The following is a 57256-nucleotide window of genomic DNA, read 5'->3' on the forward strand; positions in this document are numbered from 1 at the left end:
TCCAGGTGCAGGTCCGGGTAGTGGAAGAGGAGCGCGCCAAGGGTGCTGCCGCGAACCAGGACACCATCAACCGCGCACTCGAAACCATCGCCATTACCTCCACCAATGCACGGGACATGATCAAGTCCTCCGGAGACTCGGACGAACCGGTAGCCGGAACCATCATCGACTAGAGTAGAGCGGGTGAGTACGGCATTGAAGAAGGATTTCCTTCGCATCGCATCGGTCAACGTCAATGGCCTCAGGGCTGCCTACAAAAAGGGCATGGCGGAGTGGCTGGAGCCGCGCGACGTGGACATCCTTTGCTTGCAGGAAGTCCGTGCTCCTGACCAGATCGTCAATTCGTTGATCGGCGAAGGCTGGCACATCCTGCACGCGGAAGCCGAGGCCAAGGGCCGGGCGGGCGTCGCCATCGCTTCCCGCCAGGAGCCCACAGCCACGCGCGTCGGCAACGGCGATGAGTACTTCGACCAATCCGGGCGATGGGTCGAAGCGGACTTCCTCCTGACAAATGCCGCCGGTCAAGCCACCACGCTCACGGCCGTCAGCGCCTACGTGCATTCCGGTGAGGCCGGAACGCCCAAGCAGGATGACAAGTACCGCTTCCTGGACGCAATGACCACCCGCCTGCCCGAGCTGGCAAAGCACAGCGATCACGCGCTGGTTGTCGGTGACCTCAACGTCGGCCACACCGAGCTGGACATCAAGAACTGGAAGGGCAACGTCAAGCGTGCCGGCTTCCTCCCGGAGGAACGGGCCTACTTTGACCGCTTCTTCGGTGAAGAGATCGGATGGAGGGATGTTCACAGGGGCCTGGCAGGAGATGTCGCCGGCCCCTACACGTGGTGGTCCCAGCGCGGAAAGGCCTTTGACACTGACACAGGCTGGCGCATCGACTACCACCTGGCTACCCCGGCCCTCGCTGCAGCCGCTTTCTCGGCAGTAGTGGACCGGGCACCCTCGTGGGACACCCGCTTCTCTGACCACGCACCGCTGGTTGTTGACTACCGGCTCTAAGCTTGACGAAAGTTCCTACCCCATGACTACTGCTGAAACAGACGCTGCCGTCCTCCCGGCCGGCAGCCCCGCAAACCCCGCCCAGCCTGCCACAGGCGCCAAGCACCGCGTCCTTTCCGGAATGCAGCCTTCGGCCGATTCGCTGCACCTGGGCAACTACTTGGGCGCGCTGGTCAACTGGGTCCGGATGCAGGATGAGTACGACGCCGTCTTCTTCATTCCGGACCTCCACGCCATCACGGTCCCGCAGGACCCCGCAGAGCTTGCGCACCGCACCCGCGTCACCGCTGCCCAGTACATCGCCGGGGGAGTGGACGTGGAGAAATGCACCCTCTTTGTCCAGTCGCAGGTTCCCGAACACGCCCAGCTCGCCTGGGTGCTGAACTGCATCACCGGTATGGGCGAGGCCGGCCGGATGACGCAGTTCAAGGACAAGGCACAGAAGCAGGGCTCTGACCACGCGAGCGTCGGCCTGTTCACCTACCCCATCCTCCAGGCCGCCGACATCCTCTTGTACCAACCGCACGGCGTTCCGGTGGGCGAAGACCAGCGGCAGCACGTAGAGCTCAGCCGTGACCTGGCCAACCGCTTCAACAGCCGGTTCGGCCTGACTTTCCAGGTGCCCGAGGCCTTCATCCAGAAGGAATCGGCCAAGATCTACGATCTCCAGAACCCCACCGCCAAGATGTCCAAGTCGGCCGAGTCGCCTGCCGGGCTCATCAACCTCCTGGATGACCCCAAGACCGTGGCCAAGCGGATCAAGTCCGCGGTGACGGACGCCGAGACCGAGATCCGCTATGACCGGGAGAACAAGCCGGGCGTTTCCAACCTCCTGACCATCTACTCAGCCATCAGCGGTACCCCGGTGGAGAAGATCGTGGCGGACTACCAGGGCAAGATGTACGGGCACCTGAAGGTGGACCTCGCGGAACTGGTTTCCGGCCACCTGGCTCCCATTCGCGAACGCGCCAACGAGCTCCTGGCCGATCCTGCCGAGCTTGACCGCCTGCTGGCCCACGGGGCGGACAAGGCACGCGAGATCGCCTCGGTCACCCTGGCAGATGTCTACTCCAAGGTCGGATTCCTCCCGTACCGCGGCACCGCAAACCTCAGCGAGCAGGGAGTCCGCTAAGTCCATGTGCGCCGCCGGCCAGCTCAACGTCACGACCGACCCCCAGCAGGGCGCCGGTCCGGACGATGCCCGCCAGCCGGAAGTCACCGGCACCGATTGCGGTGCCGGTGGCGCCATGTGTGTTGGCGTCATCCTTGGCTTCCCGCCGGAGATCGCCAAGGAGCTCCAGGAATGGCGGGCTTCCTTCGGCGATCCCATGGCCGAGGTGATTCCCGCCCACATCACCCTCATCACCACCACCCCTACTTCCGACTGGGAAGCCACGAGGGACCATGTCCGTGAAGTCGCCCGCACCCAAGCGCCCTTCACCATCACAATCTCCGGAACCGGCTCGTTCCGTCCGGTGTCGCCGGTAGTGTTCGTCAACGTGGAACAGGGTTTTGAGGAGTGCGTGCAGTTGCACGAGAAGCTCCAGAGCGGCCCCCTTGAACGGCGCCTCCCCTTCCCCTACCACCCGCATGTCACGGTGGCTCACGATGTAGCCCAAGAAAATCTTGATGAGGCCGAAACGGTCCTCAGTGATTACCGGGCCACCTTCCCTGTGGTTAGCATGGGACTTTACGAGCACGACACCAACGGAATATGGCAGCTACGGGAAGAGCTCGACTTTGGCGGCGACACTGACGAAGCACAGCAGGCGGAACCCTCGTCCTCAAGCGGACAGTCCGCCGCTTCCAACTGAGCTCGCCAAGCTAAGGCTCGAACTTCTCCACAAGCGTCAGGACTGGGGCAAAAGCAAACGGGCCGGGGACGGCCTGCCCCGGAAGGCCGGCGCATTCTTCGCCCTCGTCCTGGCCCGCCTGAACACCAACCGCGGCATGCGTTCCTTTCAGCACTACACGCGGCAGCATGGGCCGTTGCTCAGTGCAGGCATCGGTTTCAACATGTTCTTCTCCGTCACGGGCCTCCTGACCACCGGCTTCGCGGTTGCCGGCATCGTACTGGGCGGCAATCCCGTGCTTGAGGACGCAGTCATCCGCAGCGTCGCCTCCGCTGCTCCCGGCCTCCTTCAAGTGAACGGCGGGGAGGGCCTGGTGGATCCGCAGACCCTCCTGAATCCCTCCGGCCTCGGCTGGACTGCCCTGATCGCCGCGGTGGTCACCATCTTCACCTCGCTCGGCTGGATCGCCAGCGTCCGGGAAGGGCTGCGCGGGGTCATGGAGGAAGGCCCGTTGCAGCGCAATGCCCTCATGCAGAAGCTCGTCGATGCCGGAACGCTGTTGCTTCTCGGAGTCATCCTGGTGGTCAGCGCCGGAGCGTCGCTCGTCTTCGGCACTGCGGCGGACTGGTTCTTCGAACTGTTGCGCCTGGATGAGGCGGTGGCCGGTCCCATTGCCGCAGTGGTCAAGATCGTTGTTCCGCTGCTGTTGAACTGCACGACGGCGGCAGTCCTGTTCCGGGTCGCAGGCGGCCTTGAGCTGGGGCGCCGCGCGTTCGTGGAAGGGGTGCTCCTGGCAGGCGCCGGTACTACGGTGCTCCAGCTCTTCAGCACCGAACTCCTTGCGCGTGCCGGAAACAACCCCGTCCTTGCATCGTTCGCCATCATCATCGGCTTGTTGATCTGGTTCAACCTGGTCAGCCAGGTGTATCTCATCTCCGCGTCCTGGTCAGCCGTCCGCGAAGCCGACGCCCAGGCGGGGGAGGAGCCACGCAAGCGGTTCCTCGGTGCCCGGCGCGCAACTCCCCAGACCTGACCGAGCCTGGAGCCCCGCCATGAACAACCAGTTGTGGATTGCTTGCCTGATCGGAGCTGCGGCCGGGCTGGTGATTGGCCAGCTCGTGTTCAATTCCCCGTTCGTGGGCATCCTGGTCGGGGTGGGCTTGGGCGCTTTGGTGGGCGCCTCGCTCGGGCCCAAGCGGGAGTAAGAGCCTAAGGTGCCTGTACCAGTCCCTCCCACTTTACGGTCCAGCCCGCAGGGAAACCTGGCGCATGCCGTGCCGGACCGTCGTCCCACCCCGCAGCCATGAGCGCCACTGCCGCCAACAGGCCGCCGTTGCCGGGAAGGTACAAGGGCAAGGAATCGGTCTGGCGGTTGTGTCCGTTGGCCAGGACAGTGTTTTTGCCGGCGGTCATGAGGAGTGCGTCGACGGCGGCCTCGGGGTCTTCGAGCCGCGCTGCCGTCATCGCCATCACCGGGTAGTCCCAACCCCAGGTGCTGGCCCAGTCCCATTCCGCCAGGACGTCGGCGAGGGTGGCTTTCATGATGGCCGGATCGATGAGCCCGGTGCGGGGCAGTACGCCCAGGGCGCACAGCATCGAGGGATGGTCGGTCCGGATGGTGAAGGGGTCCACGTCAATGGCTGCATAGACGCCGTCGGTCACGTGCGGCGTGACCATATTGTCAGCCACTTCATCCCATAGTGGGACCGGGTCAAGGCCCAGCCGTTCCCGCCACTGGGAAGCGACGCGCAGCGCCCATTGCCAGTAGGCGAGCTCGAACGTGGGGTTGCTGACCTCACCCCGCATGAACCCATAGCTTTCCTGCGCCGGAACCAGCGGCGGACCCAGCTCGAAGCCTCGCCCCGTGGGGTGGGCGAAACTGGCCATGAATGCCGCGGACTCGAACACAATCCCGGCGAATTCCTCCAGAACCTCGCGATCCGGAGTGGCGCGGTAGGCGAGTTCGGCCAGGTAGATGGGATGTGGTTGCTGCCAGATCAGGAAGGTGCCGATCGTGCTGGGGCTCTCGCGCCCGTCCGGTCCCACCTGCTTCGGCCAGCGGACACCCTCAAAGCCTTGTTGTTTGGCTGTCTGCCGCGAGGCCTCCAGGATGGACGAATACCATCTCAACGACGGCAGCAGCAGTTCCGTGCGGTTCCAGAGCGCAAAGTGCGCAGCATGCCACCAATGCATCTCCAGATGGAAGCGGCCCCGCCAGGAGTTGCAGACCAGCCCGGTTTCCTGCGGCGGCAACGAGCCCGCACAGTTGATGGCGGTCACGTACTGGGAAAGGACAATCCGCCGTTCCAGCTCCTTCGCGCTCGGATCGTTCGTGGCGTTCAGTTCGATTGCCCCGCCGGACGTCCAGAAGCGGGGCCAATGGGCGGCCGCAGCCGCCGCTACCCGGCTCCCGGCACCGCCGTCGGAAGAAGGTACGACGCCGGAGGCCGGGTCGGCGTCGAAGCCTTCAGCGGGTGCTGCCCCGCTGTGATGGTTGTTGCCCCGCGGGGTGCAGTCGCCGCCTTCACCCGGGGTGAAAGTGAGGGAGAAATCGAGGACCGTGCTCTGGCTTTGCGGCGCGATACGAAGCGAGTGCAGCCCGGTCTGCTCCACCACCAGTTCTTCTCCGGCGATGGCGACGTCGTAGCGCGAATCGTCCAGTTCCCTGTGCGCTACCCACTGTCCGTCCAACACCGTGCTGTGTGCCCCGGGCTTGGACCAGTCCGCGGCGTCATGCCATGATTCAGACCCGTAAGGAAAGTCGATGCCCACCACCAGGCCTGAGCCCAACGCGGGTGACTCGACGCGGAAGCCGAGCTCGTCGCGGGAGGGGTGGCACGCCGTCGTGACTTTGACCTGCTGGCCTGCCAGCGTGAAGGTGCTGGTCACAGTTCCGGACCACAGGTCCAGCGTTTGCGTGGCCTGCGTGATGTCCTCGGGGGTGATGCCGCGATCCAGCCCGTCACGGACCATCCGGAATCCGATGCGTCCCAGGTCCAGCCGGTGCGGGTTTGCCCGGAGCCATGTCTCCGCGGCGGACGTCCCGGTTTCCCGGTCATTGACGATGTCTCCCACCATGTCGACGTAGGGCACCGGGCCCCGCGGGGAGTCATAGAGCACGGTGGATCCGGCCAAATCGTGGGGTGATGCAGGTGGGACGGAATGCCATCCCCACTGGGCTTGCGTGCCCAGCAGGGTGCCTGCTGGAAGCTCGCCGCGGGCTCCCACGGGGTAGCAGCCGGGCAACGTCTGGAGGCCCGTCAAGTCCATGGTGAACGCGAACTCGCCATTGCCAACGGAAACGGGGCTGCGTGGATCGAGCTCCTGCTGCGTGACGTTGTGGCGGCGTACCAGGTCCTCACGGTCGATGAGATTCTCTGCGCCCGGGCAGGGAACGTCCAGGACCACCGAGTCCTCGGTCTCCCGGAGGGCGAAGAATGCGGCCCGCTCGTGGGGACTCTGGTTGGGCTGGTGGAGCGTCAGGATGAGCCCGCCATCGAGTTTCCGGGCAATCATGCCGTGGCCGCCGTCCCTGCCCCAGATAGGTTCGGGCTCCTGTACCCACGGACCCAGGACGGTGCCTGATGCACTGCGTGCGATTCCCATGGCGTAACCGTGATCCCCGAAACCGGACCACAACATGATCAGCTTGCCATTGGCCATCCGGTGGAGGAAAGGACCGTCGGTCACGTAGACGGGGGCTTCCCGGTCAGCTACTGCGGGCACATCCAGCGCGCGGGACCAAGGGGCCTCGGACGCGGCGAACAGGACAGTCGGTTCACCCACGGTTGTCCGCAGATCGTGGCTCAACTGATGGGCAACAATGGTGCCGTCATTGACCTGCTTCCATTCATGGCAGAAGACCAACCAGGGCGTTCCTCCCGCGTCGATATGCAGGGTTCCGTCCAGGCATTCCCAGTCCCGGGGAGTCACGGGTCCGTCGCTCCAGGGAGTGTAGGGACCTTCCGGTGACTCGGCGGAAAGGATCTGGGTCCCGCGGCAGTGTCCAGGTGCGGTGAACGTGGCGAACATGAAGTAGCGGCCTTGGTAGCCATGCACTTCAGGGGCCCAGTATTGCTCCTTGCCCCAGAATCCGGGGGAGGGCCGGAACGCGGGGATGGGCCCCTCCCAATCCTCAAGGTCGCTGCTGCGGTAGCAGTCGAACCCTGTGGCAGGACCGGACCAGATGTTCTTGTCCGTGCTGCCGAAGAGCAAATACCCGGCGTCGTCGGGCAGTGTGAGGAGGAACGGGTCACGGATTTGGATGTCTGCCAGCTTGGTCAAGGGAGAGCCTCCGGGGCGTCGGCGAAATAGTTAACAGCGGGAACTATTGACGCACTCTATCGTAGTTGATACGTTTCAGGAACCGTTTTCTGAGCGTAAAGGAAGCTTACCCAATGGTGCGTAAACCTGTACTGAGTGTCCGAAAAACAATGGCCTTTGTCGTGGCCATGGGCCTTGCCGGCCTGGCCACGGGCTGTGCCGGCGGCGGCAGCAACAACCAGCCCGAGGATGGTCCGGTGGAGATCAGGTTCTCCTGGTGGGGCAACGCATCAAGGGCCGAGCTGACCAACAAGGCAATCGCGGAGTTCGAGGCCGCCAACCCGAACATCAAAGTAAAACCCGAGTATGGCGACATCAACGGCTACTTCGACAAGCTGGCCACCCAAGTCGCAGCCAATGACGCTCCGGACGTCATTACCATGGGTGGAGCCTACCCCGCCGAGTACGCCAACCGCGGCGCCCTCCTGGACCTGTCGAAAGTCAGCGGGTCGCTTGATCTCTCCAAGCTGGACCAGGGCGCCGTGGAAAACGGTCAGGTGAAGGGTACCCAATACGGTGTGTCCACGGGCGCCAACGCCCTGGCGATCGTGGTCAACCCTGCTGTCTTCCAGGCCGCCGGCGTCGAAATGCCGGACGACAACACCTGGAGCTGGGACGACTTCGCCAAAATCGCCAAGGAAGTTACTGAAAAGAGTCCCAAGGGAACGTACGGCACTGCGACCGTTCTGACCCATGACTCCCTGGACGCCTTCGCACGCCAGCGCGGTCAGTCCCTGTATACGCAGGACGGTCAGCTGGGCCTGGAAAAGGACACAGTGCAGGCCTACTTCGACTACTCACTGAAGCTCAGCGAATCGGGCGCTGCCCCCAGCGCCTCCGAGACAGTGGAAAAACTGAACGTCAGCACCGAGCAGACCCTTATGGGCATGGGCAAGGCCGGCATGATGCTGACTTGGAGCAATTCGCTCTCTGCCCTCAGCAAGGCCTCCGGTGCCGAACTGAAGCTGCTCAAACTCCCGGGCGAAACCCCCACGCCGGGCATCTGGCTCCAGTCCTCGCAGTTCTACACCATCTCCGCCCGCAGCAAGCACACCGACGCCGCAGCCAAGCTGGTGAACTTCCTGGTCAACAACGAGGCCGCGGGCAAGATCATCCAGAGCGACCGGGGCGTACCCGGCAACTCGGCCATTCGCAGCGCGATCCAGGAGCAGCTCACGCCGCAGGGCAAGGTCGAGGCGGCCTACATCGACCAGATCGGCAAGATGGAATTCGCACCCACCTACATCGGCCCTACAGGTTCCACCGCCGTTTCCGAGATCACGGCCCGCATCAATACCGAGGTCCTGTTCAAGCGGCTGAGCCCGGAGAAGGGCGCAGAACAGTGGCTGGCCGAAAGCAAGGCGGCCATCGGCAAGTAGCACCCAACTAAGTCGCAGCAGAGCGCGTTCTGGACGTCCGGAACGCGCTCTGCTGCGACCCAGTTGGGGGGGCCTAGGACGCTGGGTCCTCTTCGCGCAGCTCCACGTAGGGATCCGCCCACGCGCCGATGATCCGTGCCACCCGGGCAGCCTGGCCCTTGCCGGTGAGCAGGTGCTCACTGCCTTCAAGGGAAACGAAGCTCCGCGGATGCCGGGCCGTGCGGAAAATCTCGCTGGCGTTGTCGATCCCCACGGTGTTGTCCGTAGGGGAGTGCATCACCATGAGGGGCCTGTGCAAGGTGCGGATGCAATCGCGCAGGTCGGCCCGTTCCACATCCTCCACGAAGTGCCTGCGGATCTCCATCGGACGACCTCCGAGGTCCACCACTGCGCTGCCGTCGCGGCGGATGGCCTCGATCTCGGCGTCGAACATGTGCTCAACGTGCCTGGGTTCGTAAGGTGCGCCGACCGTCACCACCGCATTTGCCTCGGGAACGTCGCGGGCGACGGCAAGAACGGCCGCACCACCAAAGGAGTGCCCCACCAGCAGGGAGATTCCCCGGCCCTGCTCCCGCATGAACTTAGCGGCCAGGATGGTGTCCGCCACCTTCACGCTGAAGGAACCGGCCGACCACTCTCCGGCGGAGCCGCCCAGCCCGAGGTTGTCGAAACGCAGCATCCCGATTCCCTGCTCCGCGAGGCCCTTGCAGATCCGGGAGGCGGCGGGGCTGTCCTTGCCCAGCGTCAGCCCGTGGGAGTAGACGCCCCACCCGCGGACGGGACCTTCCGGAACATCGATGATGCCCGCCAAAGCGTCCCCGGTGCTGCCCGTAAAGGTGATTTTCTCTGGGCGCGACATGCGGACTCCTTGGTGATTGGATCCGGCACGCTGTGGCCGGTTGATGATTAACGACGACGGCGCCGCTCACCTGGAGGTGGGCGGCGCCGTTCTTCGCTGTGTTCCTTGGGGAACCGTGGATCAGATCTTGCGGGACAGGATGGCCTGCTTGACCTCGGCGATGGCCTTGGTCACCTGGATGCCGCGGGGGCATGCCTCGGAGCAGTTGAAGGTGGTGCGGCAGCGCCACACGCCTTCCTTGTCGTTGAGGATCTCCAAGCGCATGTCGCCGGCGTCATCACGGGAATCGAAGATGAAGCGGTGTGCGTTGACGATTGCTGCCGGACCAAAGTACTGGCCGTCGGTCCAGAAGACCGGGCAGGACGAGGTGCAGGCGGCGCAGAGGATGCACTTGGTGGTGTCGTCGAAGCGCTCACGGTCTTCAACGGTCTGCAGGCGTTCCTTGGTGGGTTCGTGGCCCTTGTTGATGAGGAACGGCATGACTTCGCGGTAGGACTGGAAGAAGGGTTCCATGTCCACGATCAGGTCCTTCTCCACGGGAAGGCCCTTGATCGGTTCCACGATGATGGGCTTGGACGTGTCCAGGTCCTTCAGCAGGGTCTTGCAGGCCAGGCGGTTACGGCCGTTGATGCGCATGGCATCGGATCCGCAAACACCGTGGGCGCAGGAGCGGCGGAAGGAAAGGCTTCCGTCGATGTCCCACTTGACCTTGTGCAGGGCATCCAGGACGCGGTCCGTGCCGTACATGGTCAGCTTGTACTCGTCCCAGCGGGCTTCGTCCGAAATCTCGGGGTCGAAGCGGCGCACCTTCAAGGTGATGTGGAACGTGGGGATCTCACCCTCGCCGGCAACGCTTGCGGGCAGCTCGATCTTGGAAGCGGGTTCCGCCATTTCGGTGGTCATTAGTACTTACGCTCCATTGGCTCGTAACGGGTGAAGACAACGGGCTTGGTCTCAAGACGGATGCCCGCAACGGACTCGGCAGACGAGTCGGCGGTGACGGTGTTGTCCAGGTAAGCCATGGAGTGCTTCATGAACTTCTCGTCGTCGCGGTCCGGGAAGTCCTCGCGGTAGTGGCCGCCACGGGATTCCTCACGGTGCAGGGCACCGACAGTCATGACCTTGGCCATGTCGAGCAGGAAACCAAGTTCAACGGCTTCCAGGAGGTCCAGGTTGAAGCGCTTGCCCTTGTCCTGAACGGTGACGTTCTTGTACCGCTCCTCGAAGGAGGCGATGTCGCGGAGGACCTGCTCCAGGGATTCCTTTGTGCGGAACACCTGCATGTTGGCATCCATGGTGTCCTGCAGTTCCTTGCGGATCTGGGCCACACGCTCGGTACCGGTGCCGCTGAGCAGGCTGTCCAGGATTCCGCGGGTCATTGCTTCCGGGTTCTCCGGGAGTTCAACAAAGTCCGCGGTCTTGGAGTACTCCGCGGCCGCAATGCCTGCACGCTTGCCGAACACGTTGATGTCCAGGAGCGAGTTGGTGCCAAGGCGGTTGGAGCCGTGGACCGAAACACAGGCCACTTCGCCGGCGGCGTACAGGCCGGGAACAGTGGTGTCGTTGTCCTGCAGGACCTCGGTGGTGATGTTCGTGGGGATGCCGCCCATGGCGTAGTGGGCCGTGGGGAACACCGGCACGGGATCCGTGAACGGTTCCACACCAAGGTAGGTGCGGGCGAACTCGGTAATGTCCGGCAGCTTCGCTTCGATGTGCGCGGGCTCAAGGTGCGTCAGGTCAAGGAGGACGTAGTCCTTGTTCGGGCCGCAGCCGCGGCCTTCACGGACTTCGTTGGCCATGGCGCGGGCCACGATGTCGCGGGGCGCAAGGTCCTTGATGGTGGGGGCGTAACGCTCCATGAAGCGCTCACCCTCGGAGTTACGCAGGATGGCACCCTCACCGCGGGCACCTTCGGTGAGGAGGATGCCCAAGCCGGCGAGGCCGGTCGGGTGGAACTGGAAGAACTCCATGTCTTCCAGGGGGATACCGCGGCGGAATGCGATGCCCATGCCGTCACCGGTCAGGGTGTGTGCGTTGGACGTGGTCTTGAAGACCTTGCCCGCGCCGCCGGAGGCGAACACCACGGACTTGGCCTGGAAGACGTGCAGCTCACCGGAAGCGAGATCGTAGGAGACGACGCCGGCAACGCGCTTCTGCTTGTAGGGCGTGCCGTCTTCGCGAACGGCATCTTCCTCAACCAGCAGCAGGTCAAGGACGTAGTACTCGTTGTAGAACTCAACGTTGTGCTTGACGCAGTTTTGGTACAGCGTCTGCAGGATCATGTGGCCCGTACGGTCTGCTGCGTAGCAGGCGCGGCGGACAGGAGCCTTGCCGTGGTCGCGGGTGTGGCCACCGAAGCGGCGCTGGTCGATCCGGCCTTCGGGCGTGCGGTTGAAGGGCAGGCCCATCTTTTCCAGGTCCAGCACGGCGTCGATGGCTTCCTTGGCCATGACCTCGGCTGCGTCCTGGTCAACCAGGTAGTCGCCACCCTTGATGGTGTCGAAGGTGTGCCACTCCCAGTTGTCTTCCTCGACGTTGGCCAGTGCTGCACACATGCCACCCTGGGCTGCACCTGTGTGCGAGCGGGTGGGGTAGAGCTTGGTCAGTACCGCGGTGCGTGCACGCTGACCGGATTCGATCGCGGCGCGCATGCCGGCGCCACCTGCACCGACAATAACGACGTCGTACTTATGGACCTGCATACCAGATGCTCTCTCTTTCAAAAATTCAGATGGTCGGCGGAGTCTGTTCCGCTGGTCGGGTGGCCGGTTGGAACCGGCCCGCCGGAACCGCTACGGTGCCGGGCAGAATCCACCCGGCAGCTGGACACCGTCGACTACGGGGCACGGGTCGAAGGTGAAGATCACCAGGGTGCCGAGGATGACGATGACGAACGTGGCGGCATACAGGACACCCTTGAGCCAGAAGCGCGTGGAGTCCTTTTCCGCGTAGTCGTTGATGATGGTGCGGACGCCGTTGGTGCCGTGGAGCATCGCGAGCCAGAGCATGGCGAGATCCCAGAACTGCCAGAACGGATCGGCCCACTTGCCGGCCACGAAGCCGAAGTCGATGGCATGGATGCCTTCGCCCACCAGCAGGTTCACGAAGAGGTGACCGAAGATGAGGACCACCAGCACGACGCCGGACAGGCGCATGAAGAGCCATGCGATCATCTCGAAGTTGCCGCGGCTGGAGCCGGAGCGGTTGTACTTGGGGGCGATCTTGCCCGAACGCGGGGCCTGGATAGTAGTCATGGCTTAGTGGCCTCCCAGCGCGAGGGAAAGGTGGCGGATAGCGAAACCTGCGAACGTAACCAGCCACAGTGCAAGTACGACCCACAGCATTTGGCGCTGGTACTTTGCGCCCTTCTTCCAGAAGTCGATGGCGATCACGCGCAGGCCGTTGAAGGCGTGGAAGATGATCGCAGCGACCAGGCCCGTTTCACCCAGGGCCATGAGGGGGTTCTTGTAAGCGCCAATGACGGCGGTGTAGGCCTCCGGGGACACACGCACCAATGAGGTGTCCAGCACGTGGACCAACAAGAAGAAAAAGATCACTACACCGGTAATACGGTGTCCAACCCAGGACCACATGCCTTCACGGCCGCGGTACAAGGTGCCAGCTGGTTTTGTCGGCACTGAATAAACCTTCCTGCAACACAGCGGCGCTGGCATGGGATCCACGCGGGGGGAACGCCTGCTGCGAGAGCACTCGTAGCTCACGCCTAAATCTAGGCTTCGCTCACAGCTTATTCAATTCAGGATCGGCTGCATTGCTTGGCCGTCCGGCGTTTCCTGCCTGTATTTCCGCCGATTTTTGGACAACATGAGACGAAAGCCACATCTGCGTCGTGCCCGGGTGCAAGGCACCGTGTCGGATAAAGTGTTGAGGTGAGTACAGAAGACGCGACAATTCCGGAATCGCCATTGGACCGCTTTCATGCGGTAATTCCAGCCGGCGGTGTGGGGACCCGGCTGTGGCCGCTTTCGCGGGCCGCCGCGCCCAAATTCCTCCATGACCTGACCGGATCCGGCAGCACGTTGCTGAGGTCCACGTACGACCGCCTGGAGCCGTTGGCCGGTGAGCGGGTCCTCGTGGTGACCGGCGAAGCCCACCGTACAGCCGTGTGCCGCCAACTCCCCGAGGTAGGGGATGACGAGCTCGTGCTGGAAAGCGAGCCCAAGGATTCCGGTGCCGCGATCGGCCTTGCCGCCGCCATCCTGCACCGCCGCGATCCGGAGACCATCATGGGCTCCTTTGCCGCGGACCAGGTGATCAGCCCTGACGACCTCTTCCAGGACACCGTGCGCGAAGCGATCTTCACGGCCGCAACGGGCAAGATCGTGACCATCGGCATCAAGCCGACCCACCCTTCCACCGGCTTCGGGTATATCCGCTCCGGAAAAGCCCTGAAGGTGGACGGCGCTCCGAACGCATTGGCCGTAGCCGAGTTCGTGGAGAAGCCCAGCGAAGACGTCGCCCGCAAATACGTGGAAGCAGGGGACTACGTCTGGAACGCGGGCATGTTCGTTGCACCAGTAGCCCTCATGCTCAAGCACCTCGAAGCCAACCAGCCCGAACTCTTCGCAGGCGTCCAGGAGATCGCGGAGGCTTGGGATACACCGCGCCGGGCGGAAGTCACGTCCCGTGTGTGGCCAACCCTGCCCAAGATCGCCATCGACTACGCCGTTGCTGAGCCGGCAGCGGCAGCCGGGGATGTCGCCGTCGTGCCCGGTACCTTCCGGTGGGACGACGTCGGCGACTTCGCCGCGATTGGCCGCCTCAACAACGCGGGCGACGTCGACGAAGTGACCGTCCTCGGTGAAGGGGCACGCGTTTTCGCGGAGAATGCCAGCGGCGTGGTGGTTACCGACACCAAGCGGGTGATCGCCCTCATCGGCATCAAGGACGTGGTCATCGTGGACACGCCGGACGCGCTGTTGGTGACCACCAAGGAGCACGCCCAGCGGGTCAAGGGCGCAGTGGATGCGCTCAAGGCCAGCGGAGATACCGACGTCCTCTAGGTCCGATTCCCGGGGTTTGAACCCCGTACCGGAAGCCACCCTTGGTTGCCTGCGAGTGAACGCAGCGTAACCAAGAGGTGGCTTTCGGTCTTCGGGGGCCGTGGATGGCTAGAGTTGTTTCGTGCGCAATTACACGACTGAAACCGAGCCAACACCCGTCGTGAGTCCTTGGGTGGATGAGCTCCTGCCCGGACTCATCGAATTCAGGCGTGACCTCCACGCGCACCCGGAACTGTCCTTCAAGGAATTCCGCACCACGGACAAGCTCGTCGAGCGGCTGGAGGCCGCAGGCCTGAAACCCCGCCGGCTCGAGGGCACGGGGTTGACCGTGGACGTGGGGGAGGGGCCCATCGCAACGGCCCTGCGCGGCGACATCGACGCCCTGCCGATCATCGAGGAGACGGGGCTTCCGTTCGCCTCCAAGAACCATGGCGTGACGCATGCCTGCGGGCACGATGTCCACACCACCACCATGCTGGGCATCGCGTTGGTCCTGCAGCGCATGCACAAGAACACCCCGCTGGGCGGATCGGTGCGCATCATCTTCCAGCCTGCCGAGGAAACCATGCCGGGCGGGGCGTTATCCTGTATTGAGCAAGGCGTCCTGGAGGGCGTGCCGAGGATCCTCGCGCTGCACTGTGATCCGCGCATCAACGTGGGGCAGATCGGTACCCGCATCGGTGCCATTACCTCGGCGTCGGACACCATCAAGATCGAGCTGACGGGTCGCGGCGGCCACACTTCGCGCCCGCACCTGACCGAAGACCTGGTCTTCGCCCTGGCCCAAATTGCGGTCAACGTCCCCGCGGTCCTGTCGCGCCGCGTCGACGTCCGCAGCGGCGTGTCCGTGGTGTGGGGCCAAATCTCGGCAGGCTCCGCCCCGAACGCCATTCCGGGTACCGGCTACATGGCCGGGACCATGCGGTGCCTGGACCGCGATGCCTGGCACGACGCCGGCGAGCTGCTGGACGAAGTGGTCAAGCAGGTTGCCGCCCCTTACGGAGTTGACGTCCATTTGGAGCACACCCGCGGCGTCCCGCCCGTAGTGAACTCCGAACACGAGACGGCGCTGATCGAGGCCGCTGCACGTGCAGAGCTTGGCGAGAGCGCCGTGGTCCTGACCCCGCAATCCATGGGTGGCGAGGATTTCGCCTGGTTCCTGGCGGACCTGCCGGGCGCCATGATGCGCCTCGGCACGCATACTCCGGGCGGCGAAGTGTATGACCTTCACCGTGGCGATTTCATCGTCGACGAACGGGCGTTGGGCTACGCGATCCGCGTCCTGAGCGCGGCCGCCTTGCGGACCATCCGCGACCAGCAGCAATAGACCCAACTGGGTAGCAGTAGTGCGCGTTTTGAACGCTGAAAACGCGCACTAACGCGACCCAGTTGGGTGAAGTGTGGGAGATTGAGTTGTGCACAACTTAATTGTAGACTATCGTTTTCAGCATGAGTGATGCACCCCGGCTCCGTCATCAGGTTTGCTTTGCGCTGTACTCGGCGTCCAAGGCTGCGACGGCGGTCTACCGCCCTGTGTTGGATGAAATGGGGCTGACCTATCCGCAATACCTCGTGATGCTGGTGCTGTGGGAAAACGATCCCCGCAGCGTGCGCGAACTTGGCGCCGAGCTCGGGCTGGATTCGGGCACGCTGTCGCCGCTGCTGAAGCGGCTCGAAGCCCTGGGGCTCGTCGAACGGCGCAGATCGTCCGAGGACGAGCGCCGGGTGGACGTGGTGCTGACCGACGCCGGCACCAAGCTCAGCGAACGGGCCGGGGATGTGCCACGAAGGCTGGCGGACGCGGCGGGGCTCACGCCTGCAGAAATCGGGCAGCTGCACGCCACCCTGGGCAAGCTCACCGCCGCATTGCAGAAATCGCTCTGAATTTTCCTCGCAAGAAAAGATTTGCCACAACCAGAAAGGCAGACACCCATGAAGACCCTCTACACAGCCGAGGCGCTGGCCTCGGGAGAAGGCCGCGACGGCAATGCCCGCACCAAGGACGGCAAGCTTGATGTCACCCTCGCCAGCCCCGTCGAACTGGGCGGAAACGGACAGGGAACCAACCCTGAACAACTATTCGCTGCAGGCTACGCCGCTTGCTTCCACTCGGCCCTGCGCTTGGTAGGACGCAAGGAACGCGCCGACCTCACTGATTCGGCGGTGGCGGCCAGGATCCACATCGGCCCCCTCGCCGAGGGAGACGGGTTCGGGCTCGCCGCTGAACTCGAGATCGCACTTCCTGCGCTGGACCGGGCCACGGCGGAAGAACTCATGGCCAAGGCCCACCAGGTCTGCCCGTACTCGAATGCCACGCGCGGCAACATGGCGGTCGACCTCAAGCTCGTGGAGTTCGCCGCATGAGCACTTCCACAAGCGCTCCTGTGCAGACCCGGGAAATCCACCTTGCATCCCGTCCGGAGGGCCGGCCCGCTCCGGAGAACTTCCGGATGGTCCATTCAGACCTGCCCGAACTCAAGGACGGGCAGATTTTGGTGGAGAACCGGTTCATGTCGGTGGATCCGTACATGCGCGGCAGGATGAATGACCGGAAATCCTACTCGGCCCCCTTCCGCCTTGATGCAGCGCTCGACGGCGGTGCGGTCGGTGAGGTGATCGCGTCCAGGTCGGGCGCGCACAAGGTGGGTGACGTCGTCGTGCATCAACTGGGTTGGCGCGAGCATGCGGTGGTGGACGGCTCGGCCGCCAGCACGGTGCCTGCCGGCCTGGCGCCTGACTCGGCGTTCCTTGGTGCTTTGGGCATGACGGGCCTCACCGCCTATGCGGGGTTGCTCAAGGTGGCCGAATTCAAGGAAGGCGACGTCGTTTTTGTCTCCGGTGCTGCCGGGGCCGTTGGCTCCATGGTGGGGCAGATCGCCAAGGCGATGGGCGCCGGCAAGGTGATCGGCAGCGCGGGATCGCCGGAGAAGGTGGCGCGGCTGCTGGAATTGGGCTTCGACGCGGCTTTCAACTACAACGACGCTCCCGTGGTGGATCAGTTGCGCGACGCGGCGGGGGAGCGCGGTATCGATGTGTACTTCGACAACGTGGGCGGCGACCATCTGGAAGCGGCCCTGGAAATGTTGAACGTCGGTGGCCGGGTTGCCATGTGCGGGGCCATTGCCCAGTACAACTCAACCGAGCCGCCTGCCGCACCGCGGAACCTGGCCGTTGCCATCGGCAGGCAGCTGACGCTCCGGGGTTTCCTTGTTGGGGGACAGCGCGCACACGCGGCGGAGTTCCGGGAAAAGATGGCGGCATGGCTGGCGGACGGCACTGTCCGCTACGACGAGACAATCGTGGACGGCCTGGAAAATGCGGCCGGGGCATTCATCGATTTGCTCGAGGGTGCGAACACCGGGAAGATGCTCGTCCGCCTGTGACTTGCGGGGCGCCCTACTGCTTGGTAACAAAAAGTCAACGATCTGTGCCGCAGGCTGCTTTTGTGCTACCTCCATGTGTTTTTCGCCACTAGTCTGGTTGCATCAGTGCGCTTCGGCGCAGTGCTGCGAAGCATCAGTGAAAACAGAATTTCTGCCCCGGGGTTTTGGAAACGGACACTCATTGACCACCAGTCGTAGCGCCAAACACTTTCTTCCTGGAGGAACATTGAAGAAACCACTGCGTGCCACCCTGAAGCGCGGTTCGATGGCCGGAGTCGCCACCATGAGCGCGGCAGCGCTCCTGCTCAGTGGCTGTGGACAGGCACCCGATGCCGGTTCCAGCACCAACGCCGCCAGCGACTACACGGGCTGCATTGTCTCCGACTCCGGTGGCTTCGATGACCAGTCCTTCAACCAGTCTTCCTTCGAGGGCCTCAAGAAGGCAGAGAAGGATCTGGGGATCACCACGAAGTCGGCCGAGTCCAAGGCCAACAGCGACTTCGAGACCAACCTCAACGGCATGATCTCGGCCGGCTGCAACCTGACCGTCACGGTCGGCTTCCTCCTGGGCGACGCCACCAAGGCTGCTGCGGAGAAGAACACGGACAAGCACTTCGCGATCATCGACTTCGCTTACGAAACGCCGATCGCCAACGTCAAGCCCGTTGTCTACGACACCGCGCAGGCTGCATACCTGGCCGGCTACGCGGCCGCTGCCACGACCAAGACCGGCAAGGTGGGCACCTTCGGCGGCATCAAGCTCCCCACGGTCACCATCTTCATGGACGGTTTCTATGACGGCGTCCAGGCCTACAACAAGGCCAAGGGCAAGTCCGTACAGGTGGTGGGCTGGGACAAGGCTACCCAGGACGGCTCCTTCACGGGTGACTTCGAGAAGCAGGACACCGGCAAGCAGATCACCATCAACCTCCTGGACCAGGGCGCGGACATCGTGATGCCCGTTGCAGGTCCGGTTGGCAAGGGTGCAGGCGCTGCCCTGAAGGAAGCAAAGGCTGCCGGCAAGGACGTCAAGCTCATTTGGGTCGACTCCGACGGCTACCTCACCGCTCCGGAGTACAAGGACCTCATGCTGACCTCCGTGGTCAAGCAGATGGGTGAAGCCGTGGAGTCCGTGGTGAAGGATGACAAGGACGGCAAGTTCAGCAACGAAGCCTACGTTGGCACGCTGGAGAACGACGGCGTCGCCCTCGCACCGTTCCACGACCTTGACTCCGTAGTTTCGGCCGAAACCAAGTCCGAACTCGACGCCCTCAAGGCAGACATCATTTCGGGCAAGCTGGTTGTTGAATCGGCGGCCAGCCCGAAGAAGTAACAACTCTCGAACAAGCCGCCAGTACCGGGCCCCGGTACTGGCGGCACGTTTTTGCCCTGACTACGCTGCTGCCTACAGGTAGTGAGCAATACAGCCGTCCCTCGGACTCACAGAACGGTGGGAGTTGTGAAACTCGAATTGAAGGGGATCTCGAAGGCATTCGGGAGCTTCTACGCCAACCAAGACATCGACCTTGTGGTCGAATCCGGACAGATCCATTGCCTCCTCGGCGAGAATGGTGCCGGAAAATCAACCCTCATGAACGTGTTGTATGGACTCTATGAGCCTACGGCCGGACAAATCCTCGTTGACGACCAACCGGTAGCTTTCCGGGGACCGGGGGACGCCATGGCTGCAGGGATCGGCATGGTGCACCAGCACTTCATGCTCGTCCCGGTGTTCACCGTCGCGGAGAACGTTGCGCTCGGCGCGGAGCCAACGTCCGTAGGCGGCGTCCTCAGCATGGACGAAACCCGCCGGAAGATCCGCGATATCTCCGAAAAGTACGGCTTCGACGTCGATCCCGATGCTTTGGTGGAAGACCTCCCGGTTGGGGTCCAGCAGCGCGTGGAAATCATCAAGGCGCTGGTCCGGGAGGCGAAGGTGCTGATCCTGGATGAGCCCACCGCCGTGCTCACGCCGCAGGAAACCGATGAGCTCCTGGACATCATGAGGCAGCTTAAGGCCGGCGGAACATCGATCGTGTTCATCTCGCACAAGCTGCGTGAGGTCAAGGCTGTCTCGGACGTCATCACCGTGGTCCGCCGTGGAAAAGTAGTCGGCGATGCCCCGCCGACTGCTTCTGCGGCAGAGCTTGCGTCCATGATGGTTGGCCGGCCTGTCAGCCTGAGTCTGCATAAAGCCGTGGCCCAACCGAAGGAGACCACTTTCAAGGTGGAGAACCTGACGGTGCGGGCGCCAAACGGCACCAACATCGTGGACGGAATCAGCTTCGACATCGCCCAAGGCGAGATCCTTGCGATCGCAGGTGTCCAGGGCAATGGCCAGACCGAGCTGACCGAAGCGATCCTTGGTGTCCAGGAACACGTGACCGGATCGGTCACCCTCGACGGAAAGCAGTTGCTGGGACTGCCGGTGAAAGACGTCCTGCGTTCCGGCGTCGGCTTCGTTCCGGAGGACCGCACCGTAGATGGCCTGGTGGGTCCGTTCTCCGTGGCCGAGAATCTGGTGCTGGACCTTTACGACCAAGCTCCCTTTGCCCGCGGCGTCAGCATGAACCCGGGCAAAGTGGCCGAGAACGCCAAGGCCAAGATCGAGGAGTTCGATATCCGCACCCCGTCCGCGGGCGCTGCGGCAGGGACGTTGTCGGGCGGCAACCAACAAAAGGTTGTTATGGCCCGTGAGTTGTCCCGCCCCCTGCGGCTCTTCATTGCAAGCCAACCCACCCGCGGCGTGGACGTCGGTTCCATCGAATTCCTGCATAAGCGAATCGTCGCGGAGAGGGATGTGGGAACGCCGGTGATGATCGTCTCCACGGAACTCGACGAAGTCATGGAGCTCGCAGACCGCATTGCGGTGATTTACAAAGGCAAGCTCGTGGGCATCGTTCCCTCGGGTACATCCCGCGACACCCTCGGCCTGATGATGGCCGGCGTCAGCCCGGAAGGGGGCTCCGATGACACCCAGTGAACCGACCGGCAACCCTGGCGATCAGAAGAAGAATGAACCGGCCGCGGAAGCGGCACGGCAGGAATCCACCACCGATGTCCAGGCCGCCGACGTCGCGCTGGACACTGCGGGCGGCACCCTGGAACCGTCCATTGTTCCGGTGTCCTCCCAGAGCGGAGACGTCGGACACCAGCAAGGCAGCCTGTTCCGCCGGATCGTCATGGGGAATGGATTCGTTTCCGTCCTGGCCGTCCTTGTTGCCTTAATCCTCGGCGGCCTGTTGATCGCCAGCACCGACGACAGAGTCGCCAGGACCGCAGGGTACTTCTTTGCCCGCCCCACCGACTTCCTTTCGGCGCTCTGGGGCGCCATGACCAAGAGCTACGTTGCCCTCTTCCAAGGAGCGGTTTTCAACCCCCGGCAGGGCCTCATGCCCTTGCTGGAGACCATGACCGTAGCCACCCCGCTGATCTGCGCCGGCCTGGGCGTGGCCCTGGCTTTCCGGGCAGGTTTGTTCAATATCGGTGCCCAGGGCCAAATCATCATCAGCGCCACCCTGGCCGCCTATGTCGGCTTCGCCTGGGACCTTCCCTTCGGCTTGCACCTGCTGGTGGTCATCATTATGGGGGTCCTGGGTGGAGCGGTCTGGGGAGGCGTTGTGGGCCTCCTCAAGGCCAGGACGGGCGCCCACGAGGTCATTGTGACCATCATGTTGAACTACGTGGCCCTGTTCCTGCTCGACTTCCTCCTGAACACCGCGGCGTTCCGGCGTCCGGGGGACAACAGCCCCATTTCGCCCCGGCTGGATGAATCGGCTACCTACCCCGTGCTCATACCCGGCTCGCGGCTGCACCTGGGCTTCCTGGTGGCCGTTGCGCTGACGGCAGGTGTCTGGTGGATGCTCAACCGTTCCACCATTGGTTTCGAATTCCGTGCTGTCGGCGCAAATCCCGCTGCTGCCCGCACGGCCGGGGTCAAGGTTCCGCGGGCCACCATCCTCGTCATGGCGTTCGCCGGAGCCCTCGCAGCCTTCGGCGGCGTGGCGCAGGTAGCCGGTACCGAGAAGGTCCTGACCGGCGGGGTCGCGGCACAGATTGGCTTCGACTCCATCACCGTGGCCCTGCTGGGGCGCAGTACACCGTGGGGCACGTTCTTTGCCGGCCTCCTGTTCGGCGCATTCCGCGCGGGAGCCGTGCAGATGCAGATCCAGACGGGAACACCCATCGACATAGTTTTGGTGGTGCAGTCGCTGATCGTCCTGTTTATCGCAGCCCCGCCGCTCATCAAGTCCATCTTCCGGTTGGACAGCACCAAGAAGAAGAAAAAGGTAGCCCGGAAGGCCGCCCTCGCCAACGCCACCGGAGGTGCCAAATGAGCGCAACAGCAACCGCCCCCCGGGCCGGAGCTCCGTCCCTTCCGGGCTTCCGCCCCTCGTTGAAAGTCCCTGTTTCCCTCAGCGTCCTGGCCCTTGTTGCACTGGTCTTCTTCGGATTGCTGGGCTCCGGGCAAACGGCCGAGATGAAGGTCAGCGATCCCGGCGACGCGGTCCAGATCCCTGCGCTGATGATTCCCGGCCAGGCCGGCGGCATTGTGCTGGCCGTTTTGCTCCTGGCCATGGCCGCCTACTCGATCTACCTCTGGACGCGCGGAGAACGTTCACCGAAGTGGTTGCCCATTGCTTTCGCCGTGGTCTTCGTCTTTGCCGTGCTCGTGTGGATTGTGGCCGGCGCCCGGCAACCGTCCATCTCGTTGGCCGGCCTGGTGGCAGGCTCGGTGACGCTGGCGGTTCCCCTCGTCTTCGGGTCCCTGTCCGGTGTGCTCTGTGAGCGGGTAGGCGTGGTCAACATCGCCATTGAGGGCCAGCTGCTGGGCGGGGCTTTCACCGCTGCCCTCGTGGCCACCGTGACCGGCAGCCCCTACGTCGGGCTGCTCGCCGCTGCTGCCGCGGGCGCCGCCGTCTCCATGGTGCTGGCGGTCTTCAGCATCAAGTACCTCGTGAACCAGATCATTGTGGGCGTGGTCCTGAACGTGCTGGTATCAGGCCTCACCGGCTTCCTGTTCGGCACGGTCATGGCACCGAACAAAGAGCAGTTCAACACCCCGGGCCGCCTGGACATCCTGCCGATCCCGCTGCTCTCGGATATCCCCATCATCGGGCCGGTTCTTTTTGAGCAGTCCGTGGCCGGCTACCTGATGTACATCGCAGTGGCTGTTGTGTGGTTCGGTTTGTTCAAGACGCGGTGGGGCCTCCGGGTCCGGGCCGTTGGTGAGCACCCGCAGGCCGCCGACACCCTGGGCATCAATGTAAACGCCACCCGCTTCTGGAACGTCACCCTGGGCGGGGCCATCGCAGGCATCGGCGGAGCGGTGTTTACGTTGGTGACCATCGACTCCTTCACCAAGGACATCTCCGGAGGCCGCGGCTTCATTGCCCTGGCTGCGCTCATTTTCGGCCGCTGGAACCCGATCGGCGCTTTCCTGGCATCCTTGCTGTTCGGTTTCGCCTACAACCTGCAGTCGATTCTGGGCATTATTGGTACTCCGGTGCCCAGCCAGTTCATGGCCATGCTGCCGTACCTGGTGACCATCTTCGCCGTCGCCGGTTTGGTGGGCAGGTCCAGGCCGCCCGCGGCCAGCGGCATACCGTACGTGAAGGGGTGACGTGATGAGCCACATCGATTGGCAAGCGCTGGAAGCCGCGGCGAAAGACGCCATGGACCGGGCCTACGCGCCCTACTCCAAGTTCCCGGTGGGGGCCGCAGCCCTCACCGACGACGGCCGGATCATCAGCGGCTGCAATGTGGAGAACGCCAGCTACGGGCTCACCCTCTGCGCCGAGTGCACGTTGGTGGGCCAGTTGCACATGGGCGGCGGCGGACGGCTGGTGGCGTTTTACTGCGTGGACGGCGACGGCGGCATCCTGATGCCGTGCGGACGCTGCCGGCAGCTGCTCTACGAATTCCGGGCGCCCGGCATGCAACTCATGACCAGCCAAGGCGTCAAAACCATGGACCAGGTGCTGCCTGACGCCTTCGGTCCGGAACATCTGGAGGAAACCCCGTGACCAGCACTGAAGCCTTCGACGCCGTCCAGATCATCACCATCAAGCGGGACAAAGGCACCCTGACGCCGGAACAGATCGACTGGACCATTGACGCCTACACCCGCGGGGTCATTGCCGAAGAGCAGATGGCGGCACTGAACATGGCCATCCTGCTCAACGGCATGGACAGGGCCGAGATCTCCCGCTGGACGGCCGCGATGATCGCCTCCGGGGAGCGGATGGACTTTTCGTCGCTGACAACGCCCGACGGCGGCAGGAAACCTACCAGCGACAAGCACTCCACCGGTGGGGTAGGGGACAAGATCACTCTTCCCCTGGCTCCGTTGGTGGCCGTTTTCGGAGTGGCAGTGCCGCAGCTGTCCGGCCGCGGATTGGGTCACACCGGGGGCACGCTGGACAAACTGGAAGCCATTCCCGGGTGGCGCGCGAACCTCAGCAACGCGGAAATCATGGCCCAGCTCCAGGACGTCGGAGCAGTGATCTGCGCGGCGGGCTCCGGGCTGGCCCCGGCTGACAAGAAGCTGTACGCCCTCCGCGATGTTACGGGCACCGTCGAAGCCATCCCGCTGATTGCGTCGTCGATCATGAGCAAGAAGATCGCCGAGGGCACGGGGTCGCTGGTGCTGGACGTGAAGGTGGGTTCGGGTGCGTTCATGAAGGACGAGGCCCGGGCCCGGGAACTCGCGGAAACCATGGTGGCGTTGGGCAAGGACGCCGGGGTGCACACTGTTGCGCTGATGACCGATATGTCCACGCCGCTGGGGCTGACCGCGGGCAACGCCATTGAGGTGGAGGAGTCCGTGGAGGTCCTGGCAGGCGGCGGCCCGGAAGACGTCGTCGACCTGACGGTACGGCTCGCTGAAGAAATGTTGGCCGGTGCCGGCATCCACGACGCCGATCCTGCCGCGGCCCTGAAGGACGGCCGGGCCATGGATGTGTGGAACCGGATGATCGAGGCCCAGGGCGGAGATCCGCGCGCTGCCCTGCCCGTGGCCAAGGAATCGGAAGTGGTGTACGCCCCGGCGGACGGCGTCCTGGTGGAGCTGGATGCCCTCTCGGTGGGCGTGGCTGCCTGGCGCCTGGGCGCGGGCAGGGCCAGGAAGGAAGACACCGTCCAGGCAGCGGCGGGCGTCCGCCTCCACGCGAAGCCGGGTGCCCTGGTCCGTGCAGGGGAGCCCCTCATGACACTGCTGACGGACACTCCGGAGAAGTTCGATCGTGCCAAGGAAGCCCTGGCTAACGCGGTGGTGATCGCGCCGGAGGGATCCCGTCCCGCTCACCGGCTCATCATCGACAGGATCGCCTAGGCTTAATTACCGTGCAGGCCATCAATGATTTCATCCTCGCCGCGGCCGAACAGCCGTGGGTGTTGTTCCTGGTGCTGGCCTGTTGCCTGATCGATGGTTTCTTCCCGCCGATTCCCAGCGAATCGGTGGTGGTTGGCTTGAGTGCTGTCTCCGGCAGCAGCGGCTCACCGAACGTCTGGCTGCTGGGGGTGGTGGCGGCCATCGGGGCATTCTCCGGGGACAACATCGCCTACATCATCGGCGCCCGCATCGGGATCCGGCGGTGGCGCTGGATGCGCACCCAGCGCATGCAGGGCGCCTTCCGCTGGGCCGGGAAAGAACTTCGACGGCGGTCGGCCTCGCTGATCATGGTGGCCCGGTTCATTCCGATCGGCAGGGTGGCAGTGAACCTCACGGCCGGTGCCACGCACTTCCATCACGGCCGGTTTGTTGCCCTCACTTCTTTGTCGGCCGTCTTGTGGGCCAGCTATTCGGTGGTCCTCGGGTATTTCTTCGGTGTTTGGTTCGAAGACAACCATCTGCTCGGAGCTGTGATCGCGATCGTGGTGGCCATCATCCTGGGCATCATCATTGACCGCATCATCAGCAAAGTGCGCGGGGCCGCTCCCTTGGACGGGAAGAACCTTCTTGAGGACCAGAAACCAACGGAAGAAGGCACCGGGGCTCCACCTACGGTATGAGCCTGCAGGTAGCCCAAGATCACCCCGTCGGGTGACGCCGGAACCTCCGCCGCGCAGCTAGCGTTAAACGTGTGATCCCGAGGCTGGGGCGTAGCGAACGACGTCCCGGCCATGGGACACTAAGAGCGATCTACGTCACAGTGTCAAGTCACATTCATCTAGGAGCTACCGCCGCGTGGAGTTTTTGAACGAAATGCTCGAGCATGCAGCCGGGCAGCCCTGGATTTACCCGGTACTGCTGGTGTTCTTCTTCATCGACGGATTCGCCACCATCCTCCCCAGCGAAACAGCGATCGTAGGCCTGTCGGCACTGTCCCTCCACAGCGGCCAGCCGAACCTCTGGATCCTGGGTTTCACGGCCCTCATCGGTGCCATGGCGGGGGACAACATGGCGTACATGCTCGGCAGGAAGATCGGGCTCACCCGGTGGAAGTGGATGCGCCGGCCCAAGGTTCAGAAAATGTTCGCGTGGGCGCAATACGAACTGGACAAGCGCGGAGCCGTGCTCATCTTCACCGCCCGCTACATCCCGTGGGGTCGCGTGGCCGTGAACTACGTGGCCGGCCAGACCGGCTTCCGCCACCGCACCTTCTTCATCCTTGATGCCTTCGCATGTATCACGTGGGTGGGCTACTCGATCGGCATCGGACTCCTCGCTGGCCAGTGGGTGCACAACAATCCTTTGCTGGGCGTTGGCATCGCCGTGGCGTTCGCCGTGCTTCTTGGCATCGTCGTAGACCACGCCCTGCGCTGGTGGCACAAGTACCTGGAGCGTAAGGACGCTGCGCGCGCAGCCGCCCGGGAAGCCTCTGAATCTGCCGCGCCCGCTGTGGACCGCAAGCCGGTTGTGGGCGCTGACCTCTCCAAGCCTGCTGGCTAAGGACCTGTCATCCCCCTAGAGTTGGTCTGTGACTGAGCCAATTGTTGACGCTGCCCCTGCCCTCGACTTTGATCTGAAGAGTCTTCCCAAGATTTCCCTGCACGACCATCTGGACGGCGGCCTGCGCCCTGCCACCATCATCGAACTGGCCGAAGCCGTGGGCCACACCCTTCCTTCGACGGATCCGGTGGCACTGGGTGAATGGTTCCGCGAATCGGCGGATTCCGGTTCCTTGGTGCGCTACCTCGAAACGTTCGACCACACCATTGCCGTGATGCAGACCAAGGAAGGTCTCTTCCGGGTTGCCAAGGAGTTCGTGGAAGACCTCGCCGAGGATGGCGTGGTCTACGGCGAAGTCCGTTGGGCTCCCGAGCAGCACCTCCGGAAAGGCCTGACGCTTGACGAAGCCGTGGAAGCCGTCCAGGCCGGACTCGAAGCGGGCGTGGACGCAGCCGACGAAAGCGGCCGGCAGATCCAGGTGGGACAGCTGATCACCGCCATGCGCCACGCTGACCGTGGCCAGGAGATCGCCGAACTCGCCGTCCGCCACCGGACCCGGGGCGCCGTCGGATTCGACATCGCCGGAGCGGAAGACGGCTTCCTGCCCTCCCGGTTCAAGGACGCTTTCACGTACCTGGCGGCCAACAACTTCCCGGCGACAGTCCACGCGGGTGAGGCCGCCGGCCTGGAGAGCATCCAGTCAGCCCTGGTGGACGGCCGCGCGCTGCGTCTGGGCCATGGCGTCCGCATCGCGGAGGACATCACGGTTGAGTTCGAAGACAACGCCGACGACGACGGCGAGGGCACCGTCGGCCTGGTCACCTTGGGCAACGTGGCCGGCTGGGTCCGGGACCGGGGAATTCCCTTGGAGATCTGCCCTTCGTCCAACCTGCAGACGGGTGCGATCGCCAACTTCGGCGAAGGCATCGAAAGCCACCCGTTGGACATGCTCTTCCAGCTCGGTTTCAACGTCACCATCAACACGGACAACCGGCTCATGAGCGGGGTGACCCTGACGGACGAGTTCGAACTCCTGGTGGAAACCTTCGATTACGACCTCGATGATCTCCTGGAACTGACGCTCAATGCTGCCGAGGCGGCTTTCCTGCCGCTGGATGAGCGCGAGGCTTTGGTGGAGTACATCAACGATGCCTACGCCAACCTCGGCTAAGGAGCCCGCCAACAGCATCGACCGGCTTATCGAAACAATCGGTGCCCTGCGTGAGCACTGCCCCTGGATGGGTGCGCTCACGCATGAATCGCTGGTGGAATACCTGATCGAGGAAGCCTACGAGGTAGTGGATTCGATCGAAGCCGGTTCCGTTGATGAGGAACTCCGCGGTGAGCTGGGCGACGTACTGCTTCAAGTGGTGCTGCACGCCCGGCTCGCCGAGGAGCGCGGCAGTTTCGACTTCGAAGCCGTTGCAGAGGGCATCAACGCCAAGATGATCCGGCGGAACCAGCACGTCTTCAAGGCCGACGGCTCCCTGCAGGAGAGTTTCCCGGCCAGCGTCGAGGAAATCATCGTCCGGTGGGATGCGGCCAAACGCGCCGAGAAACCGGAGCGCGCTGATCCGTTTGAGGGAATCCCGCCGCACCTGCCTGCCTTGGCGGCGGCGCAGAAATCGCTGGACAGGGCCGCGCGCGCCGGCCTGGCCATCGATCAGCAAGGTGCGCGGGCCGCCGTCGGGCCTGTTGCGGTGCCGGACTCCGAAAAGGGGCTGGGCGAGCTGCTGCTCGCCGTCGTCGCCGGCGCCCACCGGCAGGGACTCGACGCCGAACGTGCACTCCGGAAGGCCGTGCGCGCCTTCCACGATGGTCACGAACGGCATTCGTGACGTGCTCCCGAGGAAACCGTTCCGTAACCTAAGCCACTCTCGACTACGCTAGTAGCGACGAGGACGTCGAGAATTCCCCTCTAGATTCCTGTAAATCGCTTCACCATAAGGAGCACATCCATGGCGCTTATCGATGCCATCCACGCCCGCGAGATCCTTGATTCCCGCGGAAACCCGACCGTAGAAGTAGAGGTCCTGCTCTCCGACGGCCAGATCGGCCGCGCAGCAGTTCCCTCCGGTGCCTCCACCGGCGAGCACGAGGCCGTTGAGCTCCGCGACGGCGACAAGGGCCGTTACCTCGGCAAGGGTGTCCAGAAGGCCGTCGACGCTGTGATCGACGAGATCTCCCCGGCCCTGATCGGCTTCGACGCCACGGACCAGCGCAGCATCGACCAGGCGATGATCGACCTCGATGGCACGTCCAACAAGGGCAAGCTCGGCGCCAACGCCATCCTCGGCGTGTCCCTCGCTGTCGCCAACGCCGCCGCAGCTTCGGCTGACCTGCCGCTGTACAAGTACCTGGGCGGCCCGAACGCCCACGTTCTTCCGGTCCCGCTGATGAACATCCTCAATGGCGGCTCGCACGCAGACTCCGACGTTGACATCCAGGAATTCATGATCGCTCCGATCGGCGCCGAGACCTTCTCCGAGGGTCTCCGCTGGGGCGTTGAGGTCTACCACAACCTCAAATCCGTCCTGAAGGAAAAGGGCCTCTCGACGGGCCTCGGCGACGAGGGCGGCTTCGCTCCGAACCTGCCGTCCAACCGCGCTGCACTGGACCTGATCCAGGAAGCCATCAAGAACGCCGGCTACACCCCGGGCACGGACATCGCGCTGGCCCTGGACGTCGCTTCCTCCGAGTTCTACAAGGACGGCGCCTACCAGTTCGAAGGCAAGGCCCTGAACTCCACCGAGATGAGCGCCTACTACGCCGAGCTGGTTGCCGACTACCCGCTGGTCTCCATCGAAGACCCGCTGGACGAGAACGACTGGGAAGGCTGGAAGACCCTCACCGACACGATCGGCGACAAGGTCCAGCTGGTTGGCGACGACCTCTTCGTGACCAACCCGGTCCGCCTGCAGCAGGGCATCGACGCCGCCACGGCCAACTCGCTGCTGGTCAAGGTCAACCAGATCGGTTCCCTGACCGAGACGCTCGACGCCGTGTCCCTGGCACAGCGCGCCGGCTACACCACCATCACCTCGCACCGCTCAGGCGAGACCGAGGACACCACCATTGCCGACATCGCCGTTGCCACCAACGCCGGCCAGATCAAGACCGGTGCCCCGGCCCGTTCCGAGCGCGTAGCCAAGTACAACCAGCTGCTGCGCATCGAAGAAGAACTGGACGACGCTGCACGCTACGCCGGACGCAGCGCCTTCCCGCGTTTCAAGGGCTAGCCTTCCGCGAAAACAGCTGACCGGTGGCTATGGTGGAAAGACCATAGCCGCCGGTTCTGTTTAACGCTTGCCTGCTGGACCGCGGGCCAAGGAACCAACGCAAGAATGTCAGGCGCGAGGGCAAGCGCAGCAACCCGCCAGGCAAGCACCGGGCATTACAGGAGTGTCATGGCCACCCGTCGTCCAAAGGTACCCAGGGCCGACGCCCTCGGCAGGCAGTCCGGCTCCCCGCCCGCCTCCGAACGCCACCAGGCCGGCGGCCCCGCCGATGAAACGGCCGGGGAGATCATCGAGGCCTCATTCGGCAGCAGCCCCTCGACCACGCCGGCAGGAACGACCGGTAGCGCCATCAAGGGAAAAGCAACGGGCGGGCCAAACGGTGCCGGCGCCGCGACTGCCGTGAGGAAGCCGTCCGCGCGTACCGGCACGCCGTCGAAATCCGCTCCTTCCCTCCGCGGGGCCTCCGCTCCGGACAGTAAGTCAGGAGGCGCCAAACAGGTCCCCGGTGATCATGAAAGCATCGATCCGGTACCGGCCAAGGCCTTCTCAGGACGCCTGTTGGCCTTTGCAGTGGTCATGATTGCCATCACGGTCATGCTGGCCCCCACGGTCAAGGTGTTCCTCGAGAAACGCTCCGAAATCTCGGCCCTGGAAGCGGAAATCGCGGCGCAGGAAGCCGAGCAGGAGGACCTGAACAAGCAGCTATCGCGGTGGCAGGACCCCAACTACGTGAAACAGCAGGCCCGCGACCGCATTAACATGGTTATGCCGGGTGAAACGGGATACTGGGTGTTTGGCGGGGAAGATGCCGCCGGAACGCCTGGGGGCCGCACCGGCTCCGGCACATCCGAAAACCCGGCCAACTTGCCCTGGGTGGATGCGCTTTGGGAGTCCATCAGACGATCGGCAACAGACTAGACGCGGTGCCCGCCGCCGTCGTGCCCTCCGGGGAGGCGACCACAAAGGGCAGGAAGGTTGGCAGCACAAGTGGAAGCAAACACGGCAGCCTTGCCGCAGGAATCCCGCCAGCCATCAGAACACGACCTGGATGTCCTGAGCCGCCAGCTCGGCCGTCCCGTCCGTGACGTCGTGGAGATCCCCGCCCGTTGCGTGTGCGGCAATCCGCTGGTTGCGGCCACGGCACCCCGGCTGAGTAACGGAACCCCGTTCCCCACGACGTTCTACCTGACCCACCCGGTCATTACGTCGGCGGTGTCCCGTCTGGAAGCAGCCGGGCTCATGAACCGGATGAATGACCGCCTGTCCGCCGAGCCGGATCTCGCCGAGTCTTACCGCGGCGCCCACGAATCCTACCTCCAGGCCCGGGACCAGATCGCCGAACGTTCCGGCACGGGTGCGGTTCCGGAGATTGCCGGAGTCTCGGCAGGCGGCATGCCCACCCGCGTGAAATGCCTGCATGTCCTGGTGGGCCACTCCCTGGCGGCCGGTCCCGGCGTGAACCCGTTGGGTGATGAAGCGCTGGAAGCCATCTCGGAGTGGTGGACCAAGGACCGCTGCTATTGCGACGGCGCATGGGACACCGAGGGTGAGGCCCCGTCGAGGGATCTCAGCCGCCATGGCCCGCAGGGCTTGCCTGGCATCGTTGGCCGGCCGGCCCCGGTGCGCAAGTCAAAGACCCCTGAGGACACCACTGCCGAAACGACGGAAGAGCATCCATGAGCCGTGTGGCCGCCATCGACTGTGGAACCAACTCGATCCGCCTGCTGATCGCCGATTCCCCCAACGGGGGATCCGGGCCGTTGACTGACGTTGTCCGCGAAATGCGCGTGGTCCGCCTGGGACAAGGCGTTGACGCCACCGGGGAGCTCGCTCCCGAGGCCCTTGAACGGACCTTCGCTGCCGCCAAGGATTACGCGGAACTCATTAACAAGCACGACGCCGGCAAGGTCCGTTTCGTCGCCACGTCGGCAACGCGGGACGCCCGGAACCGGGACGTCTTCGTCGATGGCATCCGCGGGTTGCTTGGTGTGGAACCCGAGGTCATCTCCGGCGAGGAGGAAGCTTCCCTGTCCTTCGCCGGTGCCAGCAGCGTGCTGCCTGTCAAAGACGACGACGCCGTCCTGGTGGTGGATCTTGGCGGCGGCAGCACGGAGTTCGTTCTGGGTGATTCCAACGGCGTCATCGCTGCCCGTTCGGTGGACATCGGCTGCGTGCGCCTTACGGAACGGCACCTCAAGGGCGATCCACCCACCGCGGAAGAGATCGCAGCAGCAGAAGCCGACGTCGACGCAGCCATCAACCTCGCAGCGGAAACCGTTCCCTTCCACCGTGCCACCGCCGTCGTGGGTGTTGCCGGTTCCATTACCACCATCACGGCCCACGCCCTGGGCCTGAGCGAGTACCAGCCGAACCGGATCCATGGCGCCTACCTCGATTCCGCCACCATCAGCGATGCTGCGACCAACCTGCTGAACATGGGCCGTGCCGATCGTGCCGCCCTGCCCTACATGCACCCCGGCCGGGTGGATGTTATCGGAGCCGGCGCGCTGGTGTGGCGACGCATCGTCGCCCGATTGGTCGAAACGGGCAACGGCCGCATCAATGGCGCGTTGGCCAGCGAGCACGACATTTTGGACGGCATTGCGCTAAGCATCCGGGGTTCTGCATGAGTATGCGGTTCCGGCGCAGCCTTTCCGCCTCGCTCGCGGCCTTCCTGGCCGGGGGAGCGCTGGTGGGCTCGCTGGCGACCGCACCGGCGGCGATGGCCGACTCGTGGCGGGACAAAGAGCACTGGCTCAAGGAATCGGGAATCACCAACGCCTGGCAGGTCTCGAAAGGGGCCGGCGTCAAGGTAGCCATCATCGACAGCGGTGTTGACGGCAACCACCCGGACCTCAAGGGAGTTGTCACCGGCGGCGCTGATGCCTCGAAAGCGGGAGCGCCGAACGGCCAGAAGAGCATCGGCGCCAAACCGGAGCACGGCACATTGGTGGCCACCATGCTGGCCGGCCGCGGACACACAACGCCTACGGCTTCCCCGTCCGCCTCGCCGTCAGCGGCCCCCACTACGCCACCTGCGGGAGGGCCTGACGGGATAGTGGGCGTAGCGCCGGAAGCCGAACTTCTGTCCGTCTCAACGTGGCTTGGCTCGCCGAACCCCGGCGGAAAAACGGACCAGGAACAAATCCCGGATGCCGTCCGCTGGGCCGTGGACAACGGTGCGAAGGTCATCAACATTTCCTTGGGCAGCACGTCTCCGGACTGGCCTCAGAGTTGGGACGCGGCCTTCCTTTACGCCGAACAAAAGGACGTCGTCATCGTTGCTGCCGCCGGGAACCGGGTTGGCGGCAACGTCCAGGTGGGCGCACCCGCCACCATCCCCGGGGTCCTCACGGTCGCAGGCCTGGACGGCGACGGCAAAGCCAGCGTGGATTCCTCCTCCCAGGGCATCAGCATCGGTGTAGCAGCCCCCGCTGAAGACCTCGTGGGCGGCATCCCCGGCGGCGGCTACGCCGAGTGGGCCGGAACCTCGGGTGCAGCGCCCATCGTTTCCGGGGTCGCCGCCCTGATCCGGTCCAAGTGGCCGGAGATGAGTGCAGCGCAGGTCATCAACCGGATCGTGAGCACCGCCAAGGATGCAGGCGCCCCGGGCAAGGACCCGTTGTACGGCTACGGGATCCTTGATGCCGAGGCTGCTTTGAAGGGAACCGTCCCCACAACCAGCACCAACCCGTTGGGCTCCATCGGCGATTGGATCAGGGTCCATCGACGCGGCGACCTCAGCGCTCCGACCCAGGCTCCGGTCGAGAGTCCCACCAGCGCGCCTCCCACCTTGGCGGACCCCACCGTTCCCGTGGCGCAGGCTCCGGCGACGGTCGACGATGCTCTGCCGGCCGCCGTCGTGCTTGGTTTCGGCGCCTTGTTCATCGCCATCATTGCCGGTGCCGCAATCCAGTTGCGCCGGGCTTATAAAAACCCGCCGGCGACGCCGGAGGAGGCCGATACCGGCGTCATGGAAGCGGTGGATCCACCTATCAAACGTAGTTAGTGAAGATTTTCACAAAGTAATGTACTCTGGTGTCATGGCAACCACCCCAGAGCTCATTGACCGTCCCCGGGTTCTCGTCGTCGGCGGCGGCTACGTCGGCCTGTACGTAGCACTCAAACTGCAGAAGAAGATCGCGAATGCAGGTGGCATCGTCACCGTCGTGGATCCACTGCCCTACATGACCTACCAGCCGTTCCTCCCCGAGGTAGCCGGCGGCAACATCGAGGCACGCCACGCCGTTGTCTCCCACCGTCAGCACCTGAAGCAGACTGAGCTCATCCAGGGCCGCGTCACCAGCATCGACCACGCCAACCGCACCGCTGTGGTTGCGCCCTCGGACGGCGGCGCTCCGTTTGAGATCCCGTACTTCGACGTCGTCATGGCCGCTGGTGCCATCACCCGTACCTTCCCCATCAAGGGCCTCGCGGACAAGGGCATCGGCCTGAAGACCATCGAGGAAGCAGTTGCACTGCGCAACAAGCTCCTTGAGCGCATCGAAGCCGCATCCACCATGACGGACCCGGCCGCACGTGCCAAGGCCCTGACGTTCGTGGTTGTTGGCGGCGGCTTCGCCGGCATCGAGTGCCTCACCGAAATGGAAGACCTCGCCCGCGCAGCTGTGCGCAACAACCCGCGCATCCGCCAGGAGGAAGTCCGCTTCATCCTGGTCGAAGCCATGGGCCGCATCATGCCCGAGGTCACCGCTTCCCAGGCCGAGTGGGTTGTGGAACACCTCCGCAGCCGCGGCATCGAGGTCCTGCTGAACACCTCGCTGGACAGCGCCGAAGGCAACCTCAAGCTCATCAACCTCCCGGACAAGACCTCCGCCGGTGAAATCGAAGCAGACACCCTGGTCTGGGCTGCAGGCGTGCAGGCCAACCCGATGATCCGCTCCACCGACTTCCCGCTCGAACCCCGTGGCCGCGTCCGCGTCCTCCCGGACCTGCGCATTGCAGGCGACGAAGGCATCATCGAGAACGCCTGGGCTGCCGGCGACATCGCCGCTGTTCCGGACCTGACCGGCAAGGGCCTCCCGGACGGTACCTGCGTACCGAACGCACAGCACGCACTTCGCCAGGCCAAGAAGCTCGCCAAGAACCTCTGGGCTTCCCGCTGGGACAAGCCGTTGCACGATTACAAGCACAAGAACCTTGGTGCTGTAGCCGGCTTCGGCGAGTGGAAGGGTGTTGCGAACATCAACCTGCTGGGCCGCATCGGCCTCAAGGGCGGACTCGCCTGGTTGGCACACCGTGGCTACCACGGCATGGCCATGCCCACTGTTGAGCGCAAGTTCCGCGTGGTCTTCGGCTGGATCCTGGCCTTCTTCGCCGGCCGCGACACCACGCAGCTGATGGACCTGGACAACCCGCGCGGTGCGTTCGTGGCCGCGGCAACCCCGGCCCCGAAGCCGGCTGCTGCCGCTCCCGCACCTGCTGAAGCCAAGCCCGCCGAGGTCAAGACCCCGGTAACGGCTGACGCCAAGTAGCAAGAAGCACGACGGCGGCTGCTCCCCTGAGGGGGAGTGGCCGCCGTCGACGTTTAACGCCTCGCCGTCACACCGTGGCGGGCGCGCCTAGACTGTACGCATGCCCGGCGAAACTGACTTGGAAACACTTCTCGAATCCATGCAACCCGTTGTCCGCGAGGGCGACTACGTCTACGCACTGTGGCCGCACGGAAAGCCGCTGGAAGGCGACATCGAGGCTGCGGTCCGGGAAGCGGAGGGCCTGACCGTGGTTCTGCGGCGCGACGAAGCGGACCGGCTTGGCCTGCACTATGACTTCGTGGCTGCATGGATCACCTTGCAGATCCATTCGGCCCTGGAAGCTGTTGGACTGACTGCTGCGGTCAGTTCGGCCCTCACCCATGCCGGCATCAGCTGCAACGTCCTGGCCGGCTTCCACCACGACCACCTGCTGGTGCCGGCTGCCGAGGCCGGACGCGCCCTTGATGTGCTCCGCCTGCTGGGACGCGGAATAGTGCTGAGGGACGAACGCCCGGAGGATCGTGCGGCCATCCTGGAACTCGCCGCGAAGGCGTTCTCCGTTTCGCCGGTCACGGGGGAACCTGTCCAAGGTACGCCAGTGGAGGTGGGCCTGCTGCGGGAGCTCTTCGAGTGCGACGAATACATTCCGAACCTGAGCATCGTGGCGGAAATCGCCGGTGAGATCGTGGGGCACGTCATCAGTACCCGGGCATGGGTGGGGGACCTGGAACTCCTTGGCCTCGGGCCGATAGCGGTGGAGCCCACGCTCCAGCGGCGGGGGATCGGTTCTGCGCTGATGCGCGAGACCACGCTGCGGGCCACAGCGGCAGGGGAGCGCGGAATCGCTTTGCTGGGAAGTACCAGCTACTACCCGCGCTTCGGCTACGTCCCGGCGGCAACCGTTGGCGTCGCTCCGCCGGACGCCGCGTGGGGCGACCACTTCCAGTTGTTGCGGCTTCCGGCATGGCCCGACGGCGTGCGGGGAACCTTCCGCTACGCGGCGCCGTTTGAGCGCCTTTAGCGCAGGACATCTTCAGCTGGGATAACATGGTCCGGGCGCCCCAGTAGCCCAATTGGCAGAGGCAGCGGACTTAAAATCCGCGTGTTGTGGGTTCGAGTCCCACCTGGGGCACAACGGGAAAGGGAAGCGGAAATCCGCTTCCCTTTCCCGCTTTCTTTTTGAAGAGTTTTCCCAGCTGGCTCGTAGATTCCCCACAGGCAACGAGTGTTATAGGGATGTGACCTCAATCACTTATTTTCCCCGATCAATTGCACTAGTTTGAGTCTTAATCAGGAATACCTGAGTTATCGCATCAAAGGCGGTTCGCACCTTTCGATCGAGGAGACAACGAATGTTTGATCTTTCCCAAGCGGCGCCCCGGGCCGCCAAGCTGACAGCGCTTGGCATTGGGGTCGCTCTGCTCGCCACAGCCTGTGGCGGGTCTTCAACGCCGAGCCAGTCCAATACCGGCTCCAGCTCGGCCGCCGCAGCAGGCATTTCCTGCCCGGCACCCAGTGGAGGGGCGGGTGCAGGCAACAGCCAGGCCGCTACCAACTCTGGCCCCGTACCTCCCTCGACCACCACTACCTCCACTCCGCTCAAGATTGGATCGCTCCTGCCGACAACGGGGTCGCTGGCGTTCCTTGGCCCGCCCGAAATTGCCGGTGTAAACCTCGGCATCAAGGAAGTCAATGATGCAGGCGGCGTGCTCGGTGCTCCCGTCGAGGTAATCCACCGTGACTCCGGTGATACCAAGACCGATATCGCTACGCAGTCCACCACCGCCCTCCTGGGCCAGGGAGTCAGCGCCATCATCGGTGCAGCCTCCTCGGGTGTCTCCAAGACCGTCATCAACCAGATCACGGGTGCCGGTGTCATCCAGTTCTCGCCGGCCAACACCTCGCCGGACTTCACTACGTGGGATGACAAGGGGCTGTACTGGCGTACTGCGCCTTCCGACGTCCTGCAGGGCAAGGTCCTCGGCAACTACATGGCCACCTGTGGAGCCCAGACCGTTGGCATGATCGTGCTTAACGACGCTTACGGAACCGGCCTGCAGAAGAACGTCAAGGAAGCCTTCGAGGCTGCCGGCGGCAAGGTTGTGGCTGAGGAACTGTTCAACGAAGGCGACTCGCAGTTCAGCAGCCAGGTGGACAAGGTCCTCGCAGCCAAGCCGGATGCCATTGCCCTGATCACCTTCGACCAGGCCAAGAGCATCGTTCCGCTGATCACCGGCAAGGGCATCAAGCCGACGCAGCTGTTCATGGTTGACGGAAACACTTCCGACTACAGCAAGGACTTCCAGGCAGGCACCTTGAAGGGCGCCCAGGGCACCATCCCGGGTACCTTCGCCAAGGACGCCTTCAAGCAGAAGCTCCTGGCCATCGATCCCGCCCTGAAGGATTACAGCTACGCAGGTGAGTCCTACGACGCCGTGAACCTGATCTCCCTGGCCGCCGAGGCTGCCAAGAGCACCAAGGGGCCGGACATCGCAGCCAAGCTGAAGGAAGTTTCCGAGGGCGGCGAAAAGTGCAACAGCTACGCTGCTTGCGTGACGCTCCTGCGCGAAGGCAAGGACATCGACTACGACGGCCAGTCCGGTCCGGTGACCTTCTCCGACGCCGGTGACCCCACCGAGGCGTACATCGGTATCTACGAATACCAGGATGACAACACCTACAAGCCGGTTCGTGAAGAGTTCGGCAAGCTCTAAGCCGCACGCTCCTCAGTAACCACACGGGTCCCCTTCCAGCCGGAGGGGGACCCGTTGTGCGTGTTGGGCGCTGACGTCTGCAAAGTGGGTTGTGGCGGTACGCGGCCGGTTCAGGAAGCGAACGGTTCGAAGCCTTCCAACACCCTTTCAAGCATGAGGACACCTTGCTGTTCGAAGGCCTGGTCTCCCACCTGATGTGCCCAGACCACGGTTCCGACGGCTTGGTTCAGGTTCTCGAGGCGCCACACGCCGGCCTCTTCCGGGGTCCTGACGAGCCGCCCGAACCCGTGATGAAAAGCCGCCTCAAGTTCCGGGTTTGTCCGGAACTGCTGGTGGCTGAGGCGGACCACGTCGTGGACCCACGGGCGCAGGTCCGCGCGGCCAAAGTCGATTACTTTCACCGCGCCGTCGTCGTACAGCCAGTTCCTGGGTTGGAAATCACCGTGGGTGGTCACCAACTCAACAGGGTAAACCTCGACGGCGGCAAGCTCCTCAGCCACGCGGCGCAGCACGGGTGCGGTCACAAGGCCGTCCAGGCGCACGATGATCGCAGAAGTCCTGAGCGCCATCGAGCGCAAGTAACTCGCGGATGTTCCCGCCGGCCGATGCAGCAGTGCAAGGAGCTTGCCGGCTTGGTAATAGGTATCCGATTCATGTTCTGCAGCGGTCCCGGCTACCAGCGTGCCGGGCAGGAATCCGGTGACCAACAGGCCGGCATCCGGTGCGGAGTGCAAAAGGTCAGGAATCCTGCCTCGAAGGCCGGGCAGCCCACGGGCGTACGCCTTGATTTCACGGCGGATGTGGTGGCTGGTCAGGCTGGCCTTCACCGTAACGTGCCGGCCATCCTCGGTTTCCAACTGCAGGACGGTAGTGTCCTGGAGCGACCAGGAGTGGTCCTGGATCACAGTGAAGTGACCAAGCCAGGACGTCAAGAGTTCCAACTGTCGGCTGGAAATTGCGTCAGTCATCGGTCCAGCATGCCATCCCGCGGTTGATGAGGTGTTGTGGGGAACTGTGAACCCGCCAATTGGTTCTCGGGGGCCAAGAGCCCGCAAACGCAGAAAGGAGGGGTTCCGGGAGTCATTCCGGAACCCCTCCTTTGGCTGTGGAGCGATGCCTTTGCTAGACCTCGTCGGCCAAGGTGCCTAGGTAGAGCTGGATGACCTTCGGGTCCTTCATCAGTTCGCGTCCGGTGCCCGTGTAGGCGTCCCTGCCCTGGTCCAGGACGTATCCGCGGTCGCAGATCTGCAGGCAGCGGCGTGCGTTCTGTTCCACCATGATCACCGAGACGCCGGCACGGTTGATCTCGTGGACGCGCAGGAATGTCTCGTCCTGCTTGACGGGGGAGAGGCCGGCCGAAGGCTCGTCCAGGAGCAGCACGGCCGGGTCCATCATGAGGGCACGGCCCATGGCCACCATCTGCCGTTCGCCGCCGGACAGCGAGCCTGCACGCTGCGCACGCCGCTTGCCGAGTTCGGGGAAGAGGCTGGTGACAAAGTCGAAGCGCTCGTTGAATACCTTGGGCCTCTGGAACAGGCCCATCTGGAGGTTCTCCTCGATGGTGAGGGTGGAGAAGACGTTGTTGGTCTGCGGTACGAAGCCCACACCCTGCGTCACCAGTTTGTTGGCTTTGAGGCCCGTAAGGTCCTTGCCACGCACCACGACAGTGCCTGAGTGGACCTTGACCAGCCCGAACATCGCCTTCAGAAGAGTGGACTTGCCGGCACCGTTGGGACCGATGATTCCGATCAATTCGCCCTTCCGGGCTTCAATGCTGCATCCGTTGAGGATATTGACGCCCGGCAGGTAGCCAGCCACGAGGTCGGTAACCTTGACGACGGCTTCTTCCGTGGGACTGCCTGCGGCGGCAGGCATGGCACTGGTGGCGCTCACTTGCCCTCCTCCTGTTTGGTTTCGGTGACGTCGGTGGACAGGATGCCGGCGTCCTCGGTTCCCACTACCGACTCGTCATCGGCAACGAGTTCGGCTTCGAGTTCCTTGATACCTTGGGCGTCGCCCAGGTCGACGTCGTGGTGGGCGCCGAGGTAGGCGTCGATCACGGCGGGGTTCTTCATGACTTCCCCTGGAGGGCCCTCAGCCACCACCTTGCCTTCGGCCATGACCACCACCCAGTCGGCGATGTGGCGCACCATGTTCATGTCGTGCTCCACGAAGAGCACGGTCATGCCCTCGGCCTTGAGGTTCTTGATGTGGTCCAGCAGCGACTGGGTCAGGGCAGGATTGACGCCGGCCATGGGCTCGTCCAGCATGACCAGCTTGGGACGGACCATGAGGGAGCGTGCCATTTCCAGGAGCTTCCTCTGGCCACCGGACAGGGATGCGGCGTAGTCGTCCTTCTTGGCGTCCAGCTTGAACTTCTCCAGCAGGACGTTGGCCTGCGCGGTGATCTCCTTCTCACGGCCGCCCCACATACCCTTGAAGAGGGCCTTGGACAACCGTTCTCCGGGCTGGTTGGCAGCGCCCAGGCGCATGTTTTCCATGACCGTCAGCTTGCCCATCACTTTGGTGAGTTGGAAGGTCCGGACCATGCCCATGCGCGCCACCTTGTAGGAGGAGACGCCCGCCAGGCTGTTGCCCTCGAACTGCCACTGACCGGAGTTGGGGGTGTCGAAGCCGGTCAACAGGTTGAACAGCGTGGTTTTGCCCGCGCCGTTGGGGCCGATCAAAGCAGTGATCTTGTGCCGGGGAATCTCGAGGTACTCGACGTCGACGGCGTTAATGCCGCCGAAGGATCGCGTGACATTCTCCGCCACCACAATAGGATCGCGTTTCTTGCACCCGGGAGTGTTCTCGCCGACGGCGATCGGGCGGGTATCGGTCATGTAGTCGACGTTCTCCGTTGTTCCGGAGCCGCCGATTCCGGGGCTGGTCTGGTTGTTGCTTTCACTCATGCGAATGCAAGCTCCTTCTTATTGCCGAAGACGCCTTGCGGGCGGAAGATCATCAGGAGCATCAGGGCTACACCTACAAGGATGTACCGCAACTGGCCTGCTTGGACAGTGGTCAGCCACGTGATGGCACCCGACTCGATGAGGCCGTACAGGATGCTCTGGGTCAGGGACAGGACAACCCAGAAGATCATGGCGCCGATCACCGGCCCGAGCACCGTAGCCATGCCGCCGAGCAGGAGGCAGGTCCACAGGAAGAACGTCAGTTCGGTTCCATAGTTGGACGGCTGGACGGCGCCGCGGGGGAGCGTGAAAATCATGCCGGCCAGGGCGCCAAGGACACCGCCGATGACGAGCGCTTGCATCTTGTAGGCGTAGACGTTCTTGCCGAGCGAGCGCACCGCATTCTCGTCCTCGCGGATGCCCTTAAGCACGCGGCCCCAAGGGCTGCGCATCAGGAGCCAGACGAGGAGGCAGCAGATGATCACCAGGGTCCATCCGACGACGCGGATGAAGAAGTCCCTGTTGTTCATGCCCAGGTAGGACCCCTCCGGGAAGGGGTTCATTGAGTAGAAGTCGCCTTCGAAGGCTGCCAGGCCATTGGCTGAACCTGTCACGCTGGTCAGCTGGTTGGTGGTCACCACGTAGCGGACGATTTCCGCCGATGCGATGGTCACGATAGCCAGGTAGTCGGCCCGGAGGCGCAGTGTGGGTATGCCGAGGATGAAGGCGAAGATGACCGAGCAGAGAATGGCGATCAGCAGTGCTACGAAGAACGGAGCCTTGAACGTCAGGGTTGAGATCGCGAAGCCGTAGGCACCTACGGCCATGAAGCCTGCCTGGCCGAAGTTCAGCAGGCCCGAGTAGCCGAAGTGGACCGCAAGGCCCAAAGCGGCAAGTGCGTAGGCCGCCGTCGTCGGACTGTAAATTTCGCCAAGGGCGCTGGAAAAAATGAATCCGAAATCCATGGCCCGCTCCTAACCCACACGCTCACGCCGGCCGAGGATGCCCTGCGGTCGGAACAAAAGGACAACGATCATGATGAACAGGGCGCCAACGTACTTGAGGTCGGCGGGAAGGCCGAACACTGTTGTCAGCTCCACGAAGATTCCCACCACGATGGAACCGATCAGGGCACCGAAGACGGTTCCAAGGCCACCGAGGGTAACGCCGGCGAAGATGAGCAGCAGGATCTGGGAGCCCATGTCGAACGTGACGCCGGGGCGGTAGTAGGCCCAGAGGATGCCGCCGAGGGAGGCGAGGATGCCGCCCGTTACCCATACAATGCGGATGACGGAGTCGACGTCGATGCCCGAGGCTGCGGCCAGTGCCGGATTGTCAGCGACAGCACGGGTTGCCTTGCCGAGCCTCGTCTTCAAAAGAACGATGCCGATCACGGCAATGACGACGGCGCTGATGATGAGGGACCACAGGTTGTTGGGGGAAATGGAGACGGGGCCGATCTGGATCTCCGCGCTCTGTGCCCCCGGCAGCTGCTGCGTGGCGCCGCCAAAGAAGAACTGGATGACGTAGCGGACGGCCAACGCCAGGCCGATGCTCACGATCATCATGGGAACGAGGCCCGTACCGCGGCGCCGCAGCGGACGCCAGAGGCCCGCGTCCTGGGCGTAACCGAAGAGGCCGCCGCCCAGCAGCGCCAGGAGGATGGCGAGCCAGAAGGGGAATCCGAGTCCATTGAAAAGGAACACGAGCACGGCGCCCAGGGTTACCATCTCGCCGTGGGCGAAGTTGGTCAGGCCCGTGGTGCCGAAGATGAGGGAAAGCCCCACGGACGCCAAGGCAAGCAGGAGGCCGAAGCTCAAGCCCGCCACAAGGCGGTTGAGCAGGTTTTGTCCGAAGTCCTGTTGCTGGACCACGATGCCTTCGCCGAAGGCGAAGATCACGGACAGGTTGGACGTCTGGCTGAAGGTGACATCGCGGGGATTCTCTTGGCCGTCCGCGAGCTTGATGCCGTCCGGAAGGGTGGATTCGTCCAGTTCGACCTTGTAGGTGCCCTGGACCGGAACACCGATGCGCCAGGATCCGTTCTCGCTTGAGGTGGCCTCGCCTTCGAATCCGTTGCCGGTTGCCTTGATTTTGACGCCCGACAGGGGATTCCGGCTGTCATCGCGGAGGAAGCCGCTGATGCTGTTTTGGAAATTGGTGGCTGACGGCGAAGGCGAAGGGGTAGTTGCCTGCGCCGCGGGGGCGGCGATCAGCAGAACGGCAATGAGGGCGGCAAAGAACGCCCCCACGGATCTCTGCAGTCCTCTGGACCGTCTGGTAGACGGGTCGCGCAGTGTGCTTCTCAAAATGGAAAACCTCCACAGTGGGGGTGGTCCCGGCTGCGCCATTGCGGCCGGTGCGAACGGTTAGGGGGCTCGGAAAACGGTCATACTTAGTTGCCTCGAATGTGATCCAAGTCACCCGTGTGTGGCCTATGTTACCGCCCGGTGGGATTGAAAAAGGTCCACGTCAGGCGCGCGAAGATCGCGATCGGATAACAACTGTGCCGCCACGGGCAACAAGGGTGCGGATCACGTTTCGGTTGCGGCTGGGGACGGCAGGGAACTATCCCTGCCGTCCGGTCGTGGTAATTGGTACCGTAAATTATCACTTAGCCCTTTCTCAGGAGGACACCCGCAATGGCCCTTGGCGGAAACCCGATCTTCAACGGAAAGAATTTCCGTGGAGCGAAGCAGGCCCCGCCTGTACCGCAGAATCCGTATGGCAACCCCTACGGTCAGCAGTTCAACCAAGCCCCCGGACGTGCTCCGAGCCAGGTCATGGACGGCCACGCCGCTTGGTCTGCGCAGCAGCAGAACATGACCAACGAGCAACTGCAGCAGATGTACAACCAGCCTGCGGCAGGCCCGGCCGACACCGGACGGATGACGTACGACGACGTCATCATGAAGACCGTCATGTGCCTTGTTGTCCTGGTGCTTGGCGCCGGAGTCACGCTCTTCGTGGCACCGGCCATGGCCACCATGCTCATGATCGTCGGCGCCCTGGGCGGTTTCGTCCTGGCCCTGGTCAACACCTTCAAGAAGCAGCCTTCGCCCGCGCTGATCCTCGCGTATGCCGGCCTCGAAGGTCTCTTCCTGGGTGGCCTTACCCGCTTCCTTGACGCCATGTACCCGGGCGTTGGCCTGCAGGCAGTCATCGGCACCTTGGCCGTCTTCGGCGTGACCCTCGCCCTCTTCAAGAGCGGCAAGGTCCGTGCGACCCCCAAGATGGTCCGCTTCTTCATGATCGCCACCATCGGCTACGCAGTATTCGCCCTGATCAACCTGGTGATGATGTGGACCGGCGCCGTGCAGGAGCCGTTCGGCCTGCGCACCAGCGTTGAAATCTTCGGCATTCCGCTGGGCGTCTTCATCGGCATCCTTGCGATCGGCCTTGCAGCCTTCTCCTTGATCATGGACTTCACCAGCATCGAGGAGGGCGTTCGTGCAGGCGCTCCGGAACGCTACTCCTGGACGGCTGCCTTCGGCCTGACGGTCACCCTGGTGTGGCTGTACGTCGAAATCATCCGCCTCCTGGCAATCCTGCGCGGCGACGACTAGCCCCGGACCCAAGCAACGCAATGCCCCCGAAGAGTCTTCGGGGGCATTGTTGTACCAGCACGCGGCTGAGAGCCGGCCTGACGGCGCTTGGGGGGCCGGGAGCCAGCTCCTCGCGGCTAGCGCAGGCGTTCCAGCACCACGGCCATTCCTTGTCCGCCGCCCACGCACAGTGTGGCCAGGCCCAGGGTTTTGTCGCGTTCCTGCAGGCCGTTGATCAGGGTGGTAGCCATCCGGGCCCCGGTCATGCCGAAGGGGTGGCCCAAGGCAATGGCTCCGCCGTGGACGTTGAGCTTTTCCGGATCGATGCCGAGCTCCCTCGCGCTCGCGATCACCTGCACTGCGAAGGCTTCATTGAGTTCCACCAGGTCGATGTCCGCCATAGTGAGCCCGGCTGTGGCCAGCGCGCGGCGCGTGGATTCAACGGGGCCCATGCCCATGAGTTCGGGGGAGAGTGCGCTGACGCCCGTGGAGACCACCCGCGCCAGGGGTTCAAGTTCCAACTCGCGGGCCCTGGCATCGCTCATGACCACCATGGCCGCGGCTCCGTCATTCAGCGGGCACGCATTGCCCGCGGTCACTGTGCCTTCGGTCCGGAAGACCGGTTGCAGGGCCGAGACCGCCTCCAGCGTCACGCCGGGCCGGGGCGAATCGTCGCGATCCACCACTGATCCGTCCTTGCGGGTGTACGGAGTGATTTCGCGGGCATAGAAGCCCGAAGCGATGGCAGCCTCTGCCCGGTTCTGGCTCAGCACGCCCCATTCGTCCTGTTCGGCCCTGCTGATGCCGTACGACGTCGCCACGTTCTCGGCCGTTTGGCCCATGGAAATGTACACGTCGGGCAGCCGTCCGCCGAGGCGGGGGTCGGTCCACGGAATGTTCGACGCCGCGCGGGCGGCGGTCCGCTGGGCGGCAGATTCAAAGGCCGGGTTGTGGTTGGCTGCGTCCGTTTCCCCGGCCCCGGCCCAGTCCCGGTAACGGGATACAGCTTCTACGCCAGCGGACACGATCGCGTGCGCTTCGCCGGCCTTGATGGCATGGAAGGCCATCCGCAGGGTCTGCAGGCTGGACGCGCAGAAGCGGTTGATGGTGGCGCCCGGAACATGGTCAAGCCCGGCGAGGACGCCGACGACGCGGGCCATGTTGGAGCCGGCCTCACCGCTCGGTTCTGCGCAGCCCAGCAGGAGATCGTCCAAGCCATGGCCATCCTCGGCGCCGGGATCGAATCCGGGCAGTTTGGCCAGGGCGGCTTCCACCATGGCGGTGGCAAGATCGTCCGGGCGCTCGTCCTTCAGGGAGCCCTTGAAGGCCCGCCCGATGGGGCTCCTGGCGGTGGAAACAATCACAGCCTCAGTCATTGCCCCAGCTTACGCCCGCGGTGCGGGCCGGGCTGCAGGCGCTTAGGCGAGACGAAAAGCCCCTTCGGCCGGCGTCACAGTGAAGATGTCCGGTGCGGTGTAGCCGGCTTCGGCGAAGGATCGCACGACGGCGTCGCGCACCTTGTGTTCCTCGCCCACCGGTGTCAGGGCGATGGCCGAGCCGCCGAAGCCGCCGCCGGTCATGCGGGCCCCGATGGCCCCGTTGGCACGGGCGGTGTCCACCGCAAGATCGAGTTCCGGGCAAGAGATTTCGAAGTCGTCCCGCATGGACGCATGGCTGGCATCCAGCAGCGGCCCGATGCTGGCCGGTCCTTGGGCGCCAAGCAATTCCACCGTTTGCAGCACCCGGTCGTTTTCGGTCACCACATGCCGGACCCGCCGCATGGTTACCTCATCCAGCAGCCCGGAGGCCGCTTCCAGGTCTTCCACGCCAACATCCCGTAGCGCCGTGACTCCCAGCACCTGGGCGCCGAGTTCACAGGAAGCCCTCCGGGAGGCGTATCCGCCGTCGGCGTGGGAGTGCGAGACCTTCGTGTCGATCACCAGGAGGACCAGTCCGGAAGCCTCGGCGTCGAACGGAACGAGTTCCACGTGCTGGTCCCTGCAGTCAAGGAACACGGCCTGTCCCTTGGCGCCGCGGAGCGAAGCGGACTGGTCCATGATTCCTGTGGGGGCGCCCACAAAGATGTTTTCGGCCCGCTGCGTAGCGAGTACCAGTTCCTCGGCCGGAAGGTTGGCTCCGGTGAGCTCGTTGAGGGCGGTGATGACGGCGCACTCGATCGCGTGCGAGGAGGACAGGCCGGCGCCGAGGGGAACGTCGGAGTCCAGCAGGAGCTCGAAGCCGGGGACGCTGACGCCGCGCTCCTTCAGTGCCCAGGCGACGCCCAAGGGGTAGCGCGACCACCCTTCCCCGGAACCGGGTTCAAGGCCGTCGAGGCTGGCTTCGACCAAACCGTGCCCGCCGAAGGTGGACAGCAAGCGGACCGTTGAATCGTCGCGGACCCGCACAGCCACCTTGGCTGTCTTGTCGATGGCGAACGGCAGAACGAAGCCCTCGTTGTAGTCGGTGTGTTCCCCGATGAGGTTGACCCTCCCCGGTGCTTGCCAGACGCCGTCCGGGACTGTTCCGAATGCTTCATGGAACGCCGCGGTCAGGGTGAAGACATCGGTGCTGGTGGTCATGCGGGGGAGTCCTCCATGGTCTTGGCGGAGGCTGGTGCCACGGCAACGCTGCGCAGGCGGTCAGCCACTGCCTCCGGGGTGGTGTCGTTGATGAATGCGCCCATGGCGGCCTCCGATCCGGCAAGGTACTTCAGCTTATCCGCCGCCCGCCGCGGTGAGGTCAGTTGGAGGTGCAGCTGCCCGGACGGCCGGAGCACCGGGTCCAGCGGGGCCTGGTGCCACGCTGAGATGTAGGGCATGGGCGTTGGGTAGAGGGCATCCAGGCGCTTGAGAAGGTCAAGGTAGACGTGTGCCAACTCTTCCTTTTCCTCGCCCCTGAGGCCCGCCAGATCGGCCACATGGCGGTGGGGGACAAGGTGCACTTCCAGGGGCCACCGCGCCGCGAAGGGAACGTAGGCACTGAAGTGCTTGCCTTCGAGGACCATGCGGCTGCCGTCCTCCCTTTCCGCCCGCAGAAGGGATGCCGCCAGCGTTTCTTTCGCGCCGACATCGTCATAGTAGCGGCGGGCGACCGCACCCAGGTTCGCTGCCCGCGGCGTCACGTACGGGTAGGCGTAAATCTGGCCGTGGGGGTGGTGGAGTGTCACCCCGATGTCCGCACCACGGTTCTCGAACGGGAACACCTGTTTGATGCCGGGCAGGGCGCTGAGGGCTTCAGTCCGTTGAGCCCAGGCTTCGATGACGGTCCGGGCGCGGGTTTCCCCCAGCTCCGCGAAGGATCCTGTGTGCTGCGGGGTGAAGGCGACCACCTCGCAGCGGCCCAATGCCGGTCCCTTGAGTCCATGGCCCCCGGTGGAAGGCGCCGGAGGGATGTCGCCCGCAACCGGTCCCAGGGACGGGAAGCGGTTCTCGAACACCACGACGTCGTAATCAGGTGCCGGGATCTCCGACGGATTCGCCGCCGTGGTGGGGCAAATGGGACATTGGTCGGCCGGCGGCAGATGGGTGCGGCTTTGGCGGTGGGCCGCGATGGCCACCCATTCTCCGGACAACGCGTCGAACCGGACTTCGCCGGGTTCCCCGCGGGGCGGAAGGTCGCGGTGGTCCACCAAAGCCCCTGGCGGGCGCGAGGGGGTTTCCGGGTCATCGAAGTAGATCAACTCGCGGTTGTCCGAGAGGCGGGTGCTGGTAACGCGACGGCTCATGTGGACCATGATTCCACAATCGCCCAAAAACGCATAATTACTAACAAAACTTAACATCGGCCGATGCTGCAGGCCGGACGAGTACGGTATTGCCATGCCCGATTCTTCCGCGCCCCCAGCATCCACTCCCGAAACCGCACCGCGCCGATACGCCACCGGCCGCCAGTTCGAACTCCGGCGAGGTGACGCCGTCGCCGTCGTTACCGAGTTGGCTGCCGGACTGCGGCTCTATGCGCGGGCGGGCGTGCACCTGACCGAAACGTACGGCGACGCGGACATCCCGCCGGGCGGCACGGGAATCACGCTCGCACCGTGGGCAAACCGCATCGAGGACGGTGCGTGGTACCTCGACGGCGAGAAGCAGCAGCTGGACATCACCGAAGTTGCCCGCAACAACGCCAGCCACGGACTGCTCAGGAACACCGGGTACGCCCTGGTGGACGAATCTGAATTCTCCGTCACGCTCGAAGCCGCCGTCTTCCCACAGCACGGGTACCCGTTCCTGGTACGGCACCGCGTCCGTTACGAACTGGACGCGGACATGGACCTTCGCGTCCGGCAAACCCTGGTGAACGACTCGACGGCGGACGCCCCCTTCGTCCTCGGCGCCCACCCCTATCTCCGGATCGGCGAGGTTGCGAGCGAGGACCTCACCCTCACCGTCAAGGCCGGTACGCGCCTGGTAGCCGATGAGCGGCTGATACCCCGCAGCGCAGCTGCGGTGGACGGGGAGTTCGACCTATCGGCAGGCAGGACCGTTGGCGGGCTGGACATCGATGCCTCCTACACGGACCTGGAGTTCGACGGCGGCATCGCGCGGCACACGTTGTCGGCACCGGACGGACGCAGCGTCAGCCTGGTCCATGACCAGAGCGCCGGATACGTCCACGTCTTCGTGACCGACAAGTACCCCGGACGTCCCAAATCGGTGGCCATGGAGCCCATGACCGGTCCTGCCAACGCCTTCAACAGCGGAGACGGGCTGCGCTGGTTGCCGCCGGGCGGTTCGTTCACCATGTCCTGGGGAATCACGGCGGCGCTTTAGCAGGACTTTCCGCGTCCGGGCCGCTCAGTTTCCCATACGGCCCGGGCTACGGAATTATGGGTTCATGACGCCAACACCGGACGCCAAAACCCGTAGTGACCGCCAAATTGCTGAAGATATCCCGTACGGCGTGCGCATAGCAGCAGCCTGGTCATGGCGGGTAGGCCTGATCCTGGTCATGATCGGCATCCTGGTGTGGTTGCTCGGCAAGGTCAGCTTCCTCATCATTCCCGTCATGGTGGCCTCCCTCCTGGCGGGTCTGCTGTACCCGGTGGTGGTGTGGCTCCGCAAGCGGAAGGTACCCAACGGCCTGGCTGTGGCCATCACGGTCCTCGGCTTCATTGGGCTGATCTCCGGTTCGCTGGCTTTGGTGGGCCGTCAGCTTGTTTCCGGGTTCGGGGAATTGTGGCAGGAAGCGCTCGCCGGCATTCAACAGATCCAGACATGGCTTGCTGACGGACCGCTGCACCTGACCGCGGACCAGATCGACCAGTACATTGCCGATGCTGCCAACGCCCTGCAGAACAACAGCAGCAGCATCCTCAGTGGTGCCCTGTCCTTCGGCAGCACCGCCGGGCATTTCGCCGCAGGCCTGGTCCTGGCGCTGTTCATCCTGATCTTCTTCCTCCTCGAGGGCCAGCGGATCTGGGCTTTTCTGGTCCGGCTCCTGCCGAAGAAGGCCCGTGCTGCCACTGACGGAGCCGGGCGGCGCGGTTGGACCTCCATGGTCAACTACGTACGCATCCAGATGTTCGTCGCCTTCGTCGACGCCGTGGGCATCGGCGTCGGTGCCGCCATCATCCAGGTACCACTGGCTCTGCCCTTGGCCGTGCTGGTTTTCATCGGTTCATTCATCCCCGTGGTCGGTGCCCTGGTTACCGGTGCCATCGCCGTGCTGCTTGCCCTGGTGGCCAACGGTCCGGTCAACGCGCTGATCATGTTGGCGATCGTCCTGCTGGTCCAGCAGCTGGAAAGCCACATCCTCCAGCCCCTGGTCATGGGCAAGGCCGTGGCACTGCATCCGGTGGCCGTCATCCTCACTGTGGCTGCTGGTTCCTACCTCGCAGGCATTCCCGGAGCGCTCTTCGCAGTCCCCATCCTCGCCGTAGTAAACACGGCCGTTCGGTACATTGCCGGCCGATCGTGGGAACATGATGGGGGACCGGGTGCCGTGGGGGCTCCAACGGCTGAAGGTTCGCCGGGACCGGACGGTGACTCCAACCTCAAGGACGCGGAGTTGCCCGTAGGTCAATCACGCGGCGCCACCGGTACCGAAAGCAAGGCCAGGGCTTCAGGAAGCATCCCCGAGGAGCGACCCGGAGCCGACACCACAAAAGGAGAATAGTCAGTGAATACCCTCGAAACCCTGCCCGTCACCCTGGACGATGTCCTTAAGGCGCAGGAGCTGCTCGAGGGCATTATTACCAAGACTCCCGTGGAGTCGTCCCGTGCCTTGGGAAGCCTCGTGGGCGGGAACGTCTTCTTCAAGTGTGAAAACCTCCAGCGCGCAGGATCGTTCAAGGTCCGCGGCGCCTATGTCCGGATGGCACGTTTGTCCGAGGAAGAGAAAAAGCGCGGTGTGGTTGCGGCCTCGGCCGGTAACCATGCCCAAGGCGTAGCGGTTGCTGCGAAAAGCCTTGGAATCAAAGCCCGGATCTACATGCCGTTGGGCGTGGCACTGCCCAAGCTGGCCGCCACGCGAAGCCACGGCGCAGAGGTGGTGCTGCACGGCCACAACGTGGACGAGGCACTCGCCGAAGCCGAACGCTACGCCAACGAGACCGGAGCGGTCTTCGTCCATCCCTTCGACAACGTGGACGTCGTAGCGGGACAGGGCACCATCGGCCTGGAGATCCTGGAGCAGATCCCCAACGTTGACACTGTCCTCATGGGCGTCGGCGGTGGCGGACTGCTGGCCGGCGTGGCCGTGGCCATCAAGGCGAAGGCCAAGGAGCTCGGCCGGGAAATCCGCGTCATCGGCGTGCAGGCGGAGAACGCTGCCGCCTATCCGCCGTCCCTGGCCGCCGATGCCTTGGTGCCGCTGAAGAAGGTTTCCACCATGGCGGACGGCATTGCCGTGGGACGGCCGGGACAGTTGCCGTTCAGCATCATCCGCGAGCTGGTGGACGATGTAGTGACGGTCAGCGAGGACTCCCTGGCCCGGGCACTGATCTTCCTGCTAGAACGCGCCAAGATGGTTGTGGAACCGGCCGGTGCCGTGGGCGTAGCCGCACTGCTGGACGGCAAGATCGAGAACCCGGGGAACACCGCCGTCGTACTTTCCGGCGGCAACATCGATCCCATGCTGATGCTGAAAGTCATCCAGCGCGGCTTGTCCGCGGCCGGAAGGTTCATGACTGTCCGGATGATGCTTGACGACCGTCCGGGCTCGCTGGCCACCATCGCCCGGATCATCGCCGAAAACGACGCCAACGTCACCGGGCTGGACCACACCCGCCTGGGCGGCTCGATCAGCATGGGCGATGTGTCCATCACCATCAACCTGGAAACCAAGGGACACGAACACGGCGAACAGGTCCTTGGCGCGCTACGGGCCGAGGGCTTCCAGCCGATCGTGGTGCATTAAGGGGGCGCCATGGTGCTTGGAAGACCTGACGGCTCCAGTGCAGAGACCCGGGAGTCGCTGGCGGCCAGGGCCAGGGGCGGCCTGCTGTTCATGGGCGGCTTCGTGGCACTGCTCTACGCCATCGAGTTCGTGAACACCCTGATGCTGCATGGACTGAACCGCACTTTCGGCCTGCGGTCCCGCACCTTTGACGGCGTCCTGGACATCCTGACGTTTCCTTTGCTGCACGCCAACCTGAACCATCTGTTGTCCAACACCCTGCCCTTGCTGATCTTCGGGTTCCTGGTGTTCCTGGCCGGCCTGCGTGTTTTTATCACTGCCTTGGCGTTCAGCTGGCTGGGTTCGGGCCTGACCGTGTGGCTGATTGGCGGGGGAAGCGTCACAGTGGGCGCCTCCGGCCTGGTGTTCGGCCTGTTCGCGTTCTTGTTGGTCCGCGGGTTCTTCAACCGCAACTGGTGGCAGATCCTGCTGTCCGTTGTGCTGTTCATGGCGTACGGCGGCATCCTCTTCGGAGTGTTGCCCACTGTCATGGGTTTCATCTCCTGGCAGGCCCACCTTGGCGGCGCGATCGGCGGCGTCGTTGCTGCCATCCTCCTTCGCCCCAAGCCCCGGGACACTCCAAGCAGCTCCCGCTTCCCCGTCTGACCCAACTGAGTCGCAGCTGTGCGCGTTTTGAAGGCTGAAAACGCGCACTAATGCGACCTGGTTGGGGGAGTCGGGGACGCAAAACGCCGGCCCTCCCACGCAAAGGGGAAGGGCCGGCGTCGTGCTTTAAGCGTTTGGTACTTTAGGCCGAGTACGGCTTGGCGGAAACGATCTCCACCGTGATTTCCTTGCCGTTGGGGGCGGTGTAGCTGAGCTTGTCGCCTTCCTTGTGGCCGATGATGGCGGCGCCCAGCGGGGACTTCTCGCTGAAGACGTCAATATCGGAGTCGCCGGCGATTTCACGGGAACCGAGCAGGAACCGCTCTTCGTCACCGGCGATCTTGGCGACAACCAGCATGCCGGGCTCGACGATTCCGTCGTCTGCGGGAGCCTCGCCGACCTGGGCGTCGCGCAGGAGCACCGTGAGCTGGCGGATGCGGGCTTCGATCTTGCCCTGCTCTTCCTTGGCTGCGTGGTAGCCGCCGTTTTCCTTAAGGTCGCCTTCCTGGCGTGCGGCTTCGATCTTCTGGACGATTTCCGCCCGGCCAGCGCCGGAAAGGTGGTCCAGCTCAGCCTTCAAGCGGTCGAAAGCTTCCTGGGTAAGCCAAGCTGCTGTGGCGCTGTTGGTGGTAGACACGGATTTCTCCTTTTGATCTGACAAAGCAAAGACCCCGCCGAGGTGGCCACTCGTGAAACTCAGTAACCAACTTAACGGGGTTGAAGGTTTCATCCATTGTAGTAAATCCTTTGGATGAACCCAAACCGGTTGCGTCGCGGGTCACATTCTTGTTATTTACCGCTATCCACGATCCAGCAGTTGTCCACTACGCCGGAGACTGCCGGGGACTCCGTGGCCAGGACCGTCCGCTGGGCAGTGGTCCGCCCGCCGTCCGCGTCCTGCTCCGGATTGTTGGGACCAATTTCCACGACCTTCCAACCCACCACGGCAAACTTGGAATCCATGGCCTTGATGGCACACTTGGCGGTTGCTGAAGGGGACTTGCTGACCTGGTAGTCCACCTCGGCCTGCGTCCCGTCCACAGTGCTGTAGCCGATGTCCTTGAACGTCACAGGGGCAGTGGCGGATCCGGTGGCAACGTAGGCGGCGAAGCCGATGCCCACAACCAGGGCGCCAATGACGATGTTTCGCTTGGCCTTCCGGCTCAGGCCGCGCTTTTGACCGCCGTAGCGATTGGCTAGGCTGTTGCTTGCCGGAAATTCGGTGGCCGATTGATCCTCAGAAGTCACCCATCCAGTTTAGTGCCGATCCCGGCACCGCCGGCACAGCCTGCATCGCAACACCATGGAAGAGGAGCCGTCCCGTGACCGCGTCCAGCACTTCGGAGCAGCTTCGGTTGCTCGCCGTCCACGCACACCCGGACGATGAGTCCAGCAAAGGTGCGGCGACCATGGCAATGTATGCCGCCAACGGCGTCGAGGTCATGGTAGCCACGTGCACGGACGGCTCACGCGGTGATATCCAGAACCCCGCCATGGAGGACGCTCCGCATCCCAAGCGGGATATGGCAGGGGCGCGCCGGCTGGAAATGGCCAACGCGGCCGCCGTCCTGGGCATCCGCCAACGGTGGCTCGGTTTTGTCGACTCCGGGCTGCCGGAGGGCGATCCGCTTCCCGCGCTTCCGCCGGGATGCTTCGCGTTGCAGCCGCTGGAGCGGGCCACTGCGCCATTGGTCCGGTTGGTCCGGGACTTCAAGCCGCACGTGATCATCAGCTACGACGAGAACGGCGGGTACCCCCACCCGGACCACATCATGGCCCACAAGGTCGCAGTTGAGGCCTTCGAAGCAGCAGGCGACCCCGCCAGGTATCCGGGCATCGGCGAACCGTGGCAGCCAAGCAAGCTGTACTACGATCGCGCTTTCAGCCCCGAGCGTTTCCGCGCCCTGCACTTCGCTTTGGAAGAGGCCGGCCTGCAGTCGCCGTACGCGGAAAGGCTCGCAGCGTGGTTGGAAGCCGACGCCGAAGGCCACACTCCGCCGGCCGCGGCCCATCAGACCACCACCCAGATCGACTGCGGGGACTTCTTCGGGAAGCGGGATGAGGCACTGAAGGCCCACAAGACCCAGATCGACCCCGTGGGTTTCTTCTTCGCGGTGTCTTCGGACTTCCAACGCACGGTGTGGCCGTGGGAGGACTACACGCTCATCCAGTCAAAGGTGGAATCGGAACTGCCGGAAAAGGATCTCTTCGCGGGGATAAGATAGGGAGAGCCGGCTTTCTATCGTTTGTAGAAGTTGCCCGGACGCCCCCAGGCTTCCAGTTCCGCCCGGACCGGTATGCATCAACTCCCATAGAAGGTTTGAACGTGCACCACTTGCTCCTCGCCCTGACCGTCAGCCCGTCGCCCGATCCCACCGGCACGCTGCGCCCGGGCCTGTCCGAGGACCAGGTGACGCCGGGAACGTGGGGTTTCGTCCTCACGGCATTCATCGTCATCCTCACCACCTTCCTGATCGTGGACATGGTCCGCCGGATCCGCCGCGTGCGTTACCGGGCACAGGTGGAAGAGGCCCGCTTGGCCGCGGAGGCAGGACTTTCGAGCGACGAGAACGGCAATGGCGCTCCCGGGTCACGCTGACCGCCCGGAAGCACCATGGCCCGGCGCATCCAACGCGCTGGGCTCCGAACCCTCTGCCTATCTGCGCCAGCATGCCGGCAATCCGGTGTTTTGGCGTCCCTTTGGTGACGAAGCCTTCGCCTTGGCCGCCTCCCGGGATGTTCCCGTCTTCCTTTCCATCGGATATGCGGCCTGCCACTGGTGCCATGTCATGGCCCACGAGTCGTTCGAAGACCAGGACACTGCCGACTACCTGAACGCGCACTTCGTCCCGGTCAAGGTGGACCGCGAAGAGCGTCCCGACGTCGATTCGGTGTACATGGCCGCCACCCAGGCAATCAGCGGGGAGGGCGGCTGGCCGATGTCTGTCTTCCTCACCCCGGATGGTTTGGCCTTCCATGCCGGCACATACTTCCCGCCCGTGCCGCTGCCGGGCAGGCCCTCCTTCAGGAACGTCCTGGAGGCCGTCCATGAAGCCTGGGTGGAGCGTCGCGATGCCGTCGAGCAGAACGCCAAGGGGCTCGCCGCCAGTATGGGCAGCGCCCAGCTGAGTGCTGCCGTGAGGCTGGACGGCCCGCCCGAAACGCTCGACGCCGGGCTGCTGTCCGAGGCTGTCGGCGCGTTGGCGAGGTCGGAAGACCCCGACGCCGGCGGGTTCGGCACCGCCCCCAAATTCCCGCCGTCGGCCGTCCTTGAATTCCTGATCCGCCATGCCGCGGTGCCCTCGGATACCGCCGAAGCCGCCCGCGACATGGCCGGCCGGGCCTTGGCCGCCATGGCGCGGTCCGCCCTGCGGGACCAGCTCGACGGCGGTTTTGCCCGGTACTCGGTGACGGCGGACTGGTCCGTGCCGCACTTTGAAAAGATGCTGTACGACAACGCCCAGCTCCTGCGCGTGTACACCCACTGGGTGCGACTGGGCGGGAACCCGGTTATCGGCGCTGCGGAGGCCGCTGAGGTTGCCACCGGCTGCGCCGACTGGATGCTCGACTCCCTGGCACTGGAAGGTGGCGCGCTGGCGTCGTCGTTGGACGCCGACACGGTGGTTGACGGCGTGCACCACGAGGGCGCGGCGTACCTGTGGACGCCGGAGACCTTGAGTGAGGTCCTGGGCCCCGGGGATGCAGCCGCAGTAGGTGCCCTGATGAACGTGTCCCCTGAGGGCACGGTGTCCGGTTTGGGTTCGCCGCTGCATCCCGGACGCGCGTTCGGCGAAGTGGAGCAGGCCTTGTGGGAACGCGTCCGGCCGGCACTCCTGGCAGCGCGGAATCAGCGGAATCAGCCCGCCCGCGACAACAAGGTGGTGGCAGGCTGGAATGGCTTGGCGGTAGCGGCCTTGGCGGAAGCCGGTGCTGTGATGGGCAGGACGGACTACGTGGACGCGGCAGAAAACATCGCCACGTATCTGGAGCGCGTGCACTGGAACGCTCCGGACCGGCTCCTCACCAGGGTCTCGCATGAATCCGTGGCCCGGGGAATCGGAGGCTTGCTGGAGGACTACGCCTTCTGCGCCGAGGGACTCTTCGCGCTCTACGCAGTCACGGGCAGGACGCGGTGGTACGCGCTCGCCGAAAGCCTGGTGCTGGCAGCGGCAGACCACTTTGTGGAGGACGGGAAGCTGGCTGATTCGGCAGGGGAGTCCGCCCAGGTATTCAACGCCCAAGGGCAGCAAACGTCCTTGGATCCGTTTGACAACGCCGCCCCAAGCGGAGCTTCGGCCTTTGCAGGGGCGCTGCTGAGCTACGCGGCGTACTCCGGCTCCCATGCCCACCGGCTGATGGCAGGCAACATCCTCGGGTTGCTCCCACCGCTGGCCGTTCGTGCACCCCGCGTGGCAGGGTGGCTCCTGGCCACGGCGCAAGCCGCACTTGCCGGGCCGGTGGAAGCCGCCGTCGTTGGTCCCGCTTCGCCGGCACGGGCGGAACTGCACGCCTCGCTGCTGGGCTCGCCAAGCCCGGGCATGGTGGTGGCGCTGCAGTCCGATGACGACGGCGGGTCCCCGGCTGCCGGCGTCGAGGTGCCTTTGTTGCAGCACCGTTCAGGGGCTGCAGACGGCTCTCCCCGGGTGTATCTCTGCCGGGACATGGTGTGTGAGCGCCCC

The 57256-nt window shown here is 64.2% G+C and carries 54 protein-coding genes, 1 tRNA gene and 1 pseudogene (2 of these 56 cut by a window edge); 39 read left to right on the plus strand and 17 right to left on the minus strand.

All coding sequences use genetic code 11. The annotated features are described in order from the left end of the window. The 6 genes in view from RI444_RS05620 to RI444_RS05645 are tightly spaced (at most 22 nt apart) and all read left to right on the plus strand, a layout consistent with a single transcriptional unit that may run on beyond the window. On the plus strand, positions 1-173 hold the final stretch of the coding sequence (locus RI444_RS05620) for a hypothetical protein (protein WP_069694822.1). Its footprint begins 394 nt before the window's first position; only the last 173 of its 567 coding nucleotides appear in the window; its start codon lies off the left edge, out of view; its stop codon occupies positions 171-173. A 10-nt stretch (positions 174-183) separates the two neighbouring features. After that, positions 184-1017 (plus strand): exodeoxyribonuclease III, encoded by an 834-nt coding sequence (locus RI444_RS05625; RefSeq protein ID WP_062095664.1) that lies wholly within the window; start codon positions 184-186, stop codon positions 1015-1017. A 22-nt stretch (positions 1018-1039) separates the two neighbouring features. Continuing rightward, positions 1040-2149 (plus strand): tryptophan--tRNA ligase, encoded by a 1110-nt coding sequence (trpS, locus tag RI444_RS05630; RefSeq protein ID WP_021474138.1) that lies wholly within the window; start codon positions 1040-1042, stop codon positions 2147-2149. Between the two features lie 4 nt (positions 2150-2153). Beyond that, positions 2154-2831, plus strand: a complete 678-nt coding sequence (locus RI444_RS05635; RefSeq protein WP_021474139.1) for a 2'-5' RNA ligase family protein — start codon at positions 2154-2156, stop codon at positions 2829-2831. Continuing rightward, the gene (locus RI444_RS05640) at positions 2758-3843 is read left to right on the plus strand and encodes a YihY/virulence factor BrkB family protein (protein WP_179011639.1); all 1086 of its coding nucleotides are present in this window, start codon (positions 2758-2760) and stop codon (positions 3841-3843) included. The genes RI444_RS05635 and RI444_RS05640 overlap by 74 nt, the downstream gene beginning before the upstream one ends. Before the next feature lie 19 nt (positions 3844-3862). Next, positions 3863-4015, plus strand: coding sequence for a hypothetical protein (locus tag RI444_RS05645; protein WP_021474142.1), 153 nt, complete (start codon positions 3863-3865; stop codon positions 4013-4015). Positions 4016-4019: 4 nt separating this feature from the next. Here RI444_RS05645 and RI444_RS05650 read toward each other — a convergent pair whose 3' ends face one another. Together RI444_RS05650 and RI444_RS23060 are read right to left on the minus strand one after the other, a co-directional pair. Then, positions 4020-6179: a hypothetical protein gene (locus tag RI444_RS05650; RefSeq protein WP_207605945.1), complete on the minus strand. Its 2160-nt coding sequence runs from the start codon at positions 6177-6179 to the stop codon at positions 4020-4022. A 150-nt stretch (positions 6180-6329) separates the two neighbouring features. Beyond that, a pseudogene (locus RI444_RS23060) lies at positions 6330-7094 on the minus strand (glycoside hydrolase family 43 protein); the annotation flags it as partial. Between the two features lie 113 nt (positions 7095-7207). Here RI444_RS23060 and RI444_RS05655 point away from each other — a divergent pair. Next, positions 7208-8512, plus strand: coding sequence for an ABC transporter substrate-binding protein (locus RI444_RS05655; protein WP_031217095.1), 1305 nt, complete (start codon positions 7208-7210; stop codon positions 8510-8512). 73 nt (positions 8513-8585) lie between these two features. Here RI444_RS05655 and RI444_RS05660 read toward each other — a convergent pair whose 3' ends face one another. The 5 genes from RI444_RS05660 to sdhC form a co-directional block, all read right to left on the minus strand. After that, on the minus strand, positions 8586-9371 hold the full coding sequence (locus tag RI444_RS05660; protein ID WP_021471548.1) for an alpha/beta hydrolase family protein: 786 nt from the start codon (positions 9369-9371) through the stop codon (positions 8586-8588). Between the two features lie 120 nt (positions 9372-9491). Beyond that, on the minus strand, positions 9492-10274 hold the full coding sequence (locus tag RI444_RS05665) for a succinate dehydrogenase iron-sulfur subunit (RefSeq protein ID WP_021471547.1): 783 nt from the start codon (positions 10272-10274) through the stop codon (positions 9492-9494). Then, positions 10274-12073 (minus strand): succinate dehydrogenase flavoprotein subunit, encoded by a 1800-nt coding sequence (gene sdhA / locus RI444_RS05670; RefSeq protein WP_021471546.1) that lies wholly within the window; start codon positions 12071-12073, stop codon positions 10274-10276. The genes RI444_RS05665 and sdhA overlap by 1 nt, the downstream gene beginning before the upstream one ends. Positions 12074-12163: 90 nt before the next feature. Next, positions 12164-12625 (minus strand): succinate dehydrogenase hydrophobic membrane anchor subunit, encoded by a 462-nt coding sequence (locus tag RI444_RS05675; protein ID WP_021471545.1) that lies wholly within the window; start codon positions 12623-12625, stop codon positions 12164-12166. Positions 12626-12628: 3 nt separating this feature from the next. After that, positions 12629-12964, minus strand: coding sequence for a succinate dehydrogenase, cytochrome b556 subunit (gene sdhC, locus RI444_RS05680; protein ID WP_026267095.1), 336 nt, complete (start codon positions 12962-12964; stop codon positions 12629-12631). Positions 12965-13261: 297 nt separating this feature from the next. Between sdhC and RI444_RS05685 the strand changes: the two genes are divergently transcribed. The 24 genes from RI444_RS05685 to RI444_RS05800 all read left to right on the plus strand — a co-directional run bounded on the left by RI444_RS05685 (position 13262) and on the right by RI444_RS05800 (position 38119). Continuing rightward, the gene (locus RI444_RS05685; RefSeq protein WP_062095670.1) at positions 13262-14395 is read left to right on the plus strand and encodes a mannose-1-phosphate guanylyltransferase; all 1134 of its coding nucleotides are present in this window, start codon (positions 13262-13264) and stop codon (positions 14393-14395) included. Between the two features lie 121 nt (positions 14396-14516). Further along, on the plus strand, positions 14517-15722 hold the full coding sequence (locus RI444_RS05690) for an amidohydrolase (RefSeq protein WP_031216244.1): 1206 nt from the start codon (positions 14517-14519) through the stop codon (positions 15720-15722). A 122-nt stretch (positions 15723-15844) separates the two neighbouring features. After that, a complete protein-coding gene (locus tag RI444_RS05695; RefSeq protein ID WP_031216243.1) occupies positions 15845-16279 on the plus strand; it encodes a MarR family winged helix-turn-helix transcriptional regulator in 435 nt (144 codons plus the stop codon). A 48-nt stretch (positions 16280-16327) separates the two neighbouring features. Next, a complete protein-coding gene (locus RI444_RS05700; RefSeq protein ID WP_021471540.1) occupies positions 16328-16759 on the plus strand; it encodes an organic hydroperoxide resistance protein in 432 nt (143 codons plus the stop codon). Beyond that, positions 16756-17778 carry an NADP-dependent oxidoreductase gene (locus tag RI444_RS05705; protein WP_207604979.1) on the plus strand — a complete coding sequence of 341 codons (1023 nt, stop codon included), beginning with the start codon at positions 16756-16758 and terminating at the stop codon, positions 17776-17778. The genes RI444_RS05700 and RI444_RS05705 overlap by 4 nt, the downstream gene beginning before the upstream one ends. 265 nt (positions 17779-18043) lie before the next feature. Next, entirely contained in the window at positions 18044-19111 is a 1068-nt protein-coding gene (locus RI444_RS05710; protein ID WP_071416761.1) for a BMP family protein, read from the plus strand. A gap of 126 nt (positions 19112-19237) precedes the next feature. Further along, positions 19238-20761, plus strand: coding sequence for an ABC transporter ATP-binding protein (locus RI444_RS05715; RefSeq protein WP_021471537.1), 1524 nt, complete (start codon positions 19238-19240; stop codon positions 20759-20761). After that, complete coding sequence (locus tag RI444_RS05720) at positions 20748-22115, plus strand: ABC transporter permease (protein ID WP_207604978.1); 1368 nt, start codon at positions 20748-20750, stop codon at positions 22113-22115. Before RI444_RS05715 ends, RI444_RS05720 begins: the two co-directional genes overlap by 14 nt. Continuing rightward, positions 22112-23401, plus strand: a complete 1290-nt coding sequence (locus RI444_RS05725; RefSeq protein WP_207604977.1) for an ABC transporter permease — start codon at positions 22112-22114, stop codon at positions 23399-23401. The genes RI444_RS05720 and RI444_RS05725 overlap by 4 nt, the downstream gene beginning before the upstream one ends. 4 nt (positions 23402-23405) lie before the next feature. Then, a complete protein-coding gene (locus tag RI444_RS05730) occupies positions 23406-23804 on the plus strand; it encodes a cytidine deaminase (protein ID WP_021471534.1) in 399 nt (132 codons plus the stop codon). Further along, on the plus strand, positions 23801-25111 hold the full coding sequence (locus tag RI444_RS05735) for a thymidine phosphorylase (protein WP_021471533.1): 1311 nt from the start codon (positions 23801-23803) through the stop codon (positions 25109-25111). The genes RI444_RS05730 and RI444_RS05735 overlap by 4 nt, the downstream gene beginning before the upstream one ends. Positions 25112-25122: 11 nt before the next feature. Further along, a complete protein-coding gene (locus RI444_RS05740; protein WP_021471532.1) occupies positions 25123-25791 on the plus strand; it encodes a DedA family protein in 669 nt (222 codons plus the stop codon). A gap of 193 nt (positions 25792-25984) precedes the next feature. Then, the gene (locus RI444_RS05745; RefSeq protein ID WP_031216242.1) at positions 25985-26671 is read left to right on the plus strand and encodes a DedA family protein; all 687 of its coding nucleotides are present in this window, start codon (positions 25985-25987) and stop codon (positions 26669-26671) included. 28 nt (positions 26672-26699) lie between these two features. Further along, complete coding sequence (locus tag RI444_RS05750; protein WP_021471530.1) at positions 26700-27842, plus strand: adenosine deaminase; 1143 nt, start codon at positions 26700-26702, stop codon at positions 27840-27842. Continuing rightward, the gene (locus RI444_RS05755; RefSeq protein WP_021471529.1) at positions 27820-28509 is read left to right on the plus strand and encodes a MazG nucleotide pyrophosphohydrolase domain-containing protein; all 690 of its coding nucleotides are present in this window, start codon (positions 27820-27822) and stop codon (positions 28507-28509) included. Before RI444_RS05750 ends, RI444_RS05755 begins: the two co-directional genes overlap by 23 nt. Positions 28510-28629: 120 nt before the next feature. Further along, positions 28630-29910, plus strand: a complete 1281-nt coding sequence (gene eno, locus RI444_RS05760; protein WP_021471528.1) for a phosphopyruvate hydratase — start codon at positions 28630-28632, stop codon at positions 29908-29910. A gap of 168 nt (positions 29911-30078) precedes the next feature. Next, complete coding sequence (locus RI444_RS05765; protein WP_062095679.1) at positions 30079-30828, plus strand: FtsB family cell division protein; 750 nt, start codon at positions 30079-30081, stop codon at positions 30826-30828. Between the two features lie 69 nt (positions 30829-30897). Beyond that, positions 30898-31590, plus strand: a complete 693-nt coding sequence (locus RI444_RS05770) for a DUF501 domain-containing protein (RefSeq protein WP_021471526.1) — start codon at positions 30898-30900, stop codon at positions 31588-31590. Continuing rightward, complete coding sequence (locus RI444_RS05775; RefSeq protein WP_179014602.1) at positions 31587-32540, plus strand: Ppx/GppA phosphatase family protein; 954 nt, start codon at positions 31587-31589, stop codon at positions 32538-32540. The genes RI444_RS05770 and RI444_RS05775 overlap by 4 nt, the downstream gene beginning before the upstream one ends. Continuing rightward, positions 32537-33919, plus strand: a complete 1383-nt coding sequence (locus RI444_RS05780; protein WP_207604976.1) for a S8 family serine peptidase — start codon at positions 32537-32539, stop codon at positions 33917-33919. Before RI444_RS05775 ends, RI444_RS05780 begins: the two co-directional genes overlap by 4 nt. Before the next feature lie 34 nt (positions 33920-33953). Further along, the gene (locus tag RI444_RS05785; RefSeq protein WP_031216240.1) at positions 33954-35405 is read left to right on the plus strand and encodes an NAD(P)/FAD-dependent oxidoreductase; all 1452 of its coding nucleotides are present in this window, start codon (positions 33954-33956) and stop codon (positions 35403-35405) included. 100 nt (positions 35406-35505) lie between these two features. After that, entirely contained in the window at positions 35506-36426 is a 921-nt protein-coding gene (locus RI444_RS05790) for an N-acetyltransferase (protein WP_069694719.1), read from the plus strand. A gap of 37 nt (positions 36427-36463) precedes the next feature. Next, a tRNA-Leu gene (locus RI444_RS05795) sits at positions 36464-36537 on the plus strand. 220 nt (positions 36538-36757) lie between these two features. Continuing rightward, on the plus strand, positions 36758-38119 hold the full coding sequence (locus RI444_RS05800) for an ABC transporter substrate-binding protein (RefSeq protein ID WP_021471521.1): 1362 nt from the start codon (positions 36758-36760) through the stop codon (positions 38117-38119). Between the two features lie 110 nt (positions 38120-38229). Here the strand turns inward: RI444_RS05800 and RI444_RS05805 are convergent, their stop codons facing one another. The 5 genes from RI444_RS05805 to RI444_RS05825 all read right to left on the minus strand — a co-directional run bounded on the left by RI444_RS05805 (position 38230) and on the right by RI444_RS05825 (position 43283). Next, entirely contained in the window at positions 38230-39087 is an 858-nt protein-coding gene (locus RI444_RS05805; RefSeq protein ID WP_207604975.1) for a phosphotransferase, read from the minus strand. A gap of 154 nt (positions 39088-39241) precedes the next feature. After that, the gene (locus RI444_RS05810; protein WP_021471519.1) at positions 39242-40012 is read right to left on the minus strand and encodes an ABC transporter ATP-binding protein; all 771 of its coding nucleotides are present in this window, start codon (positions 40010-40012) and stop codon (positions 39242-39244) included. Then, positions 40009-40962 (minus strand): ABC transporter ATP-binding protein, encoded by a 954-nt coding sequence (locus tag RI444_RS05815; RefSeq protein WP_370583587.1) that lies wholly within the window; start codon positions 40960-40962, stop codon positions 40009-40011. Before RI444_RS05815 ends, RI444_RS05810 begins: the two co-directional genes overlap by 4 nt. 65 nt (positions 40963-41027) lie before the next feature. Then, a complete protein-coding gene (locus tag RI444_RS05820; protein ID WP_021471517.1) occupies positions 41028-41996 on the minus strand; it encodes a branched-chain amino acid ABC transporter permease in 969 nt (322 codons plus the stop codon). A gap of 9 nt (positions 41997-42005) precedes the next feature. Then, a complete protein-coding gene (locus tag RI444_RS05825) occupies positions 42006-43283 on the minus strand; it encodes a branched-chain amino acid ABC transporter permease (RefSeq protein WP_021471516.1) in 1278 nt (425 codons plus the stop codon). 390 nt (positions 43284-43673) lie between these two features. Here RI444_RS05825 and RI444_RS05830 point away from each other — a divergent pair, with 390 nt between their 5' ends. After that, entirely contained in the window at positions 43674-44597 is a 924-nt protein-coding gene (locus RI444_RS05830; protein ID WP_021471515.1) for a Bax inhibitor-1/YccA family protein, read from the plus strand. A gap of 116 nt (positions 44598-44713) precedes the next feature. On the opposite strand, the gene RI444_RS05835 is transcribed toward RI444_RS05830, so the two are convergent. The 3 genes from RI444_RS05835 to galT are packed head-to-tail and all read right to left on the minus strand — an operon-like array spanning position 44714 to position 48300. Then, the gene (locus RI444_RS05835; RefSeq protein WP_062095684.1) at positions 44714-45952 is read right to left on the minus strand and encodes an acetyl-CoA C-acetyltransferase; all 1239 of its coding nucleotides are present in this window, start codon (positions 45950-45952) and stop codon (positions 44714-44716) included. A gap of 42 nt (positions 45953-45994) precedes the next feature. Then, the gene (gene galK, locus RI444_RS05840; RefSeq protein ID WP_069694725.1) at positions 45995-47155 is read right to left on the minus strand and encodes a galactokinase; all 1161 of its coding nucleotides are present in this window, start codon (positions 47153-47155) and stop codon (positions 45995-45997) included. Beyond that, a complete protein-coding gene (gene galT / locus RI444_RS05845; protein ID WP_374978460.1) occupies positions 47152-48300 on the minus strand; it encodes a galactose-1-phosphate uridylyltransferase in 1149 nt (382 codons plus the stop codon). Before galT ends, galK begins: the two co-directional genes overlap by 4 nt. Positions 48301-48394: 94 nt before the next feature. Here galT and RI444_RS05850 point away from each other — a divergent pair, with 94 nt between their 5' ends. The 4 genes from RI444_RS05850 to RI444_RS05865 all read left to right on the plus strand — a co-directional run bounded on the left by RI444_RS05850 (position 48395) and on the right by RI444_RS05865 (position 52577). Further along, a complete protein-coding gene (locus tag RI444_RS05850) occupies positions 48395-49345 on the plus strand; it encodes an aldose 1-epimerase family protein (RefSeq protein WP_062095690.1) in 951 nt (316 codons plus the stop codon). A gap of 64 nt (positions 49346-49409) precedes the next feature. Next, the gene (locus RI444_RS05855) at positions 49410-50690 is read left to right on the plus strand and encodes an AI-2E family transporter (RefSeq protein WP_062095693.1); all 1281 of its coding nucleotides are present in this window, start codon (positions 49410-49412) and stop codon (positions 50688-50690) included. Positions 50691-50693: 3 nt separating this feature from the next. Beyond that, the gene (gene ilvA, locus RI444_RS05860) at positions 50694-51932 is read left to right on the plus strand and encodes a threonine ammonia-lyase (protein WP_062095695.1); all 1239 of its coding nucleotides are present in this window, start codon (positions 50694-50696) and stop codon (positions 51930-51932) included. 9 nt (positions 51933-51941) lie between these two features. After that, entirely contained in the window at positions 51942-52577 is a 636-nt protein-coding gene (locus RI444_RS05865) for a rhomboid family intramembrane serine protease (protein WP_069694728.1), read from the plus strand. Between the two features lie 142 nt (positions 52578-52719). Here the strand turns inward: RI444_RS05865 and greA are convergent, their stop codons facing one another. Both greA and RI444_RS05875 read right to left on the minus strand, forming a co-directional pair. Beyond that, complete coding sequence (greA, locus tag RI444_RS05870) at positions 52720-53214, minus strand: transcription elongation factor GreA (protein ID WP_021471507.1); 495 nt, start codon at positions 53212-53214, stop codon at positions 52720-52722. A 152-nt stretch (positions 53215-53366) separates the two neighbouring features. Next, positions 53367-53825: a DUF4307 domain-containing protein gene (locus tag RI444_RS05875; RefSeq protein ID WP_207604974.1), complete on the minus strand. Its 459-nt coding sequence runs from the start codon at positions 53823-53825 to the stop codon at positions 53367-53369. Between the two features lie 74 nt (positions 53826-53899). On the opposite strand from RI444_RS05875, the gene mca reads away from it, so the two are divergent. The 3 genes from mca to RI444_RS05890 all read left to right on the plus strand — a co-directional run. Then, positions 53900-54802 (plus strand): mycothiol conjugate amidase Mca, encoded by a 903-nt coding sequence (mca, locus tag RI444_RS05880; RefSeq protein WP_062095700.1) that lies wholly within the window; start codon positions 53900-53902, stop codon positions 54800-54802. A gap of 101 nt (positions 54803-54903) precedes the next feature. Next, positions 54904-55176 (plus strand): hypothetical protein, encoded by a 273-nt coding sequence (locus RI444_RS05885; protein WP_069694780.1) that lies wholly within the window; start codon positions 54904-54906, stop codon positions 55174-55176. Next, positions 55154-57256, plus strand: the 5' portion of a protein-coding gene (locus RI444_RS05890) for a thioredoxin domain-containing protein (protein WP_207604973.1). The gene runs 51 nt beyond the window's last position; 2103 of the gene's 2154 nt are visible here — the first part of the coding sequence; it begins with the start codon at positions 55154-55156; its stop codon lies off the right edge, out of view. The genes RI444_RS05885 and RI444_RS05890 overlap by 23 nt, the downstream gene beginning before the upstream one ends.

Source organism: Paenarthrobacter sp. AT5, from assembly GCF_032764245.1.
Taxonomy (GTDB): Bacteria; Actinomycetota; Actinomycetes; order Actinomycetales; family Micrococcaceae; genus Arthrobacter; species Arthrobacter ureafaciens.

Bases quoted from the DNA above. Each gene is read 5' to 3' on its own strand.
- trpS (WP_021474138.1), top strand. From the start codon at position 1,040: ATGACTACTGCTGAAACAGACGCTGCCGTCCTCCCGGCCGGCAGCCCC.
- RI444_RS05635 (WP_021474139.1), top strand. From the start codon at position 2,154: ATGTGCGCCGCCGGCCAGCTCAACGTCACGACCGACCCCCAGCAGGGC.
- RI444_RS05645 (WP_021474142.1), top strand. From the start codon at position 3,863: ATGAACAACCAGTTGTGGATTGCTTGCCTGATCGGAGCTGCGGCCGGG.
- RI444_RS05655 (WP_031217095.1), top strand. From the start codon at position 7,208: ATGGTGCGTAAACCTGTACTGAGTGTCCGAAAAACAATGGCCTTTGTC.
- RI444_RS05660 (WP_021471548.1), bottom strand. From the start codon at position 9,371: ATGTCGCGCCCAGAGAAAATCACCTTTACGGGCAGCACCGGGGACGCT.
- RI444_RS05665 (WP_021471547.1), bottom strand. From the start codon at position 10,274: ATGACCACCGAAATGGCGGAACCCGCTTCCAAGATCGAGCTGCCCGCA.
- sdhA (WP_021471546.1), bottom strand. From the start codon at position 12,073: ATGCAGGTCCATAAGTACGACGTCGTTATTGTCGGTGCAGGTGGCGCC.
- RI444_RS05675 (WP_021471545.1), bottom strand. From the start codon at position 12,625: ATGACTACTATCCAGGCCCCGCGTTCGGGCAAGATCGCCCCCAAGTAC.
- sdhC (WP_026267095.1), bottom strand. From the start codon at position 12,964: ATGTGGTCCTGGGTTGGACACCGTATTACCGGTGTAGTGATCTTTTTC.
- RI444_RS05695 (WP_031216243.1), top strand. From the start codon at position 15,845: ATGAGTGATGCACCCCGGCTCCGTCATCAGGTTTGCTTTGCGCTGTAC.
- RI444_RS05700 (WP_021471540.1), top strand. From the start codon at position 16,328: ATGAAGACCCTCTACACAGCCGAGGCGCTGGCCTCGGGAGAAGGCCGC.
- RI444_RS05705 (WP_207604979.1), top strand. From the start codon at position 16,756: ATGAGCACTTCCACAAGCGCTCCTGTGCAGACCCGGGAAATCCACCTT.
- RI444_RS05710 (WP_071416761.1), top strand. From the start codon at position 18,044: ATGGCCGGAGTCGCCACCATGAGCGCGGCAGCGCTCCTGCTCAGTGGC.
- RI444_RS05720 (WP_207604978.1), top strand. From the start codon at position 20,748: ATGACACCCAGTGAACCGACCGGCAACCCTGGCGATCAGAAGAAGAAT.
- RI444_RS05725 (WP_207604977.1), top strand. From the start codon at position 22,112: ATGAGCGCAACAGCAACCGCCCCCCGGGCCGGAGCTCCGTCCCTTCCG.
- RI444_RS05730 (WP_021471534.1), top strand. From the start codon at position 23,406: ATGAGCCACATCGATTGGCAAGCGCTGGAAGCCGCGGCGAAAGACGCC.
- RI444_RS05745 (WP_031216242.1), top strand. From the start codon at position 25,985: ATGCTCGAGCATGCAGCCGGGCAGCCCTGGATTTACCCGGTACTGCTG.
- RI444_RS05755 (WP_021471529.1), top strand. From the start codon at position 27,820: ATGCCTACGCCAACCTCGGCTAAGGAGCCCGCCAACAGCATCGACCGG.
- eno (WP_021471528.1), top strand. From the start codon at position 28,630: ATGGCGCTTATCGATGCCATCCACGCCCGCGAGATCCTTGATTCCCGC.
- RI444_RS05765 (WP_062095679.1), top strand. From the start codon at position 30,079: ATGGCCACCCGTCGTCCAAAGGTACCCAGGGCCGACGCCCTCGGCAGG.
- RI444_RS05775 (WP_179014602.1), top strand. From the start codon at position 31,587: ATGAGCCGTGTGGCCGCCATCGACTGTGGAACCAACTCGATCCGCCTG.
- RI444_RS05780 (WP_207604976.1), top strand. From the start codon at position 32,537: ATGAGTATGCGGTTCCGGCGCAGCCTTTCCGCCTCGCTCGCGGCCTTC.
- RI444_RS05785 (WP_031216240.1), top strand. From the start codon at position 33,954: ATGGCAACCACCCCAGAGCTCATTGACCGTCCCCGGGTTCTCGTCGTC.
- RI444_RS05790 (WP_069694719.1), top strand. From the start codon at position 35,506: ATGCCCGGCGAAACTGACTTGGAAACACTTCTCGAATCCATGCAACCC.
- RI444_RS05800 (WP_021471521.1), top strand. From the start codon at position 36,758: ATGTTTGATCTTTCCCAAGCGGCGCCCCGGGCCGCCAAGCTGACAGCG.
- RI444_RS05805 (WP_207604975.1), bottom strand. From the start codon at position 39,087: ATGACTGACGCAATTTCCAGCCGACAGTTGGAACTCTTGACGTCCTGG.
- RI444_RS05815 (WP_370583587.1), bottom strand. From the start codon at position 40,962: ATGACCGATACCCGCCCGATCGCCGTCGGCGAGAACACTCCCGGGTGC.
- RI444_RS05820 (WP_021471517.1), bottom strand. From the start codon at position 41,996: ATGGATTTCGGATTCATTTTTTCCAGCGCCCTTGGCGAAATTTACAGT.
- RI444_RS05830 (WP_021471515.1), top strand. From the start codon at position 43,674: ATGGCCCTTGGCGGAAACCCGATCTTCAACGGAAAGAATTTCCGTGGA.
- RI444_RS05835 (WP_062095684.1), bottom strand. From the start codon at position 45,952: ATGACTGAGGCTGTGATTGTTTCCACCGCCAGGAGCCCCATCGGGCGG.
- galK (WP_069694725.1), bottom strand. From the start codon at position 47,155: ATGACCACCAGCACCGATGTCTTCACCCTGACCGCGGCGTTCCATGAA.
- galT (WP_374978460.1), bottom strand. From the start codon at position 48,300: ATGAGCCGTCGCGTTACCAGCACCCGCCTCTCGGACAACCGCGAGTTG.
- RI444_RS05850 (WP_062095690.1), top strand. From the start codon at position 48,395: ATGCCCGATTCTTCCGCGCCCCCAGCATCCACTCCCGAAACCGCACCG.
- RI444_RS05855 (WP_062095693.1), top strand. From the start codon at position 49,410: ATGACGCCAACACCGGACGCCAAAACCCGTAGTGACCGCCAAATTGCT.
- RI444_RS05865 (WP_069694728.1), top strand. From the start codon at position 51,942: ATGGTGCTTGGAAGACCTGACGGCTCCAGTGCAGAGACCCGGGAGTCG.